The sequence below is a fragment of the Streptomyces sp. NPDC002911 genome, from assembly GCF_053591835.1.
Genome location: NZ_JBSFUO010000006.1, coordinates 226384 through 284054, shown reverse-complemented (window position 1 = coordinate 284054; position 57671 = coordinate 226384). Strand labels below are relative to the sequence as shown.

47 protein-coding genes, 1 tRNA gene, 1 pseudogene and 1 riboswitch (1 of these 50 running past the window's edge) are annotated in these 57671 nt (G+C 70.6%); of the genes and pseudogenes, 16 read left to right on the top strand and 33 right to left on the bottom strand.

Features of this window, described 5'->3' with window-relative positions:
* Nucleotides 1-927: the 5' portion of an allantoate amidohydrolase gene (locus ACWD04_RS12750; protein ID WP_451131140.1), read on the bottom strand. It extends 297 nt beyond the left edge of the window; the window shows 927 of its 1224 coding nt (coding positions 1-927); it begins with the start codon at nt 925-927; its stop codon lies beyond the left edge, outside the window.
* 29 nt (nt 928-956) lie between these two features.
* A complete protein-coding gene (gene hutU / locus ACWD04_RS12745) occupies nt 957-2621 on the bottom strand; it encodes a urocanate hydratase (protein ID WP_451131025.1) in 1665 nt (554 codons plus the stop codon).
* Between the two features lie 205 nt (nt 2622-2826).
* Between hutU and ACWD04_RS12740 the strand changes: the two genes are divergently transcribed.
* From ACWD04_RS12740 to ACWD04_RS12725, 4 genes are all read left to right on the top strand, one after another.
* A complete protein-coding gene (locus ACWD04_RS12740; RefSeq protein ID WP_451131023.1) occupies nt 2827-3264 on the top strand; it encodes a hypothetical protein in 438 nt (145 codons plus the stop codon).
* Entirely contained in the window at nt 3261-4073 is an 813-nt protein-coding gene (locus tag ACWD04_RS12735; RefSeq protein WP_451131021.1) for a helix-turn-helix domain-containing protein, read from the top strand. Before ACWD04_RS12740 ends, ACWD04_RS12735 begins: the two co-directional genes overlap by 4 nt.
* 38 nt (nt 4074-4111) lie before the next feature.
* Complete coding sequence (locus ACWD04_RS12730) at nt 4112-4576, top strand: roadblock/LC7 domain-containing protein (RefSeq protein WP_451131019.1); 465 nt, start codon at nt 4112-4114, stop codon at nt 4574-4576.
* Between the two features lie 98 nt (nt 4577-4674).
* The gene (locus ACWD04_RS12725; RefSeq protein WP_451131017.1) at nt 4675-5049 is read left to right on the top strand and encodes a hypothetical protein; all 375 of its coding nucleotides are present in this window, start codon (nt 4675-4677) and stop codon (nt 5047-5049) included.
* Nucleotides 5050-5250: 201 nt separating this feature from the next.
* On the opposite strand, the gene ACWD04_RS12720 is transcribed toward ACWD04_RS12725, so the two are convergent.
* Complete coding sequence (locus ACWD04_RS12720) at nt 5251-6099, bottom strand: MurR/RpiR family transcriptional regulator (RefSeq protein ID WP_451131015.1); 849 nt, start codon at nt 6097-6099, stop codon at nt 5251-5253.
* Nucleotides 6100-6249: 150 nt separating this feature from the next.
* On the opposite strand from ACWD04_RS12720, the gene ACWD04_RS12715 reads away from it, so the two are divergent.
* Nucleotides 6250-6831, top strand: a complete 582-nt coding sequence (locus ACWD04_RS12715) for a thioredoxin domain-containing protein (RefSeq protein ID WP_451131013.1) — start codon at nt 6250-6252, stop codon at nt 6829-6831.
* Nucleotides 6832-6847: 16 nt separating this feature from the next.
* Here the strand turns inward: ACWD04_RS12715 and ACWD04_RS12710 are convergent, their stop codons facing one another.
* The gene (locus tag ACWD04_RS12710) at nt 6848-7654 is read right to left on the bottom strand and encodes a maleylpyruvate isomerase family mycothiol-dependent enzyme (protein ID WP_451131011.1); all 807 of its coding nucleotides are present in this window, start codon (nt 7652-7654) and stop codon (nt 6848-6850) included.
* Nucleotides 7655-7745: 91 nt separating this feature from the next.
* Between ACWD04_RS12710 and ACWD04_RS12705 the strand changes: the two are divergent.
* A pseudogene (locus ACWD04_RS12705) lies at nt 7746-8137 on the top strand (hypothetical protein).
* A 278-nt stretch (nt 8138-8415) separates the two neighbouring features.
* Here ACWD04_RS12705 and ACWD04_RS12700 read toward each other — a convergent pair.
* On the bottom strand, nt 8416-9819 hold the full coding sequence (locus ACWD04_RS12700; RefSeq protein ID WP_451131009.1) for a cystathionine beta-synthase: 1404 nt from the start codon (nt 9817-9819) through the stop codon (nt 8416-8418).
* Between the two features lie 155 nt (nt 9820-9974).
* Here ACWD04_RS12700 and ACWD04_RS12695 point away from each other — a divergent pair, with 155 nt between their 5' ends.
* The 3 genes from ACWD04_RS12695 (at nt 9975) to ACWD04_RS12685 (ending at nt 13570) form a co-directional block, all read left to right on the top strand.
* Nucleotides 9975-11084, top strand: a complete 1110-nt coding sequence (locus tag ACWD04_RS12695) for an SGNH/GDSL hydrolase family protein (protein WP_451131138.1) — start codon at nt 9975-9977, stop codon at nt 11082-11084.
* A gap of 119 nt (nt 11085-11203) precedes the next feature.
* A complete protein-coding gene (locus ACWD04_RS12690) occupies nt 11204-12424 on the top strand; it encodes an acetyl-CoA C-acetyltransferase (protein WP_451131007.1) in 1221 nt (406 codons plus the stop codon).
* Nucleotides 12425-12715: 291 nt separating this feature from the next.
* Nucleotides 12716-13570 (top strand): hypothetical protein, encoded by an 855-nt coding sequence (locus ACWD04_RS12685; RefSeq protein WP_451131005.1) that lies wholly within the window; start codon nt 12716-12718, stop codon nt 13568-13570.
* On the opposite strand, the gene ACWD04_RS12680 is transcribed toward ACWD04_RS12685, so the two are convergent.
* Nucleotides 13567-13896 carry a hypothetical protein gene (locus ACWD04_RS12680; protein ID WP_451131003.1) on the bottom strand — a complete coding sequence of 110 codons (330 nt, stop codon included), beginning with the start codon at nt 13894-13896 and terminating at the stop codon, nt 13567-13569. The genes ACWD04_RS12685 and ACWD04_RS12680 overlap by 4 nt on opposite strands.
* Before the next feature lie 100 nt (nt 13897-13996).
* Here ACWD04_RS12680 and ACWD04_RS12675 point away from each other — a divergent pair, with 100 nt between their 5' ends.
* Nucleotides 13997-14227: a DUF4287 domain-containing protein gene (locus ACWD04_RS12675; RefSeq protein ID WP_451131001.1), complete on the top strand. Its 231-nt coding sequence runs from the start codon at nt 13997-13999 to the stop codon at nt 14225-14227.
* A gap of 83 nt (nt 14228-14310) precedes the next feature.
* Here the strand turns inward: ACWD04_RS12675 and ACWD04_RS12670 are convergent, their stop codons facing one another.
* The 8 genes from ACWD04_RS12670 to ACWD04_RS12635 form a co-directional block, all read right to left on the bottom strand.
* Nucleotides 14311-15198: a Bax inhibitor-1/YccA family protein gene (locus ACWD04_RS12670; protein ID WP_451130999.1), complete on the bottom strand. Its 888-nt coding sequence runs from the start codon at nt 15196-15198 to the stop codon at nt 14311-14313.
* A gap of 822 nt (nt 15199-16020) precedes the next feature.
* Nucleotides 16021-16104: transfer RNA gene (locus tag ACWD04_RS12665), tRNA-Leu, on the bottom strand.
* A 249-nt stretch (nt 16105-16353) separates the two neighbouring features.
* Entirely contained in the window at nt 16354-18759 is a 2406-nt protein-coding gene (locus ACWD04_RS12660) for a glycoside hydrolase family 2 protein (protein WP_451130997.1), read from the bottom strand.
* Entirely contained in the window at nt 18756-19667 is a 912-nt protein-coding gene (locus ACWD04_RS12655; protein WP_451130995.1) for an ATP-binding cassette domain-containing protein, read from the bottom strand. Before ACWD04_RS12655 ends, ACWD04_RS12660 begins: the two co-directional genes overlap by 4 nt.
* On the bottom strand, nt 19649-20593 hold the full coding sequence (locus ACWD04_RS12650; protein ID WP_451130993.1) for an ABC transporter ATP-binding protein: 945 nt from the start codon (nt 20591-20593) through the stop codon (nt 19649-19651). The genes ACWD04_RS12655 and ACWD04_RS12650 overlap by 19 nt, the downstream gene beginning before the upstream one ends.
* 4 nt (nt 20594-20597) lie before the next feature.
* Nucleotides 20598-21503 carry an ABC transporter permease gene (locus ACWD04_RS12645; RefSeq protein ID WP_451130991.1) on the bottom strand — a complete coding sequence of 302 codons (906 nt, stop codon included), beginning with the start codon at nt 21501-21503 and terminating at the stop codon, nt 20598-20600.
* The gene (locus ACWD04_RS12640; RefSeq protein ID WP_451130989.1) at nt 21500-22495 is read right to left on the bottom strand and encodes an ABC transporter permease; all 996 of its coding nucleotides are present in this window, start codon (nt 22493-22495) and stop codon (nt 21500-21502) included. Before ACWD04_RS12640 ends, ACWD04_RS12645 begins: the two co-directional genes overlap by 4 nt.
* Before the next feature lie 89 nt (nt 22496-22584).
* Nucleotides 22585-24309 carry an ABC transporter substrate-binding protein gene (locus tag ACWD04_RS12635; protein WP_451130987.1) on the bottom strand — a complete coding sequence of 575 codons (1725 nt, stop codon included), beginning with the start codon at nt 24307-24309 and terminating at the stop codon, nt 22585-22587.
* Between the two features lie 225 nt (nt 24310-24534).
* Here ACWD04_RS12635 and ACWD04_RS12630 point away from each other — a divergent pair, with 225 nt between their 5' ends.
* The 3 genes from ACWD04_RS12630 to ACWD04_RS12620 all read left to right on the top strand — a co-directional run bounded on the left by ACWD04_RS12630 (nt 24535) and on the right by ACWD04_RS12620 (nt 29068).
* Entirely contained in the window at nt 24535-25554 is a 1020-nt protein-coding gene (locus ACWD04_RS12630) for a LacI family DNA-binding transcriptional regulator (RefSeq protein ID WP_451130985.1), read from the top strand.
* A 124-nt stretch (nt 25555-25678) separates the two neighbouring features.
* Nucleotides 25679-26488, top strand: coding sequence for an ABC transporter ATP-binding protein (locus ACWD04_RS12625; protein ID WP_451131136.1), 810 nt, complete (start codon nt 25679-25681; stop codon nt 26486-26488).
* Between the two features lie 51 nt (nt 26489-26539).
* A complete protein-coding gene (locus tag ACWD04_RS12620) occupies nt 26540-29068 on the top strand; it encodes an ABC transporter permease (protein WP_451130983.1) in 2529 nt (842 codons plus the stop codon).
* A gap of 59 nt (nt 29069-29127) precedes the next feature.
* On the opposite strand, the gene ACWD04_RS12615 is transcribed toward ACWD04_RS12620, so the two are convergent.
* From ACWD04_RS12615 to ACWD04_RS12550, 14 genes are all read right to left on the bottom strand, one after another.
* Complete coding sequence (locus ACWD04_RS12615; protein ID WP_451130981.1) at nt 29128-30432, bottom strand: class I SAM-dependent methyltransferase; 1305 nt, start codon at nt 30430-30432, stop codon at nt 29128-29130.
* Nucleotides 30433-30684: 252 nt separating this feature from the next.
* Complete coding sequence (locus ACWD04_RS12610; protein ID WP_451130979.1) at nt 30685-32088, bottom strand: NAD(P)/FAD-dependent oxidoreductase; 1404 nt, start codon at nt 32086-32088, stop codon at nt 30685-30687.
* Nucleotides 32089-32535: 447 nt separating this feature from the next.
* The gene (locus ACWD04_RS12605; RefSeq protein ID WP_451130977.1) at nt 32536-33477 is read right to left on the bottom strand and encodes a Ppx/GppA phosphatase family protein; all 942 of its coding nucleotides are present in this window, start codon (nt 33475-33477) and stop codon (nt 32536-32538) included.
* 35 nt (nt 33478-33512) lie between these two features.
* Nucleotides 33513-34058 (bottom strand): DUF501 domain-containing protein, encoded by a 546-nt coding sequence (locus tag ACWD04_RS12600; protein WP_451131134.1) that lies wholly within the window; start codon nt 34056-34058, stop codon nt 33513-33515.
* 85 nt (nt 34059-34143) lie between these two features.
* Entirely contained in the window at nt 34144-34614 is a 471-nt protein-coding gene (locus ACWD04_RS12595) for an FtsB family cell division protein (protein ID WP_451130975.1), read from the bottom strand.
* Between the two features lie 94 nt (nt 34615-34708).
* Nucleotides 34709-35995, bottom strand: coding sequence for a phosphopyruvate hydratase (eno, locus tag ACWD04_RS12590; protein WP_451130973.1), 1287 nt, complete (start codon nt 35993-35995; stop codon nt 34709-34711).
* Between the two features lie 327 nt (nt 35996-36322).
* Nucleotides 36323-37015, bottom strand: a complete 693-nt coding sequence (locus ACWD04_RS12585; RefSeq protein ID WP_451130971.1) for a transglycosylase family protein — start codon at nt 37013-37015, stop codon at nt 36323-36325.
* Nucleotides 37016-37187, bottom strand: a riboswitch (cyclic di-AMP (ydaO/yuaA leader).
* Between the two features lie 289 nt (nt 37188-37476).
* Nucleotides 37477-38472 (bottom strand): transglycosylase family protein, encoded by a 996-nt coding sequence (locus ACWD04_RS12580; RefSeq protein ID WP_451130969.1) that lies wholly within the window; start codon nt 38470-38472, stop codon nt 37477-37479.
* A gap of 105 nt (nt 38473-38577) precedes the next feature.
* Nucleotides 38578-39873, bottom strand: a complete 1296-nt coding sequence (locus tag ACWD04_RS12575) for a cytochrome P450 family protein (RefSeq protein ID WP_451130967.1) — start codon at nt 39871-39873, stop codon at nt 38578-38580.
* Nucleotides 39870-40877, bottom strand: a complete 1008-nt coding sequence (locus ACWD04_RS12570; RefSeq protein ID WP_451130965.1) for a nucleoside triphosphate pyrophosphohydrolase — start codon at nt 40875-40877, stop codon at nt 39870-39872. The genes ACWD04_RS12575 and ACWD04_RS12570 overlap by 4 nt, the downstream gene beginning before the upstream one ends.
* A 166-nt stretch (nt 40878-41043) precedes the next feature.
* Complete coding sequence (locus ACWD04_RS12565; RefSeq protein WP_451130963.1) at nt 41044-41700, bottom strand: SurA N-terminal domain-containing protein; 657 nt, start codon at nt 41698-41700, stop codon at nt 41044-41046.
* A 190-nt stretch (nt 41701-41890) separates the two neighbouring features.
* The gene (locus ACWD04_RS12560; RefSeq protein WP_451130961.1) at nt 41891-43447 is read right to left on the bottom strand and encodes a serine/threonine-protein kinase; all 1557 of its coding nucleotides are present in this window, start codon (nt 43445-43447) and stop codon (nt 41891-41893) included.
* Complete coding sequence (locus ACWD04_RS12555) at nt 43444-44094, bottom strand: hypothetical protein (RefSeq protein ID WP_451130960.1); 651 nt, start codon at nt 44092-44094, stop codon at nt 43444-43446. The genes ACWD04_RS12560 and ACWD04_RS12555 overlap by 4 nt, the downstream gene beginning before the upstream one ends.
* A 120-nt stretch (nt 44095-44214) precedes the next feature.
* Nucleotides 44215-46320, bottom strand: a complete 2106-nt coding sequence (locus tag ACWD04_RS12550) for an N-6 DNA methylase (protein WP_451130959.1) — start codon at nt 46318-46320, stop codon at nt 44215-44217.
* A 195-nt stretch (nt 46321-46515) separates the two neighbouring features.
* Between ACWD04_RS12550 and ACWD04_RS12545 the strand changes: the two genes are divergently transcribed.
* Nucleotides 46516-47334: a DUF4352 domain-containing protein gene (locus ACWD04_RS12545; RefSeq protein ID WP_451130958.1), complete on the top strand. Its 819-nt coding sequence runs from the start codon at nt 46516-46518 to the stop codon at nt 47332-47334.
* A gap of 71 nt (nt 47335-47405) precedes the next feature.
* On the opposite strand, the gene ACWD04_RS12540 is transcribed toward ACWD04_RS12545, so the two are convergent.
* From ACWD04_RS12540 to ACWD04_RS12530, 3 genes are all read right to left on the bottom strand, one after another.
* A complete protein-coding gene (locus ACWD04_RS12540; protein ID WP_451130956.1) occupies nt 47406-47732 on the bottom strand; it encodes a hypothetical protein in 327 nt (108 codons plus the stop codon).
* A gap of 33 nt (nt 47733-47765) precedes the next feature.
* Nucleotides 47766-48509 carry an HNH endonuclease family protein gene (locus tag ACWD04_RS12535; RefSeq protein WP_451130954.1) on the bottom strand — a complete coding sequence of 248 codons (744 nt, stop codon included), beginning with the start codon at nt 48507-48509 and terminating at the stop codon, nt 47766-47768.
* Between the two features lie 97 nt (nt 48510-48606).
* Complete coding sequence (locus tag ACWD04_RS12530) at nt 48607-49473, bottom strand: SCO6745 family protein (protein WP_451130952.1); 867 nt, start codon at nt 49471-49473, stop codon at nt 48607-48609.
* Between the two features lie 111 nt (nt 49474-49584).
* Between ACWD04_RS12530 and ACWD04_RS12525 the strand changes: the two genes are divergently transcribed.
* The gene (locus tag ACWD04_RS12525; protein WP_451130950.1) at nt 49585-50160 is read left to right on the top strand and encodes a TetR/AcrR family transcriptional regulator; all 576 of its coding nucleotides are present in this window, start codon (nt 49585-49587) and stop codon (nt 50158-50160) included.
* 138 nt (nt 50161-50298) lie between these two features.
* Here ACWD04_RS12525 and mfd read toward each other — a convergent pair whose 3' ends face one another.
* Nucleotides 50299-53829, bottom strand: a complete 3531-nt coding sequence (mfd, locus tag ACWD04_RS12520; RefSeq protein ID WP_451130948.1) for a transcription-repair coupling factor — start codon at nt 53827-53829, stop codon at nt 50299-50301.
* Nucleotides 53830-54677: 848 nt separating this feature from the next.
* Here mfd and ACWD04_RS12515 point away from each other — a divergent pair.
* Nucleotides 54678-56330 (top strand): MFS transporter, encoded by a 1653-nt coding sequence (locus ACWD04_RS12515; protein ID WP_451130946.1) that lies wholly within the window; start codon nt 54678-54680, stop codon nt 56328-56330.
* Nucleotides 56331-56342: 12 nt separating this feature from the next.
* Here the strand turns inward: ACWD04_RS12515 and ACWD04_RS12510 are convergent, their stop codons facing one another.
* Nucleotides 56343-57602 carry an MFS transporter gene (locus ACWD04_RS12510; protein WP_451130944.1) on the bottom strand — a complete coding sequence of 420 codons (1260 nt, stop codon included), beginning with the start codon at nt 57600-57602 and terminating at the stop codon, nt 56343-56345.
* Nucleotides 57603-57671 lie beyond the last annotated feature (69 nt).

Below are 57671 nucleotides of genomic sequence, written 5' to 3'. Positions count from 1 at the left end.
TACGACGTCGAGGCCGATCCCGGCCCGCTCGGCGTGCTCCCGCGCGGCCCGCTCGATGCCACTCACGACGGAGTCGAGAGTGGCCTGGTCAAAGGCCCGTGAGTCGAGCCAGCCGCGTACGACGGAGGGGATGGCGTTGACCCCGTTCGGCTCGACCGCGATCTTGCCGAAGGTCGCGAGGCCTCCGGCGAGCTCCGCCTCGCGGCGGGCCGCGAGCACGGTCTCGGCATACGTGAGCATCGGGTCACGCCGGTCGGCGAGGCGCGTCGTGCCGGCGTGGTTGGCCTCGCCCCGGAAGTCGAACCGCCAGCGGCCGTGCGGCCAGATGGCCGAGGCGACCCCGACCGGGTCCCCGCTCAGGTCGAGGGCGCGCCCCTGCTCCACATGGAGCTCGACGAACGCGCCGATGCGGGCGAGGCGTTCGGGGTCGGGGCCGATGGCATCGGGGTCGTATCCCGCCGCCTCCATGGCCTGCGGCAGCGAGACGCCGTCCCCGTCGCGGAGCCGGTGCGCGTGTTCGGCGGTCAGCTGTCCGGCGGCGAGCCGGGAGCCGACGCAGGCGAGACCGAAGCGGGCCCCTTCCTCGTCGCCGAAGTTGGCGATGGCAAGGGGCTTGGTGAAGTCCGCCCCTCTGCTGCGGAGTTCGTCCAGGGCGGCGAAGGAGGACACCACGCCGAGGGGGCCGTCGAAGGCGCCACCGTCGGGCACCGAGTCGAGATGGGACCCGGTGACCACGGCGTCCCCGGCGAGCGGATCGCCGAGCCAGGCCCACTGGTTGCCGTTGCGGTCGACCTCGTGGACGAGCCCACGGGACTCGGCCTGGACACGGAACCACTCCCTGCAGTCCCGGTCGGCACCGGTCCAGGCGTACCGGCGGTAGCCGCCGCTGCCGGGGTCGAGGCCGAGGGGGGCCAGGTCGCGCCACATGGCCTGGAACGACAACGGTTCGGGGGATGTCACCGGCCGTCGCCCTCCGCCATCGGGACCCGCACGTCCTTGTCCGAGGCGACGGACTCCGCGATGTCGTAACCCGCGTCGACATGCCGGATGACGCCCATGCCGGGGTCGTTCGTGAGGACCCGCCGGATCTTCTCGCCCGCGAGCTCCGTGCCGTCGGCGACCGTCACCTGCCCCGCGTGGATCGAGCGCCCCATCCCCACGCCGCCCCCGTGGTGCAGGGACACCCATGACGCCCCCGAAGCCACGTTGACCATGGCGTTGAGAAGCGGCCAGTCCGCGATGGCGTCGGAGCCGTCGAGCATGGCCTCGGTCTCCCGGTACGGCGAGGCGACCGAACCGCAGTCCAGGTGGTCACGGCCGATGGCCAGCGGCGCGGCGAGCTCACCACTCGCGACCATGTCGTTGAACCGCTCGCCGGCCTTGTCGCGCTCGCCGTATCCGAGCCAACAGATCCGGGCCGGCAGCCCCTGGAAGTGGACTCGCTCACCGGCCATCCTGATCCAGCGGTGCAACGACTCGTTCTCCGGGAAGAGTTCGAGCAGGGCCTTGTCCGTCTTGTGGATGTCGGACGCCTCGCCCGACAGCGCCGCCCACCGGAAGGGCCCCTTGCCCTCGCAGAAGAGCGGCCGGATGTAGGCGGGCACGAAGCCCGGGAAGTCGAACGCGCGCGCGTACCCGGCGAGCTGGGCCTCGCCCCGGATCGAGTTGCCGTAGTCGAAGACCTCGGCCCCCGCGTCCATGAAGCCGACCATCGCCTCGACATGCGCGGCCATCGACTCCCGGGCGCGCCGGGTGAAGTCGGCGGGCTTCTCGGCCGCGTAGGAGGCCATGTCGTCCAGTTCGACGCCGACGGGCAGATAGGCGAGCGGGTCGTGCGCACTGGTCTGGTCGGTGACGATGTCGACCGGCGCGCCCTCGGCGAGCATCCGGGGCAGCAGATCCGCGGCGTTGCCGAGCAGACCGATGGAGAGCGGGCGCCGCGCGTCACGGGCCTCGACGGCCAGCTGGAGCGCGTGCTCCAGCGAGTCGGCCCGGACGTCCAGGAAGCGGTGCTCGATCCGGCGCTCGATGGCGCGCGGGTCGCAGTCGACGCAGAGGGCGACGCCGTCGTTCATGGTGACGGCCAGCGGCTGGGCCCCGCCCATGCCGCCGAGTCCGGCCGTCAGCGTGATGGTCCCCGCCAGCGTCCCGCCGAACCGCTTCGCCGCGACGGCGGCGAAGGTCTCGTACGTGCCCTGGAGGATGCCCTGGGTCCCGATGTAGATCCAGGATCCCGCGGTCATCTGCCCGTACATGGTGAGCCCGAGGGCCTCCAGGCGACGGAACTCCTCCCAGTTGGCCCAGTCGCCCACCAGGTTGGAGTTGGCGATCAGGACGCGCGGCGCCCATTCGTGGGTCTGCATGACGCCCACCGGCCGCCCGGACTGGACGAGCATCGTCTCGTCCTGCTTGAGCGTCCGCAGCGTACGGACCATGGCGTCGAAGGACCGCCAGTCGCGGGCGGCCTTGCCCGTGCCGCCGTAGACGACGAGCTTGTCGGGGTGTTCGGCGACCTCGGGGTCCAGGTTGTTCTGCAGCATGCGGAGGGCGGCTTCCTGCTGCCATCCCAGGGCGCTCAGTTCGGTACCGCGCGGTGCCCGTACGGGGCGGGGTCCTGACATGGGGGATGCCTCCTCGCGTATGTGACTCTCCTATTCACATCCTGTCCACCTGAATAGTCCTAGTCAACAGGGGGCGTCGTCGAGACCGCCCTTCGGACGGCCCTGCGCATGTACCTCTGGAAAATGCCATAACTCCCACCAGTCGCACACACGTTGCGTAGCCTCTCCATTACATCCGAACGCCACGTCGGGAGGGGAGTTCGCGTTGCCCGGAATCGACGAGTGCCTGATCGAAGTCATGAGGCTGCCCGGTGCCCGGGGGGCCGCAGTGGTCGACTGGACGAGTGGTCTCGCGCTCGGCACCATCGGCGAGTCGCCCAACGGCGACCACGAGGCCACGGCCGCCGAGACGGCCGAAGTGGCGAGGATGGCCGCCGAACAACCGGTCTTCGCGCAAGCGGAGTTACCCACCGCCGGCTTACCGGGCCGTCCCGCCCCCACCGCCGGCTTACCGGGCCGTCCCGCCCCCACCGTCGAGGACGTCATCGTCACCACCGCCCCCGGCTACCACATCCTCCGTTTCGTCGAGACGTCCTTCGACAGCAGCGTCTTCCTCCACCTCTGGCTGGACCGCGCGGAGGGCAACCTCGCCCTGGCGCGCATAAGGCTCGGCGAGATAGCGGAGCGGCTGGTCCTGGCATGAGGCCCGCCGTCACCGCCCCGCCCGGCTTACCCGAACGGGCCACCCCCTCCCCGATGCTGCAGCGGCTCGCGGCGGAGCGTGCGACCGGCGCGCTGCTGCGCGACCGCGGCACCCTGTATCTCGCCGACGGCCAGGTCGTCCACGCGGAGAGCCCCGCGACACCCGGGATCGACATCCTGCTCACCGCGGGCGGGGCCCTGCGCTCCGAGGGCTGGTGGGAGGCGGTAGCCCAGGCGGGCGCCCGGCAGCGGGTCGGCCGCTACCTCGTGGACAGCGGCCAGGTCCCCGGCGGTGCGCTGGAGCTCTGCCACCTGGGGGCGTTGTACGACGCGGCCTTCTTCGCCCTGGCCCCCACACAGACTCCGGCCCGCTTCCGCTACGGGGTCTCCCACTGGATCGGCCCCGTCCGCCCCGTTCCCGTGCACGCCGTGCAGCGCGAGACGCTCCGGCGCCGTGAACTCCTGGACCGGATCTGGCCGGACGCACACACCGACAGCGCACCGCTCTCTCCCACCGCGCACCCGGTCGACGCCCCGGTGCCCCCGCGCCAGCGCCGCGTCCTGGCCCTGGTGAACGGCGAGCGCACCGCCACGGACATCGCCCAGGAGCTGGGCCGCTCGGCCTTCCACATCCTGGTCGACCTGCGCCGGCTGGCGGCTGCCGGACTGGTCGAAGCGGTCCGCCCCGGCACGACCGGGCCGGAGGCGGTGCCGGTGTCCGAGCAGAGCCGCATCCTGCTGCCCGAGGTCACGAACGACCCGGACGTCGCCCTGCTGCGCCGGCTCAGAGACGCATTGGAGGCCCTGTGATACGCGCGCTGAGACAGCGTGCCGGGAGGAGACAACTGATGGTGCCCGAGGCCGGAGTACAGGATGTCCTCGACGAGCTCCAGCGGTTACGCGCCCGGGTCCCGCTCCTGACCGGCGCGCTGGCCGCCAGTACCGACGGCCTGCTGCTCGCCCACGACACCCCTGGCACCGAGGCCGAGGGCGTCGCCGCGCTGACCGCCGCCGCACTCGGCGTCTCGATCAGGATGACCGACGCCACCGGACGCGGCGGCTTCCGCGAGCTCCTGATCCGGGGCGAGAGCGGTTACATCGCCACGTACGCGGCGGGCTCCTCCGCCGTCCTGACCCTGCTGGCCGAGGACCGCATCAACGTCGGCCGCCTCCACCTCGAGGGCCGCCGCTCCGGCGCACGCATCGGCGAAATGGTCGACGCCGCACAGGAGCGCGCCGACCGCCCCGCGCCGCCTCCACGCCCGCAGCAGGCCCGGGCCCTGCCCCGCCGCACCACACCGGACTCCACGTGACATCCGCCGCGGCCCGTCACGCACGCGCCACGGGCGGAGAGCGCACCACCAAGCAACGGACCGGCCACCGGGCCGTCCAGGGAAAGGAAACGAGCACTATGGCCACCACCGAAGCGGCACTGAAGGATGCGATGGCGTCGATCGAGGGGACCCTCGGTGTCGCACTCGTCGACTACACCAGCGGCATGGCACTGGGCCACCTCGGCGGTGGCAAGGACTTCAACCTGGAGGTCGCGGCGGCCGGGAACACGGACGTCGTCCGGGCGAAGCTCCGGACCATGGAGCACCTGGGCATCAAGGACGAGATCGAGGACATCCTGATCACCCTCGGCACCCAGTACCACCTGATCCGGCTGCTCAGGACCCGTGGCAGCAACGGCCTGTTCCTCTACCTCGTGCTGGACTCCGGCCGGGCCAACCTCGCGATGGCCCGCCACCAGCTGCGGAAGATCGAAGCGGACCTCGAGGTCTGACCCGGCGTTCCTACCGGCGGCGCCGCGCCCCACCGGGTGCGGCGTCCCCCGCCACAGGGCCGGTCGTCCGGTAGGCCTTCACCCGTCGGCCCGCGGGCCGGCCACGCTCCACCCAGTCGGTGCGTAGATTGATAGGCACAGATGAGCGATGTCTGAGAACCGGCGGAAGCCGCCCGCCCGGAATACCGGCCAGGCATGCCACTAGTCGACGAACAGCCCCCGCGCGACGGCCTTCGCGTCGAACTCCTCCAGCCGGGCCTGCGCCTCGGGAAGCCCGTCGCACATGGCCTCCAGCAGCACCCGCCCCAGCAGCATCGGCGCACAGGCGGTGTCGAAGGCGAGTCCGGTCCCCACGGCGGCCGGAATCAGCAGATCGCTGTGGGCCGCCACCGGAGCGAACGCCGAGTCGGACACGGTCACGACGGTCAGCCCCTGCTCCCGCGCATACGCGAGCGCGTCCACGACCTCGCGCGGGTGCCGCGGCAGCGCGAAGCACATCACCGCGCTCGCGCCCGCCCGCCTGGCGGCATCGATGCGGTCGTGCAGCATGCTGCCGCCCTCGTCGAGTACGCGTACGTCCGGGTGCACCTTGGCGGCGAAGTACCCGAACCCCCGGGCCTGCGAGGACGCGGCCCGCAGCCCCAGCACGAGCAGCGGCCTGGACCCGGCGAGCACCCGTCCCGCCCGCTCCAAGGGGGCCGGATCGGCGAGCAGCCCGGACAGCTGCCGCAGATTCTCGATCTCCGCCAGCACCGCCTGCTGGTACTCGTTGGGCCCCTCCTCCACGCCGTCCCCGTCGGCCGCTCCTCCCGGGGTGACCTCCCTCAGGTGCTTGCGCAGCGCCGGGTATCCGTCGAATCCGAGCGCCACGGCGAAGCGGGTGACGGACGGCTGGCTGACCCCGGCCAGCTCGGCGAGCTCCACACTCGACAGGAACGGGGCATCGGCGGCCCGCCGCACCATGGAGTGCGCGATCCGGCGCTGGGTGGGTGTGAGCCGCCGCCCCTCGAAGAGCCGCTGCACCCTCGCAGCCGGGCTGCTCCCGCTCATGTGCCTCCTCCAAGAGTTCCGCCGCACCGGTCCGGCAGCGAGGAATCCATTCAGCCAGCAAGCGGTGTGCATGTCCATATACAGCCCCCGCGTCCGCGCCTCTCCGGCCCTCACCTTGCGGGCCCGCACTCCCCTGCGGACCCTGGGTTCATGATCCCAGCCAACACGAGAGGGCCCGGCGGCGTCATCGTCCGCTACGGCGACCCCGACGCCGCGCACGTGCTGAGTGTCTACGCCGATCTGCGCTGCCCCTACTGCAAGCGCATGGAGCTCGGCCTCGGAGCCGTGATGGAGCGGGCCGCGGACGAGGGCAGATTCGCGGTGGACCACCGTTTCGGCACGTTCATCGACGATGCCGCGGGCGGCAGCGGCTCCCTGGAGGCGCTCGCCGCGCTGGGAGCCGCAGCGGACGAGGGGCAGAAGCCGTTCATGCTCTTCCTGCGGGCGCTGTACGCCGGTCAGCCCAGCGAGGACGTGGACGCCTTCGCCGACCGGGACACCTTGCTGCGGCTGGCCGACGAGGTCGAGGCGCTGCACACCGACGGCTTCCGGCAGAAGGTCATGGAGCGCACCTATCTGCCGTGGGCGGCGCAGGTGTCGGCGGCGTTCGGGACGAGCGGCGTCCGCTCCACCCCGACGGTCCTGATCGACCGCAGCCCGGTCCCCGTCATCAACGCCCTGGGATACGCGGTCACGCCCGAGGCCTTCCTCGCCGAGGTGACTCCCCCCTGAACGCCCGGCCGGTGCGTCAGAACACGACGCGGGCCGCCAGCAGCGCGGCCCTCGCCCCGGGCTCGCCCTCCAGTTCCGGCCGGCCGTGCGTCGGCCGCCCCGACACGTGCCGGGCGAAGTCGACCGCGTCCGCGTGGAGGGTGGCCGCCGGGGTGCCGATGCCCAGCAGCCGGCGTCCTCCGGCGGCGGGGCCGTGGAGGTCGAGTTCGGCCGCGGGGCCCGTCCAGGCGAGCGCCAGGTCCAGCACCACCTGATCCACGATCTCCCGGTCGTGCCCGTCGAGGACCAGCTCGGCCCCGGTGGCGTCGCTGAGGTCGACCCGGTGCATCCAGGTGTCGCGGGCGATGAGGACGTTGCCGAGATAGTCCAGGGAGTCGTCGGGCAGCGCCTTCGCCTCCGGGTAGAGCAGACTCAGCCGGATCCTGCGACGGACCGGGGCCGGCGTGCGGCGCAGAGCGATGAGGCCCTGGGGTGCGAAGTGGGCGAGGGCGCCGATCAGTTCGCGTCCCGGGACGGCCTGCCGGTCCTCGATCTGGGCCTCGTTGTGCCCGTCCAGCCGGCCGAGGTGCGGGTGGGTCCGCGCGGCCCGCCGGATCCGCCGCACGGAGACCCAGGGACGCGGGAGCTCCTCGTACTGGCCGACGACGTGCGCCAGCATGTCCCGGACTTTCCAGCCGGTGCAGGGGGTCGGACGGCGCCAGTCCTCGTCGGAGAGCTCGCGGAACGTGGTGAGCGTCGCCCGCAGCTCGGCCTCGTTGACCAAGCGGGCCCTCGTCCCGACCGTGCGGGGAACGGCACGGGCGGACGTTGTCGTGGTGGCCATGGGCGCGCCTCCCGTCTTCCGTCAACAACGCTACGCCGACGGGGCGCAGCCCGCCCCGTGCGAAGGGCCTCGGCGACAGGGGGTGACGCCGATGACCGGGACTCCCGGGATTCGCTCCGTAAGCGTAGGGAAGCGTGACCCTGAGCTCGGGCGAGAGCTCGACGCCACCCCGCAGGCCCGTCGTGAGCTGGGGCCGGAGTACGAGTCCGCGCTCATCGACTCCTTCCTGGAGAAGCCGAGCAGCGGCTCACCGGCACGCAGTACCTCGCCGAGCAGCAGAGGGGCGGCCGCCAGGGGCAGGCCGGTGCGCAGCCCGCAGCACCGCTCGGGACGTTCCGGGAGTGATTCGGCTTCGGGGTCGTCTCGCTGGTCCTGGCCGTCCCCCTGTCCGCGACCGGCGCCGCGAACGCCGGGATCGAGGGGCTCGTCGTGGCCTGGCCGGGGATCATCGGCGTGAACGCCGTGCACGCCGCCCGCGCATGAATAATCGCGGGGACCGCCGCACCCCCGGTTGCCCGGAGGGCGGGACGACGGCGGTCCCCGCGAGGGACGCGGTCCCGGGTCAGGGCCGGGTGCGCGTCCGGGCGACGGTGGAGGTCCGGGAGCCGCTCCGTAGTCCGTGTCGCCGTTCGTGGTGCCGGCGGGTTTCCCTGCCGACACCCCTTACTGTGCATGAGCCGTGTTAAGCCGGTGCTGCGTCAACGTGTCGCGCTCGTACCGTTTTCGCGAACCCGGGAAGCCCGCACCCGGGAAAACCGCGCTCACTGCTTCGGCGCCGCGTCCTTCGCCAGGAAGGCCAGCAGATCCTGCCTGCTCACGACACCTGTCGGCTTGCCCTCGACGAGAACGATCGCCGCGTCGGCACCGTCCGCACCGCTGAGCACGGCCATCAGGTCCTCGACCGGTTCCCCCGAGCCGACCTGCGGCAACGGGGCCGACATGTGCTTCTCCAGCGGATCGGACAGCATGGCCCGCTGGGTGAACAGCGCGTCCAGGAGCTGACGCTCCACGACGGAGCCGATGACCTCGGCGGCCATCACGTCGGGGTGTCCCGCCCCGGGCTTCACGATCGGCATCTGGGAGACGCCGTACTCCCGCAGTACGTCGATGGCCTCGCCGACCGTCTCCTCCGGGTGCATGTGGACGAGCGAGGGGAGCGGGCCGTCCTTGAAGTCGAGGACGGCGCCGACACGGGCGGAGGGTCCGGAGTCCTCCAGGAAGCCGTAGTCGGCCATCCACTCGTCGTTGAAGATCTTGCTCATGTAGCCGCGTCCGCTGTCCGGCAGCAGGACGACCACCACGTCCTCGGGGCCGAGGCGCTTGGCGACCTCCAGGGCCGCGACGACCGCCATGCCGCAGGAACCGCCGACGAGCAGGCCCTCCTCCTTGGCGAGGCGACGGGTCATCTGGAACGAGTCCTTGTCCGAGACCGCGACGATCTCGTCCGTGACCGTACGGTCGTAGGCGCTCGGCCAGAAGTCCTCGCCGACGCCCTCCACGAGATACGGGCGTCCGGAACCGCCGGAGTAGACGGAGCCCTCCGGGTCGGCGCCGATGACCCGTACCCGGTCCTCGCTGACCTCCTTGAGGTAGCGGCCCGTACCCGTGATCGTGCCGCCGGTGCCGACACCCGCGACGAAGTGGGTGATCCGCCCGTCCGTCTGCTCCCAGAGTTCGGGGCCCGTGGTCTCGTAGTGCGAGCGCGGGTTGTTGGGATTGGAGTACTGGTCGGGCTTCCAGGCTCCCGGCGTCTCGCGGACCAGCCGGTCGGAGACGTTGTAGTACGAGTCAGGGTGCTCCGGGTCGACCGCCGTCGGGCAGACGACAACCTCCGCGCCGTACGCCCGCAGCACGTTGATCTTGTCCGTGGACACCTTGTCCGGGCAGACGAAGATGCACTTGTAGCCCTTCTGCTGGGCCACGATCGCCAGGCCGACACCCGTGTTGCCGCTGGTCGGCTCCACGATCGTGCCGCCCGGCTGAAGCTCTCCGCTCTGCTCGGCCGCCTCGATCATGCGCAGCGCGATGCGGTCCTTCACCGACCCGCCGGGGTTGAAGTACTCGACCTTGGCCAGAACCGTCGCCTGAATGCCTGCCGACACACTGCGCAGCCTGACCAGCGGGGTGTTGCCGACAAGACTGATCATCGAATCGTGGAATTGCACCGTGTACTCCGGGATCTCCGAGATGGTCAGGCAAGAGTATGCGTACGGGCCGGAGATTGGACGAAGCGATTGAGCTACGCCCTCCACGGGGCAGGTAGTGCTGTGTACGGCTGTACGGCACGGAGGAGGTGGACCGGACTGTGTCGAGAGCGAGGGTGGCACGGCGGATCGCAGCGGGTGCGGCTTACGGGGGCGGCGGCGTCGGTCTGATCGGTGCGGCCACGGTGGGCCTGGTGCTGGCCGAGCTGCAGCTGGCGAAACGGCTGGTGGGCGGGGGCAAGGCGCCGGTACCGCCGAGTGCGGACGGGCGGTACGGGGTGGCCTTCGCCGGTCCTTCCGATCCGTTGCGCTTCGTCCTGCTGGGCGACTCGACGGCGGCCGGACAGGGCGTGCGCAGGGCGGGCCAGACCCCGGGGGCACTGCTGGCGTCCGGGTTGGCGGCGGTGGCCGAACGGCCGGTGGATTTCCGGAACGTGGCCTTGCCCGGGGCCCGGTCGGACGATCTGGAGCGGCAGGTGTCCCTGGTCCTGGCCGATCCCTCAGGGGTGCCGGACGTCTGCGCGATCATGATCGGCGCGAACGACGTGACCCACCGGATGCCGGCGACGCAGTCGGTGCGCTGTCTGGGCACGGCCGTACGGAGGCTGCGCACGGCGGGCGCGGAGGTGATCGTGGGCACCTGCCCCGACCTGGGCACGATCGAGCCCGTCTACCAGCCGTTGCGGTGGCTGGCCCGGCGGGTCAGCCGGCAACTGGCTGCGGCCCAGACGATCGGCGCGGTGGAACAGGGCGGGCGGACGGTCTCGCTGGGCGACCTTCTCGGACCGGAGTTCGAGGCGAACCCCCGGGAGCTCTTCGGTCCCGACAACTACCACCCCTCGGCGGAGGGGTACGCGACCGCCTCGATGGCGATGCTGCCGACCCTGTGCGCGGTCCTCGGCCTGTGGCCGGAGTCCGACCACCTGGACGGGTCACGCCGCGAGGGCATGCTGCCGGTCGCGAAGGCGGCCTCCCGTGCGGCGAGGGAGGCGGGCACCGAGGTCACGGCGGCGCGCGCGCCCTGGGCCCTGCTCAAGCACCGCAGGCGCCGGCGCCTGCCCGCCCACACGGAACCGGTGCCGCACGAGGACACGGAGACGGGCACGAGGACGGGCGGGGAGACGGGCACGGACGGCGGGCCGGTGCCCGGGCACGGGTCGGGGGCGACGTGGCGGGCGGGGATGAGCGCGAAACCACTTCGTAAGGGGAACAATGCGGGCGACTGAGCGGTTGCTTAGAAAAGAGGTCCGCATCACATCACCTGTCGGGTGACCTCAGCTGTACGTCCGGGTAACTTCCAAGGCAGCCCAGCCTTCCTGCCTTCCAGCCCCCATGGAGCCGCGTGATGTCCGAAGCCGTGATCGTCTCTGCTGCCCGTTCGCCCATCGGCCGGGCCTTCAAGGGGTCCCTCAAGGATCTGCGCGCGGACGACCTGACCGCGACCATCATCCAGAGCGCGCTGGCCAAGGTTCCCGAGCTGGATCCGAAGGACATCGACGACCTGATGCTCGGCTGCGGCCTCCCCGGCGGCGAGCAGGGCAACAACCTGGGCCGCGTCATCGCCGTACAGATGGGGATGGACCACCTCCCCGGCTGCACGGTCACCCGTTACTGCTCGTCCTCGCTGCAGACCAGCCGCATGGCGCTGCACGCCATCAAGGCCGGTGAGGGCGACGTCTTCATCTCCGCCGGTGTCGAAATGGTGTCCCGCTTCGCGAAGGGCAACTCCGACAGCCTGCCGGACACCCACAACCCGCTCTTCGCCGACGCCGAGGCCCGCACCGCCGCCCGGGCGGAGCAGTCCGGTACGAGCTGGACCGACCCGCGCGAGGAGGGCCTCGTCCCTGACGCGTACATCGCGATGGGACAGACCGCCGAGAACCTGGCCCGGATCAAGGGCGTCACCCGCCAGGACATGGACGAGTTCGGCGTGCGGTCGCAGAACCTCGCCGAGGAAGCCATCAAGAACGGCTTCTGGGAACGCGAGATCACCCCCGTGACGACGCCGGACGGCACGGTCGTCTCGAAGGACGACGGCCCCCGCGCGGGCGTCACCCTGGAGGGCGTGCAGGGCCTGAAGCCGGTGTTCCGCCCCGACGGGCTCGTCACCGCGGCCAACTGCTGCCCGCTCAACGACGGCGCCGCCGCCCTCGTGATCATGTCCGACACCAAGGCGCGCGAGCTGGGCCTGACCCCGCTGGCCCGCATCGTCTCGACCGGTGTCTCCGGCCTGTCCCCCGAGATCATGGGCTACGGACCGGTCGAGGCCAGCAAGCAGGCACTCAGGCGCGCCGGACTGACCGTCGACGACATCGACCTGGCCGAGATCAACGAAGCGTTCGCCGCACAGGTCATCCCGTCCTACCGGGACCTCGGCCTGCCGCTGGACAAGGTCAACGTCAACGGCGGCGCGATCGCCGTGGGCCACCCCTTCGGCATGACCGGCGCCCGCATCACCGGCACGCTGATCAACAGCCTGCAGTTCCATGACAAGCAGTTCGGCCTGGAAACGATGTGCGTGGGTGGCGGCCAGGGCATGGCCATGGTCATCGAGCGGCTGAGCTGAGCCGCAGCGAACGCGACCGGCGGAACGAAGCGGCCGAGCCGAGCTCCGGGGCAGGTCAGCACTCCCGCGTGGAGGCCGCCTTCAACCGGTCCGAGCCTCGATCGTGACCGAATCTCCCCCAGGATGTGATCTGCGTCCCGGGGGAGAGTCGTTTCCGCAGGTCACACCAGCCACAGGACTGAACACCGGGCACAAAGACCTGTCCAATTCGTGACGTAATGCACTGACAGCAGGTGTCGGCACAGGACAAGCTGATGTAGGAAGTCGGGGGTGTCGATCGAAACCGGGAGTATGTCAGTGAGCGCCATGCCGTTTGCCCTGTTGCTGACCACCGCCGCCGCCACGGCCGTCGGCGCCGCCGCTCTGCACGCCGCTCACGGGCTGCGCAAGCAGGTCACAGCCCTGCGCACGGAGCTGGCAGAGGGACGGAGTCTGCGCGCGTCCGTGCCCGAGCAGCGGAGTCGCAGTGCCGGCACGCCCACCGAGGAGATACGCGCGGCAGTCGCCGACGCCCTCGCCGAGGAGCGGGAACGCGAGCTCGCCGAGGCCCGTGCCTTCTGGGCGGCCCAGGAGGCACGCGACGCCGCCGACACCCCGTCGCCGCTGGGCGGCCTCGGTGACGACGCCCCGTTCTTCCTGCCCCGGCAGACCGACTTCGTGGGCCTGGAGGCGATGGAACTCGAAGCCGGTGATGCCATGGACGAGCTGGCGGAGCTGGCGGAGCTCACCGACATGCCGGAAGCCGCCGAGTACGCGGAGTTCGCCGAGGACTCCCCCGAGCTGGCCGCGGCCCGTCGCCGCCACCCCTCGCACCCGGACTTCGTTCCCGTACAGACACCGGTCGTCACCGACCATGAGCGTACCGTGAACCGGCTGGAGCGGCTCGCCGATACCGGTACGGAACTCACCGACGTACGCCCAGGCCCCCTCGGGACGCTCGATGTGTACGTCTTCGCCGACGGCACCACGCTCTGCATGACCCCGGGTCACCGGGAGACCGCCGAGCGGCTCGCCGACTCGCTTCGCTCCGGTGAGCAGCCGGTACTGCTGGGCGGTTCCGGGGTCTCCGGCGCCTACGCGCTGACGTTCTCGTGCGGCGAGGAGAACGTCTACATCCTCGCCGACCGCGTCATCGCCTCGTTCTAGCGCGGCCCGGATGCGAAGGCCCGCGCCGCCGCCTCCTCGACACACCGCACGGCCTCGTCCAGCTCCTGGGACGAGGCCGTTTCCAGTGCCACGGCCAGGTCCCGGCCCGCGACCGCGAGCTGGTCACCGACCGCGAATATTCCGGCATCCGGCATGATCCTCGGCTCCCGGTCCGGCGCCTCGGCGCGCTGGGCCCGGGCGGACAGCTCCCGGGCAGTCGCCAGAGCCTCGGCGGCCACGCCCTGCTGCAGCCGGCTCTGCGGGGCGCTCCGCAGCCGGTCGGCGAATCGGTCCACTGCGGTGATCAGGGGGGTCGTATCGAGCACACCGTGACCCTACGCGCCCCTGCCTGATGGTTGCCAACGCGCCGACGCTCGGGCACGGTGTCGGGAAGGACCAGCAACGCGTACTGCGTCGGAGGCGCCGATGTCTCAAGTCTTCTCCGAAGAAACCCATCGCAACCTGCTCTCCCGGATCCCCCACCGCACCGGTCGTGACATCGCGGACTGGCTCCGCACCGTCGACGAAGGCCCCTCTCTCTTCCGCTTCGAGGAGAAGGTCAGCTGGCTGCGGAGCGAACACGACCTCACCTACGGCCACGCCAAGGCGATCATCCATGAGTACGACCTGAGACGCGCCGCGCGAAAGCTCCGCTGAGGCACGCGCTCCCCGCGAAAGACGGGACGGCCCGCAGGCGCATCGCGCCTGCGGGCCGTCCCGTCGTCGTCGTGCCTACGGGGTCAGTCGTCCCCGTTGAGGATGGAGAGCAGACGCAGCATCTCCAGGTAGATCCACACCAGGGTCAGGGTGAGGCCGAAGGCCGCCAGCCATGACTCCTCGCGCGGTGCGCCGAAGTTGATGCCGTCCTCGACCTGCTTGAAGTCCAGGGCCAGGAAGCACGCACCGAGGATGATGCCGATGACTCCGAAGAGGATGCCGAGGCCGCCGCTGCGGAAGCCCAGGCCGTCACCGCCACCGAACACGCTGAACAGCAGGTTGACCATCATCAGGAGCACGAAGCCCATGGCGGCGGCCATCACGAAGCCGTAGAAGCGGCGCGTGACGCGGATCCAGCGCATCTTGTACGCGATGAGCACACCGGCGAAGACACACATGGTGCCCATCACCGCCTGCATCACCGTGCCGGGGCTGATGTAGGTGCTGACCGCGCTGGAGATCACCCCGAGGAAGACACCCTCGAAGGCGGCGTAGGACAGGATCAGCGCAGGCGAGGCCTTGCGCTTGAAGGACTGGATGATCGCGAAGACGAACGCCACCAGGGCGGCGCCGATCGCGATGCCGTAGGACTTGCCGAGATTGGCCTCGTCGACCGGCAGCAGGGCCCAGGAGAGCGCGGCGGTGAGCACCACGGTGCCCAGCGTCATCGCCGTACGCGTGACGACGTCGTCGATCGTCATCGCGCCGGAGCGCGCGGGCGCCTGCGGGGCGCCGTACTGGGTGTCCTGCTGGGCGTAGGGGTTCGTGGCGTACGGGTTGGCGGCGGTGCCCTGCGCGTACGGGTTGGCACCCGCTGCGGGGGCCCCGGCCTGCGGCGCCGCGTTGAAGCCCGCGGAGCCGTTGTCGCGGCTGAACCCCCGTCGCGAGAAGACCGGGTTGCTGCTCCTCATTTCACTCCTCCATGGCCACCTGGCGCGGCCTTGCGTCAAGAGTAATGGGTAGGCAAAACAATGACCCTAATACCGGAGGAGGATCTTCGTTGAACCGACGGTGCTGTTCCCTCCAGGGCGGTATCCAAACCACTCGTACCCGGGCGGACGGTTTTCGAGGGCACGCAGGCCTGAGAGCGCGACGCCCGCGACTGCGACGGCCGCCCGGGAGCTCATGTGCCCGGATGTGGCGTCCGTGACGCGGGCCTCCCTGCCGGCCATCCACGGGCAGCACCACGGATCGCGTCGCGGGGGAACAAGAGGTCACGTTCCAGGTGAACCACCAGGGGTGCGGCCACTCACGCCGATGTCCTCGCGTGCGGTGTCATGGAGCGGGTCGACCGCCCAAAAGACGTTCCGGTCACGCTCCCGCCGCTTACGAGCGACTGGGAGTTCCTCTATGCACAAGCGAGGTCGACCTTGCGGGGAGCCGGACTCGTCACGCACGGCGACCATCGCGAGTACGTCCGCGAGCGGTACCGCGCCTGGAGGTTGTCCATGGCCTCAGCGTGATCGCGGGCGGACGACATGTCCGGGGGGTAATAACGCCATGGCGTTCGGTCACCTTCGCCCGGCGCCCGTCCGACTGCGTCCGCGTCAACCCCGGAAGGGCTTTCGCAGCCGGTCAGCACGTCACCTGACCGCTCGTGACCACGCCCCGTGACGTTCCCGCGCCGTGCGAGGTATGCCACAACCGACCGTGGAGAAGCCATGCACCCACTACCCGAACGAGGGATAGGCCGAATCGGCCGTCCTCCCAGCCCAACTCCAAAACAAGTTGAGTGCCCGAGGCCGGACTTGAACCGGCACGCCCCCGAGGAGGCAGCGAGGTTTAAGCTCGCCGTGTCTGCATTCCACCACCCGGGCGTGGGCGCGCGGCTCCGCGTTTGGCACAAGACCCTATCCGGGGGCATCTCTCGAACAGCGGAGCAGGCGCTCGATGTTGTCTTATTTTATTGATCGTGTGAGGGTCCGTCAGACATCGAGCGCCGCGTCAGCACACTCCCCGCCCGGTCGAGGGGGATGAACCATGACAAACGGGAATGACGGAAACTCGCCGCACCCGTACGGCCCATTCGCCACAGGGCACGCCACCGTTCGCCAGGGCTCGCCACCTCACCCGTGGACGGTGTCGTTGACGCACCGGAGAACGGGCCGCGAACCGAGCGCCTCCGGGTCCTTCAGCACCGCGCCCGTGACGTGGAACACGGTGCTCTCGCCGGGCAGCAGGGTGACGAGCATGTCGTCCACCTCGGCTGCCGGATCCAGCCGGTCGGGGAAGAGGGCGAGATCGCGCAGCAGCGTCCGCGCCGTCACTGTGACCCGGTAGCCGATGCCCGTTTCGTCACCCTGGGTGACGGTGACGTGATACCGCGCCGGTGGCAGCGCGAGACGGGTGTCCTCCTCGTAGAACTCGACCGCCCGCAGCTCGCCCAGCTCCGCCACCAGCACCTCGCGGGTGCTGTCCTCCGGCTCGGCGACCGACGGCGGCAGGGGCACACGGGTGACTGCGCGGGCCGCCGTGCCCACCACGACCGTCTCCTCGGCCAGGACATCGCCGTCCAGGGAGCGCCGGGTGAGCCGGAGCGGGCCCTCCCACAGGCGTGCGGAGTCGTTGACCAGGTGCAGGGCTCCGTCGCGTACGGCCATCAGACGGTCGGCGTACGCGGAGCGCAGGGCGTACCAGAGCGGCTTGCGACGGCCGTCGCCGTCCACGGCCGCCCAGGACACGACCGGCCAGCAATCGTTGAGCTGCCAGACGATCGCGCCCATGCAGTACGGGCTCTGCGAGCGGAAGTGACGGATTCCGAAGGCGACCGCGCGGGCCTGGTTCAACTGGGTGAGCCAGTGCCAGTCGTCGAAGGACGTCGGCTGCGGGAGGTGGTCGCCCAGGCCGCGCAGCAGCTTGGCGTCGCCGTCCTCCGCCTTCTGGTGGTGGGCGATCAGCGGGGCACCCAGACCCAGCGGACCGCTGACGGCGCGGCGCAGGGTGGCGTACGCGGGCGGGCCCTGGAAGCCGAACTCCGCCACGAAGCGGTGGGCGGTGTCGGCGTAGTGGGTGTAGTCGGCCCGGTTCCACACCTCCCACAGGTGAACCGTGCCGAGGGCCGGGTCGTTCGGGGGCAGCTCCGGGGAGCCGGAGTAGGGCGAGCCCGGCCAGTACGGGCGGGTGGGGTCGGTCTCGGCGCACAGAGCCGGCAGCAGTTCGTGGTAGTAGGCGCGGCCCCAGGTACGGCCCTCCAGCTGCTCCTGCCAGCCCCAGTCGGCGTGGCCCTCCAGGTTCTCGTTGTTGCCGCACCACAGCACCAGCGCGGGGTGCGGGGCGAGCCGGACGAGGTTCTCGCGGACCTCGGAGGCCACCTCGTCGTACAGCGGCTGCTCCTCCGGGTAGGCGGCGCAGGCGAACGGGAAGTCCTGCCAGACCAGCAGCCCCTTCTCGTCGGCCAGTTCGTAGAAGTCGTCGCTCTCGTAGAGGCCGCCGCCCCAGACGCGGATCAGGTTGACGCCCATGGCTGTCGCCTGGTCGAAGCGGTCGGAGATCCGCTGTCGGGTGACCCGGGCCGGGAAGCAGTCGTCGGGGATCCAGTTCACCCCGCGTACGAAGACGGGCTCGTCGTTGACGGAGATCCGGAACGCCTCGCGCTCCAGGGCGACGCCCCGGAAGCCGGTCCTGCCGCTCCAGGCGTCGTCGCCGAGGCGGACTATGACGTCGTACAGCGGCTGCTCACCGTGGCTGTGCGGCCACCAGCGTTCGGCCCCGGGGACGGCGAGGGTGACGGTGCTGCGGTCTTCCCCGGCGGGTACGGTCAACACGGCCCGTTCGCCGGCCACTTCCACCGACGCCTCCAGGGGCCCGCCCCCGGCCCGCTCGACGTCGACGGTGACCGCCAGGCGCGGCACCCCGTCCCCGTCGAGGTCGGCGAGGACCTTGACCTCGGCGATACGCGGGCCCGTCCAGGACTCCAGCGCGACCGGCCGCCAGATGCCGGAGGTGACCAGCGTCGGCCCCCAGTCCCAGCCGAAGTTGCACGCCATCTTGCGGATGAAGGGGTACGGCTCGCTGTACGCGCCCGGCAGCTCTCCGAGCTTGTCGCGCAGCGCCTCGGCGTAGGTGTACGGGGCGGTGAAGCGTACATCCAGGGTGTTGAGGCCTTCGCGCAGCAACTGCCGTACGGGGAAGCGGTAGCTGCGGTGCTGGTTGGCGGTGGAGCCGACCTCGGTGCCGTTGACCAGGATCGTGGCGACGGTGTCGAGGCCGTCGAAGCACAGGTCGGTGAACGCGTGCTCGTCGGCCGACCACGCGAAGGCGGTGCGGTACGTCCAGTCGGTGCGCCCGATCCAGGCGAGCCGCTTCTCGTTGTCGTCGAGGTAGGGGTCGTCGATCAGCCCGGCGGCCAGCAGGTCGGTGTGGACACAGCCGGGGACGGTCGCCGGGACGCCGTCGGTGGGGAGCCCCACCGGTACGGGGCCGTCGGCGACGAGTGTCCAGCCGTCGTGCAGGGGCAGGTGGCGGGGAGTCACGCGGGGGTCCTTCCGCAGTCGGGGAGTCCGGCGCAGGCGACGAAGTGGTCCGGCTCGGTCTCGTACAGGTCTGTGCCCCGTGCGCCCCCCTCGTGATAGGCGCAGGCCCCCACGGGTTCGGCGGACGTCCAGGGCTGGTTCAGCCGGGGCACCGCGGCCAGGAGCGTGCGGGTGTAGGGGTGGAGGGGATTACCGAAGACCCTCTGGGTGTCGCCGCGTTCGACCACACGGCCGCCCCGCAGCACCACCGTCTTCTCGGCGAGATAGGTGCCCAGCGAGAGGTCGTGGGTGATGTAGAGCACGCCGAGGCCGCGTTCCTTGAGGCCGGCGAGGAGGTTGAGCACATCGATGCGGGTGGAGGCGTCGAGCATGCTGGTGATCTCGTCGGCGACCAGGAAACGCAGGTCGAGCAGGAGGGCGCGGGCGATGAGCAGGCGCTGCAGCTGGCCGCCGCTGAGCTGGTGCGGGTAGCGGCCGAGCACCTGTCCCGGGTCCAGGCGTACGTCCCGTACGGCCTTCTCCACACGGTCGGCCCACGCCTTGTCCTGGACACCCGGGTGGTAGGCGCGGCGGACGAGGGCGAAGACGCGGTCGGCCTTGAAGACGGGGTTGTAGCAGCTGAACGGGTCCTGGAAAACGCCCTGGACGCGGCGGTAGAAGTCCTTGCCCGGGCGGACCTGTTCGCCGTCCAGGGTGAGGCTGCCCCCGCTGACCTGGGTGAGGCCGAGGACCATGCGGCCGATGGTGGACTTCCCGCTCCCGCTCTCTCCGATGAGCGAGACCAGCTCGCCGGGTGCCGCCTCGAAGGACACCCGGTCCACCGCGGTCACGGAGCCGCCGCCGAAGGCGCCGGACCGGAAGGTCTTGGTGACACGGTCGAGGGTCAGCATCAGGCCGCCTTCCAGCATGCGACGGAGTGGCGGGGGGCGATTTCGACGACCGGCGGGTCCTCGGCGCACCGGCTGTCGGCGATCGGGCAGCGGTCGCGGAAGCGGCAGCCGGCGGGCGGGTTCAGCAGAGAGGGCGGAGAGCCCTCGATGCCGCTGAGCGGCTTGTCCTTGAAGCGGGCACCGACCTGGGGCAGCGAGCCGATCAGCATCTTCGTGTAGGGGTGGCGGGGCGTGTTCGTCAGCGCCTTCGTGGGGGCCTTCTCCGCGAGCCTGCCCGCGTACATCACCATGATCGAGTCGGCGATGTGCGAGGTCAGCCCGAGGTCGTGGGTCACGAAGATCATGCTGGTGACCAGGCCCTTGTCGCGGAGGCCGGTGAGGGCACCGACGACGGCCTGCTGGTTGGAGACGTCCAGCGCCGAGGTGACCTCGTCGGCGATGAGGACGGAGGGATCGAGCAGCGTGGAGATCACCATGACGGCGCGCTGCTTCATGCCTCCGGACAGCTCGATCGGATAGCGCTCCAGGACCTCGGGCTCCAGGCCGACCAGCGCGAGGCGGCGGTGCAGTTCCCCGGTGTCCACGGTGACTCCGCGCGAGGCGAGGAGCTCGCGGATCATGCGGCCGATGCGCCGCGTCGGGTTGAGCGCGCTCATCGAGTACTGGGGGACGAGCGAGATCTTGTGGAAGCGGTAGGCGTTCATCGCCCGGTCGTCGGACAGCGGCAGTTCGTCGCCGTCGAGTGTCACGGTGCCGCCCGCGTGCCTCATCCGGCCGTCGAGCCGGATGAGGGACTTGCCCAAGGTGGTCTTGCCGCAGCCGGACTCGCCCGCCAGGCCCAGGATCTCGCCGTCCGCGAGGTCGAAGCCGACGCCGTCCAGTGCCCGGACCTCGCCACGCAGCGTGCGGTAGTGGACCCGCAGATCGTCGACGGTCAGGGTCATGTGCTCACGACTCCCTCAGCTTCGGGTTGAAGACCTCGTCGAGGCCCACGTTGGCGACGTAGAGCGCGCCGACGATCGCGGTGATCCCGGCGCCCGGCGGGATGAACCACCACCACATACCGAGTTGGAGCGCGCTCCACTGCTGGGCGCTCTGGAGCATCAGGCCGAGCGAGACGCCTTCGGTCGGGCCGAGCCCGATGAAGTCCAGCGAGGAGGCGATGAGGATGGACCCGCCGAAGAGCAGGATGAACATCATGAAGAGGTACGAGCTCATGTTGGGCGCGATCTCGCGGAACACGATCCGCCAGGTGCCGCTCCCGCTGAGCCGGGCCAGGTCCACGAACTCCCGGGTGCGCAGCGAGAACGTCTGCGCGCGGATGGCGCGGGCCGCCCAGGGCCATGAGGTCAGCCCGATGAACAGGCCCTGCACGGCGACGCTGCGCACACCCATGTAGGCGTTGATGATCAGCAGGACGGCGAGGGCGGGGATCACCAGGACGACGTTGGTGAGCATGTTGAGGATCTCGTCGACGACTCCGCCCCGGTAGCCGGCGAGGAAGCCGACGAGCATGGCGATGACGGCGGCGATGGCACCGCCGACGACGCCCACCAGGAAGGTGGCGCGCAGCCCGTGCACGAACTGGGCGTACACGTCCTGGCCGAAGGTGGTGGTGCCCATCCAGTACGTGCCGTCGGGCGGGGCCGCCTGCGGGCCGACGTATTCGTTGGGGTTGCCGTTGTCGAGCAGCATCGGGCCGATGAGGCCGATCGCGAGCAGGACGACGACGAGGACCACGCCGATGATCAGCTTGGGGTTGCGCACCGCGTAGTGCAGGGACTCGCGGCCGGGCTCGGCGGCCGGCGCCTCGGCGGACGGGGCCTGGGGTGCCGGGTCGGGCAGTGTGCTCATGACGTGCCTCCTGCCATGCCCGTACGGGTGCGGGGGTCGACGACGACGTACACGATGTCGATGAGGAAGTTGGCGATCAGTACGCCGATGACGATGAACAGGAACGCGCCTTGGAGCAGGAAGAAGTCCTGGTTCTGGATCGCGGCCAGGATCAGCGAGCCGAGCCCCGGGTAGGCGAAGACGATCTCGGTGACGAGCGCTCCGGCGACCAGCACTCCCAGCTGGAGTGCCAGTCCGGTGACCTGGGGCAGGACGGCGTTGCGGAAGGCGTAGCGGCGGATGAGCCGCTGGGGTGCGCCGAGGGCGGAGAGATAGGCGGAGTAGTCGGACTCCAGCTCGTAGATGATCATGTTGCGCATGCCGATGGCCCAGCCGCCGAGCGCGACCAGGAACAGCGAGAGGAACGGCAGCACCCAGTGGTGCAGCGCGTCCGCCGCGAAGGCGGTGCTCCAGCCGGGCTGGATGTCGAGGCTGTAGCCCCCGGACAGGGGGAACCAGCCGGCCTTGGCACCCAGCGCCCAGGCGAGGATCACGGCGATCCACATGTACGGCATGGCCGTCAGCAGATAGCCGGCCGGCAGCACGGTGTTGTCGAGGACCTTGCGGCGGGCGGACAGCGCGCCGATCCAGTTGCCGGCGAACCAGCTGAGCAGGACAGCCGGGATCATCAGGCCGAGCGTGTACGGGAGTGCGTCGAGCAGGACGTCGCCGACGGGCGTGGGGAAGACGAAGATGGAGATCCCGAAGTCGCCCTGGAGCAGCGCACCCCAGAAGTGGAGGTACTGCTGCCACAGGGGCTCGTCGAAGCCGAACAGGTTGTTGTAGTAGGTGCGCATCGCCTCGGCGGCCTCCGGCTGGGAGACGCGGGCGCGGGCGACCATGGCGGAGACCGGGTCACCGGGCATGAAGCGCGGGATCATCCAGTTGACGGTGACGGCGACGACGAAGGTCAGTGCGTAGATGAGAAGTTTGCGGGCGAAATAGCGGCGCAAGGGGGCTCCCCTGGTGGAGAGCCCCGCCGTGCGCGCACGGTCAGGCGTACGCGCACGGCGGGGCGGTCATGGAGTCGGCGACGGGCGCGTCACTTGGCGGGCTTGATCTGCGTGAGCGTCTCGAAGCCGCCCATCTCCAGCCAGTTGCGCCACAGGGCCGGTGCCGTCCTGGGAGCTCCCTCGGCGTCCGACGGCCAGTTCGTCCAGGTCCCGGTGGTGGACTGCGACCAGAGGCCGTTGTACCAGAGCGGGATGATGGGCATCTCGGTCAGCTGGATGTCCTGGATCTTCGATACGGCGGCCTTCATGCCCGCCGCGTCGTCGGTCTTGACCCCGCCCAGCTCCTGCACCAGCTCCCAGGCCTCCTCGTTCTCGTACCGTCCGAAGTTCACCGTGTTCTGCTGCTTCTGGACCGGCATCTGGAACATGTACTCGTAGTACGTCCACGGGGTGCTGGACAGCTGGCGCTCGTTGTTGAGGACCAGGTCGAAGTCCCCCTTGCCGCGCTGCTCGTTGAGGGCGTTCTGGTCGGGGAACTCGGTACTGATCTTGATGCCCGCGTCCTCCGCCCCGGCGGCGATGACCTTGGCCGCCTCCATCCAGTCGGTCCAGCCCGAGGGCACGGCCAGCTTCAGGCCGAGGGTGGAGCCGTCCTTGTTCTCGACGAAGCCGTCGCCGTTCCTGTCCTGGTAGCCGGCTTCCGCGAGCTCCTTCTTCGCCGCGGCGGCGTCGTGCGTGAGGCCCTTCTCCGCGAGGAGGGCCTTGTCCTCGAACTGCTCCCACTGCGGCAGCAGGCCGGTCGGGGAGGCGGGCTTGACCAGGTCGCCGTACACACCCTTGACGATCTTCCCGATGTCGACGGAAGCGGCGAGCGCCCTGCGGAAGGCGGCGTCGTCCATGGGCTTCCTGGTGGTGTTGGGCACCAGCCAGGCGGTGTTGGCCGAGAGCATGTACGGGGCCTTGTCGTAGTACGAGACGACCTTCTTGCTCTTGATCAGCGAGGATGCGCCGGGCAGGAAGTTGTTGCTGAGGTCCAGCTGGCCCTGACCCAGCTGGCCGATGACCACCTCGTTGCTCGGGTTGGAGACGTCGACGATGTAGCGGGGGGCCGGCGTCATGCTGAGTGCCTCGGTGCCCCACCAGTCCGCGCGCCGCTCCCAGACGACCCGGTCCTGGGTCTTGCTCTTCAGTTCGTACGCCCCCGTGCCGACCGGCTTGTCGTTGACGCCGTTGAGGATGTCCTCGTCGGTGCGCGAGCCCCAGACGTGCTCGGGGACGATCGGCTGGTTGTAGAGGGTGTAGTCCCACTCCTGGTAGCGGGCCGACTTGAAGGTGAAGCGGACCGTCGTGTCGTCCACCGCCTTCGCGTCGGACAGCCAGCTCCACAGCGAGTGGAAGGCGGAGGCCTCGATCTTGCCGAGGCCGTAGGAGTACGCGACGTCCTTGGCGGTCAGCGGCTTGCCGTCGGCCCAGGTGATGCCCTGGCGCAGCTTCACCTCGTACGTCTTGTCGTCGGCCCAGCTGCCCGACTCCGCGAGCCAGGGCTTCAGCTCGCCCTCGTTCGGGTCGAAGTGGAACAGGGTCTCGTAGACCAGACCCTTGGTGCCGGTCGCGTGGTCCCAGTTGCGCAGGGGGTTGTAGTTGGCCGGAGGCCCCCACTGGGTGCCGGTCGTGTAGAGCGTCTCGTTGCGCGGCAGCGCGCCGCCCTTGCCGCCGGTGCCGCCCGCCCCCGATCCGCCTCCCGTGCAGGCGGTCGCGGCGAGCGTGAACACGGCGAGTGCGGTGGTGACCCGCAGCTGGGTACGCGTACCCATAGCCCCTCCTTCTTCCCCGCACCGTCCCTGCCGAGCGGAGTCACTGAACCGGGTAAGTGCCGTGAAGGTATGGGTGCCCCGAAGCGGTGTCAAGGGAGCGGGAGCGCTCCCATTCCCGTTTTTCGCAGGCATTTCCGAAGAGGTCTGGACCGCGGCGAGGAAGACGGAGGTCAGGGACCTGCGGCTAGGATGCTCTTCGAACACGAACCGGTTAAGCGAGGTCGCATGCCCAAGCACCGCCCCACGATCGCCGACATCGCGCGCCGCGCCGGGGTATCGAAGGTCGCGGTGTCGTACGCCCTGAACGACCGCCCCGGGGTCTCCCCCGCGACCCGCGCCTCCATCAAGGCCATCGCGCAGGAGATCGGCTGGCGCCCCAACAGCGCGGCCCGCGCCCTCACCCACGCCCGGGCCGACACCGTGGGGCTCGCGCTGTCCCGGCCGGCCAGGATGCTCGGGGTCGAACCGTTCTTCATGGAGCTGATCAGCGGCATCGAGACCGAACTGTCCGCCCGGGGGTGCGCCTTGCTCCTCCAAATCGTCACCGACCCGGCGCAGGAGCTGGAGATGTACCGCCGCTGGTGGGGTGAGGGCCGGGTGGACGGGGTGTTCCTCGCCGACGTCCGCTCCCCCGATCCGCGCATCGGGGGCATGACCGAGCTGGGCATGCCCGCCGTCGTGATCGGCCATCCCTCGGCGGCCGGGTCCCTCACCCCCGTGTGGTCGGACGACTCGGCGGCACTGCGGGACACCCTGACGTATCTGGCCGCGCTCGGCCATCGCTCCGTCGCCCGGGTCGCCGGGCTGCCCGAGCTGATCCACACCCGGTTGCGTGACCGCGCGCAGCGTGAGATCAGCGCGGAACTCGGTCTCAACGAGCCGGTGGTGGTGCACACCGACTACTCCGGCGAGGAGGGCGCCCACGCCACCCGACGGCTGATCGGCTCGGCCGCACGGCCGACCGCCGTCATCTACGACAACGACATCATGGCCGTCGCCGGGCTCTCGGTCGCCCAGGAGATGGGGCTGGACGTGCCCTTTGACCTCTCGCTCGTCGCCTGGGACGATTCCCAGCTCTCCCGCGTCGTACGCCCTCCGCTGACCGCGCTGAGCAGGGACATCTCCGCGTACGGCACCCATGCGGCCCGCACCCTGCTGACGATGGTGGCCGACGGTTCGGCCCCCGGGTTCGAGGACGCGGCGGCCCGTCTGGTGCCCCGCGGATCGACCGCCCCGCCCCGCTGAGGGCCCGGTCCACTCAGGGTCGCCCTCCTACCTCAGGTGTACGCCGGGGTCCTGCGGATGCGACTCAAGAGGGCCCCGGGAACGGGCACGGGGACTGACGACCCGGCGGGACACAGCGGTGACGATGGAGGGGTCCCCGCGAAACAGTCGAACCAGGAGTACCCCTGTGACCACCACCACCGTTCACCGCACCACCGCGGTCGCCGCCCGCGCCACGGAGCTGTCGAAGGTCTACGGCCAGGGGGAGACCCAGGTGGTCGCACTCGACCGCGTGACCGTGGACTTCCCGCAGGGGGAATTCACCGCGATCATGGGCCCGTCGGGCTCAGGGAAGTCCACGCTGATGCACTGCGTGGCCGGTCTCGACAGCTTCAGCAGCGGCTCCGTACGCATCGGCGAGACCGAGCTGGGGACGCTGAAGGACAAGCAGCTCACACAGCTGCGCCGGGACAAGATCGGCTTCATCTTCCAGGCCTTCAACCTGCTGCCCACGCTGACCGCCCTGGAGAACATCACCCTGCCGATGGACATCGCCGGCCGCAAGCCCGATGCCGCCTGGCTCCAGAAGGTCATCGACATGGTGGGCCTCTCCGAGCGGCTGAAGCACCGCCCCACGGAGCTCTCCGGCGGTCAGCAGCAGCGCGTCGCGGTCGCCCGCGCCCTGTCCTCCCAGCCCGAGATCATCTTCGGTGACGAGCCGACCGGCAACCTCGACTCCCGCTCCGGCGCGGAGGTCCTCGGCTTCCTGCGCAACTCGGTGCGCGAGCTCGGCCAGACCGTGGTGATGGTGACCCACGACCCGGTGGCCGCCTCCTACGCGGACCGCGTGGTCTTCCTCGCGGACGGCGCGGTCGTCGACCAGATGATGCACCCCACCGCCGACGGGGTTCTCGACCGGATGAAGGCGTTCGACGCGAAGGGCCGCACCAGCTGACGCGACGGCTGCCGCCCCCCTTCCGCACTCCGAACTTTCTCAGGAATTGACATGTTCCGTACCGCCGTGCGCAATGTGCTTGCGCACAAGGCCAGGCTGCTGATGACCGTGCTCGCCGTGATGCTCGGCGTCGCTTTCGTCTCCGGCACCCTGGTCTTCACCGACACCCTCGGCAACGCCTTCCGCAACCAGTCCGCCAAGAACTACGACGACGTCGCCGTCGCCGTGACGACCTGGGCCGAGCGCGGCGACGAAGAGACCCCCGCCGTCGACGAGGCCACGCTCAAGAAGATCCAGGACCTCGACGGCGTGGCCGAGGCCACCGGACGGGTCTCCGGCTTCGCCGGCGTCGCCGACACGGGCGGCAAGCTCATCGGCGACGGCTGGTCCAACACCGGTTCCAACTTCTCCCCCGACGCCGACGGCAAGGACGCGCAGTACGCGTTCACCGACGGCACGGGGCCGGTGAAGGCCGGCCAGGTCGCTCTCGACGAGGAGACCGCGCGCAAGGGCGAGTACCGCGTGGGCGAGCCGATACGGGTCGCCACCAACGGGCCGGTGAAGGAGTACACCCTCTCCGGTGTCTTCACCACCGAGGACGGCGCCGTGAACGCGGGCGGCAGCCTGGTCCTCTTCGACACCGAAGTCGCCCAGCAGCTCTATCTGCGGCCCGGTGAGTTCACGGACGTCACCGTGTCCGCCGCGGCCGGCGCGTCCGACCAGCAGCTGCTGGACGCCGTGAAGCCCCTTCTTCCGAAGTACGCCGAGGCCAAGACGGGCGCGGCCCTCGCGGACGAGGAGGCGAAGATGACCGAGTCCGGCCTCAAGAGCCTCAACGCGATGCTGCTGGCCTTCGCGGCCATCGCGCTCTTCGTCGGTGTGTTCCTGATCGCCAACACGTTCACCATGCTCATCGCCCAGCGCACCAGGGAACTCGCCCTGATGCGCGCCGTCGGCGCTTCCCGTCGGCAGGTCAAGTGGGCCGTCCTGCTCGAAGCCGGTGTGGTCGGTGTGATCGCCTCGGTGACCGGCTTCCTCCTCGGCGTGGGCCTTGCGACGGGGCTGCGCTCCGCGATGGGCATGTTCGGCGGGAAGATCCCGGCCGGCCCGCTGGTCGTCTCCCCCACCGCGGTCGCCTCCGCCTTCGCCGTCGGCGTGCTGATCACCGTGTTCGCCGCCTGGCTGCCCGCCCGTCGGGCCGCCAAGATCCCGCCGGTGGCGGCGATGAGCAGTGTGCACGCGGTGGCCACCACCAAGTCGCTGGTCGTGCGGAACTCGATCGGCGGGGTGCTCACCCTCCTCGGGTCCGCCGCGATCGTCGCCGGTGCCGGCCAGGGCGACGAGGACGGCCGGTGGCTCATCGGTGGCGGGGCCTTCCTCGCCCTCACCGGTGTCATCGTGCTCATCCCGCTTCTCTCACGGCCGGTGATCGCCCTGGCACGTCCGCCGCTGCGGCGGCTGTTCGGGGTATCCGGCAAGCTGGCGGCGCAGAACGCGGTCCGCAATCCGCGCCGCACCGGAGCCACCGCCTCCGCCCTGGCGATCGGACTCACCCTGGTCACCGGTATCTCCGTGCTCGGCGTCACGCTCGGCCAGGCCATCGACAAGACGACGACGGACAACATCCGGGCCGACTACATGGTCACGATGGCCAGCGGGGACTCTCTCGACGAGACGGCTCTCACCGCCCTGCGCGAGGTCGACGGCGTCGCGGCGGTCTCCCCCCAGCGGTCCGTGTGGCTCACCGTCGGCGAGGAGGGTGTCTCGGCCTCCGGAGTCACCCCGGGCGACGTCGAGAAGGTCTTCGCCCTGAAGACGGTCTCCGGCTCGTTGTCCTCCCTGCAGGACGGCGAGATCGCCGTCGACCGCAAGACCGCGAAGTCGCACGGCTGGAAGACGGGCGACAGTGTGCCCGTGACCTTCCAGGACGAGAAGAAGGAGACCCTGAAGGTCGGAGCGCTCTACGAGGGCAACGAGTTCATCTCCCCGGTCCTGATCCCCGAGGAGGTCGTCGACCCGCACGAGAGCCTCGCCGACATCCGCGAGATCTGGCTGACCATGGACGGCGGCCAGAGCGAGGCCAACGAGAAGGCCGTGATCGACGCGCTCGGCGACAACCCGGCGATGAGCGTCATGGACCGCCAGGGCATCCGGGACATGTCCGGCGGGTTCATCAACACCGCGCTGAACATCATGTACGCGCTGCTGGCGATGGCCCTGGTGATCGCCGTCCTCGGGGTCGTCAACACGCTGGCCATGTCGGTCTTCGAACGCCAGCAGGAGATCGGCATGCTGCGGGCGATCGGCCTGGACCGGCGCAGGGTCAAGCGCATGATCCGGCTGGAGGCCGTCGTCATCTCGCTCTTCGGAGCGGTGGTCGGAGTGGCGCTCGGTACGTTCCTCGGCTGGGCGATCGGCAAGAGCCTGTCCGCCTCGATCCCGGGCTACGTCCTGGTCATCCCGTGGGACCGGCTCGCGCTCTTCCTGGCGCTGGCGGGCCTGGTGGGTGTCCTGGCCTCCCTGTGGCCGGCCCGTAGCGGCGCGAAGCTGAACATGCTGACCGCGATCAAGACGGAGTAGCCGTACGACGGAAGGGGCGGTGTCCGCACTGCGGGTACCGCCCCTTCCGCGTTCCCGGATCAGCCGTTCGCCGACGCCGTCCAGTCACGGGCCCGTAGCGGCATGCCTACCGCGCCGCCCTCCCGCGGTCGCACCGCGAGGATCTGGTTGACACCGATCTTGTTGTGCTCGAAGGAGAGCGCGGAGGCGGCCATGTAGAGCCGCCACACCCTGGCCCGTCCGGGCGAGGTGGCCCGTACGGCCTCCTTCCAGTGCTTCTCCAGATTGGTCACCCACTGACGCAGGGTCAGTGCGTAGTGCTCGCGGATCGCCTCGACGTCCCGGACCTCGAAGCCGGCCTCCTCCAGGGTGGCGGCGGTGCGGCCGACCGGGGCCAGCTCGCCGTCGGGGAAGACGTAGGCGTCGATGAAATCGTCGACGTGGTAAGCCGACTCGTCCTTCTCGGGACGGCGGGCGATCTGGTGGTTGAGCAGCCGGCCGCCGGGCCGGAGGAGCGCGTAGAGGTCGTCGGCGTACTCACGGAAACGGACCGAACCCACGTGCTCAGCCATGCCGATCGAGGAGATGGCGTCGTACGGACCGTCCCTGACGTCCCGGTAGTCCTGGACCCGGATCTCGATCCGGTCGGTGAGGCCCTCTTCGGCGATCCGCTTGCGGGCGAACGCGGCCTGTTCGGTGGAGAGGGTCACTCCGGTGACCCGGGCGCCGTACTCACGGGCGGCGTGGATCGCCATGGAGCCCCAGCCGCAGCCGACGTCGAGGAGGCGGTCACCCTCCTTGAGTGCGAGCTTGCGGCAGACGAGGTCGAGCTTGTCGCGCTGGGCGTCCTCGAGTGTCGCGCCGTCCTGCCAGTAGGCGCAGGAGTAGACCATGGAGGGCCCGAGGACCATCGCGTAGAAGTCGTTGCCCACGTCGTAGTGGTGGCTGATCGCCTCCTTGTCCCGGCGCTTGGTGTGGAGCGCTCCGGTGCGGCGGCGGATCTCCTCGGCCGGCGGGGGCGGCGGCGGCCACGGACCGGCCAGTTGGACGAGGCCCCGGGCGAACGCCCGTACCCTCGGGTCACGTACGGGGTGGACGGTGTCCTTCGCGTCGGCCCCGCGTTCCCAGAGCAGCGCGGCCAGGGCGTCGAGGGCCGCGTACAGATCCCCGTCGACGTCGATCTCCCCGGCCACCCAGGCGCGGGCCAGGCCCAGCTCGCCCGGTTTCCAGAGCAGTCGGCGCAGGGCGCGGCGATGGCGCAGGACGAGGGTGGGAGCGCCCGGCGGACCGGACTCGCTGCCGTCCCAGGCCCGGATCCGGACCGGCAGGGGTTCTCCCAGCAGTTCTTCGGCAAGAGCGATCAGCCGCGATGCGGCGTCGGCCATGGTGCACACCTCCGTGGTGGTGTTTCCGAACGTGCCTAAATTCGCATATACGCACCCTTGTGGGGCCGCGACACCTCGGGCCCGCGACGAGGTACACCGGCATCAACGCCGCCCGGCATCCGTGCCATCCCGTTCCAGGGCAACGGAACGGCAAAATACCTGCACACGCCATCTAGTTGACGGGGTCAAGAAACGCCGAAAGGGCCGTCCGCACCACGGATGGCGGACGACCCCTTCGGTGACGTACAGGCGCTAGGAAGCCTTGGCCGTTTCGCCGGCCTTGCTCTTGTCGCCGTCGGCCTTGGCCGCGACCGGCGCGGGGCTCGGCTTGGCGGCCTCGTAGAACTCCTCGCGCGGAGTCTCCATGGCGCCGAGCGAGACGACCTCACGCTTCAGGAACATCGCCAGCGTCCAGTCCGCGAAGATCCGGATCTTGCGGTTCCAGGTCGGCATGGCCATGCCGTGGTAGCCGCGGTGCATGTACCAGGCGAGACGGCCCTTGAGCTTGATCTTCACCTTGCCCACGACGATCATCGCGACGCCCTTGTGCAGACCGAGTCCGGCCACGGCGCCCTTGTTGGCGTGGCTGTACTCCTTCTGCGGGAAGCCCCGCATGCCGGAGATGACGTTGTCACCGAGGACCTTGGCCTGACGCAGCGCGTGCTGGGCGTTCGGCGGGCACCAGGCGTTCGGGTTGCCCGCGCGGCGGCCGACCAGGTCCGGCACCTGAGCGTTGTCGCCCGCGGCCCAGATGTAGTCGGTGCCCTGCACCTGGAGCTTCTCGGAGGTGTCCACGTGACCACGCGGGCCGAGCGGCAGACCGAAGCGGGCCAGCGCCGGGTTCGGCTTCACGCCGGCCGTCCACACGATCGTGCTCGAGTCGACCTCGAGGCCGTTCTTCAGCACGACGTGGCCGTCGACACAGGAGTCCATGGAGGTCGAGAGGTAGACCTCGACCCCGCGGCTCTCCAGGTGCTCCTTGCCGTACGCGCCCAGCTTCGGGCCGACCTCGGGAAGGATCTTGTCGGCCGCGTCGACCAGGATGAAGCGCATGTCCTCGCGCTTCACGCTCGTGTAGTACTTCGCGGCGTCCCGGGCCATGTCCTCGACCTCGCCGATGGTCTCCGCGCCGGCGAAGCCGCCGCCCACGAAGACGAACGTCAGCGCCTTGCGGCGGACGTCCTCATCGGTCGTCGAGTCGGCCTTGTCCAGCTGCTCGAGGACGTGGTTGCGCAGCCCGATGGACTCCTCGATGCCCTTCATGCCGATGCCCTGCTCGGCGAGGCCGGGGATCGGGAAGGTGCGGGAGACCGCGCCCATCGCGATGACCAGGTAGTCGAAGGGCAGCTCATAGGCCTCGCCGACGAGCGGCGCGACCGTGGCGACCTTGCGGTCCTGATCGATGGTCGTGACACGGCCGGTGAGGACCTCTGCCTTCGGCAGGACGCGTCGCAGCGGGACGACGACATGCCGAGGCGAGATGCTGCCGGCAGCAGCTTCGGGGAGGAAGGGCTGGTACGTCATGTACGAGCGCGGGTCGACGACCGTGACGGTCGCCTCTCCATACCGCATCTTCTTCAGAATGCGACGAGCTGCGTACAGGCCTACGTACCCACCGCCTACAACGAGGATCCTGGGACGCTCCGTGGTGCTCATGCCATCGAGTATCCACCCCCCTCGGGGGGCACGCTCGTGAGCCCCTTCACAAGGTATGCGCCACCCTCTGCTACACTTCGCCGCCCACGTGACCCAGGTCATGGTCCGAGTGGGGAACCACACCGGCGTGGCGAACGTTGTTCACCACTTGTGAGCTGGCCCTTGAGCCGCCCGGCACGGCGAACCACCGGCCCGGGACGCGCTCTTGCCACGCCTCCGAAACCTTCCCGCAGCCCTGCCGTGCGACCTCGCGTGCGACCCGCACGGCCCCGCGGAGGGAGAACTTCCCCCAGAGGGGCCGAATTCCTTGTGAAGAAGTTCACGAACTTCGTGGCGGCGGCGCGCGAAAGACCCCTCCGGACGGGTCCGGAGGGGCCATCAAAAGCTCAGAAGTGCAGGCGGGGATGCGCATGAGCAGCCTCTCGCCACCCTGGGGGCCCTCCGGGATCAGGCGGCCGACCAGGCGATCCCGTCGAGGATGTCGTGTTCACTGACGACGACCTCACGGGCCCCGGTCCGCTCCATCACGGCGAGCAGGACGAGCGCCCCAGAGGCGATCACATCGACCCGGCCCGGATGCAGCGCGGGGATCGCCGCGCGCTCCTCGTGCGTCGAGGCGAGCAGCCGCTCGGTGATCTCCCGGACCTGCTCGACGGAGACCCGTGAGTGGTGGATCGCCTCGGAGTCGTACTCCTTCAGCCCGAGCGCCACCGCGGCGACGGTGGTGACCGTCCCGGCCAGTCCGACGAGCGTCGCCGCCGAGGAGATCGGCACGGTTTCCTCGGCCAGGTCCAGGGCGGCACCGATGTCCTCGCGTATCGCGGCGATCCGGTCAGACGTCGGCGGATCCACAACGGCGCCGTCCAGGAGGAGATGACGCTCGGTCATGCGTACGCAGCCGATGTCCACGGACCGGGCGGCGCGGACGCGGTCGTCACCGACGACGAACTCGGTGGACCCGCCGCCGATGTCCACGACGAGATACGGCTTCTCCAGGTGGTCGCGGCCCACCAGTTCCTTGGTGGCGCCGTCGAAGGAGAGCTGCGCCTCCTGGTCCCCGGTGACGACTTCCGGCTCGACGCCCAGGATGTCCAGGACGCCGCGAACGAACGTGTCGCTGTTCTCCGCGTCGCGGGAGGCGGACGTGGCGACGAACCGGATCCGTTCGGCGCCGAGCTCCTCGATCGCGCCCGCGTACTCACGGCAGGCGTCGAAGGTGCGCTCCAGCGCCTCGGGGGCCAGCCGGCCGGTCCGGTCGACGCCCTGGCCGAGCCGGACGATCTTCATCCGGCGGTCGAGCTCGCTGAAGTCCCCGGTGGCGGGGTCCACGTCCGCGACGAGCAGGCGGATGGAGTTGGTACCGCAGTCGATGGCGGCAACGCGGGTCATGGGGCTCCTGTGGTTGTACGTGTGGCGCGCGGGGTTCAGGACGCGTCGGGCCCGGCTTCGTCGGACCCGCACGGGGTGACGCACGGTCCCTTGGCCCACCACTGCGGCAGCATCGCGATCGCCTCGTCGCCCAGCGGGTTCACACCGGGGCCCGCGACCAGCGAGTGGCCGACCAGGACGTGCAGGCACTTCACCCGGTCCGGCATGCCGCCCGCACTCGGGAAGCCCTCCAGGACCTCGATGGCGTCGCGACGCGCGAGGTAGTCCTCGTGCGCGGCGCGATAGGCGGCGGCCAGCTCGGGGTCCGTGGCGAGCCGCTCGGTCATCTCCTTCATGACCCCGTTGGCCTCCAGCGTGCCGATCGCGGACGCGGCACGCGGGCAGGTCAGGTAATAAGTCGTCGGGAACGGCGTGCCGTCCTCCAGACGGGGCTGTGTCTCGACCACGTCCGGGTTGCCGCACGGGCAGCGGTGCGCGATGGCGCGCAGCCCACGCGGCGGCCGGCCGAGCTGGAGCTCGAACGCGGCGATGTCCACAGCGGTGGGCGTGGTGGATTCGGTCTGCGGAGGGGGCGTGTCCATGCCTGCCTTGAATGTCATCGGTCGGACTGTGTGAATCGGTGCGGGGAAAGGGCTCGGTGCGTCGACGAGCTCGGCGTGGGCGAGGTCATTCGCGGTCCGCGCTGTCGACGCCGTCCCAGAGGTTCGAGTGCCACGGCTGCCCCGTCGCCCCCGGCTCGCCCTGCCGCACCTCGGCCGCGTCCGGGTCGACCACCGTATAACCGGTCTCGCCGGGCAGTACGTAATGGAGGTGCTGGCGCGCGAGACGGCGGATGTACGCGTCGTCCTTGAGCCGCGCCTTCTCGTCGCGCAACTCCTCCGTCCGCCGGCTGGCCTCCTGCGAGAGCCTCTCCTGTTCCGCGATCTGGTCGCGCTGGGAGATGTACTGCCGCATGGGATACGCGAGGGCGACCACCAGGGAGCAGACGATCAGCGCGAGGAACGCGGCCCGGCCGGTGAGGCGGGAGCGGCGGGCCTGCCGGCGGTTCTGGGACCGGTAGACGCGGGCCGCCGTCTGCTCACCGAGCAGTCGCAGCCTGGTCGCGGTGGAGAACCGGTCGCGGTCCTTCCCGGCCATGTCTCACGCCTCCCCGTTACGCACGTCCGTCCCCGCACACGGTACGGGACCGGATGCGGGGACGGACGGAGGCTGGTGCTCCGGACTCGGGCTGTCAGCCCTCGAAGCGGAACCGCGGGAACGCCGAACGTCCGGCGTACACCGCGGCGTCGTCGAGGATCTCCTCGATGCGCAGCAGCTGGTTGTACTTGGCGACGCGGTCCGAGCGGGCCGGGGCACCGGTCTTGATCTGGCCGCAGTTCACGGCGACCGCGAGGTCGGCGATGGTGACGTCCTCGGTCTCGCCGGAGCGGTGGGACATCATGCACTTGAAGCCGTTGCGCTGAGCCAGCTCGACGGCGTCCAGGGTCTCGGTCAGCGACCCGATCTGGTTGACCTTGACGAGCAGGGCGTTGGCCGAGCCCTCCTCGATACCGCGGGCGAGGCGCTCGGGGTTGGTGACGAACAGGTCGTCACCGACGATCTGCACCTTGGAGCCGAGCTTGTCGGTGATGACCTTCCAGCCCGCCCAGTCGTCCTCGTACAGCGGGTCCTCGATGGAGACCAGCGGGTACGCGGAGACGAGCTCCTCGTAGTACTCGGTCATCTCGGCGGCCGAGCGGGACTTGCCCTCGAACTCGTAGACGCCGTCCTTGTAGAACTCGGACGCGGCGACGTCGAGCGCGAGCGCGATGTCGCGGCCCGGGACGTAACCGGCCTCCTTGACGGCCTCGAGGATGAGGTCGAGGGCGGCACGGTTGGACTCGAGGTTGGGGGCGAAGCCGCCCTCGTCACCGAGACCGGTGGACAGGCCCTTGGTCTTCAGGACCTTCTTCAGCGTGTGGTAGATCTCCGCGCCCCAGCGAAGGGCCTCGGAGAAGGACTCGGCGCCGATCGGCGCGATCATGAACTCCTGGATGTCCACGTTGGAGTCGGCGTGCGAGCCGCCGTTCAGGATGTTCATCATCGGAACGGGCAGCAGGTGCGCGTTCGGGCCGCCGAGGTAGCGGAACAGCGGGAGGTCGGAGGCCTCGGACGCGGCGTGCGCCACGGCCAGCGAGACACCGAGGATGGCGTTGGCGCCGAGCGAGCCCTTGTTCTCGGTCGCGTCCAGGTCGAACATCGCCTGGTCGATGAGGCGCTGCTCGGTGGCGTCGTACCCGACGAGCTCCGGGCCGATCTGCTCGATCACGGCGAGGACGGCCTTCTCGACGCCCTTGCCCTGGTAACGGCTGGGGTCGCCGTCGCGGAGCTCGATGGCCTCGAACGCTCCGGTGGAGGCTCCGGACGGAACAGCAGCACGTCCCGTGCTGCCGTCGTCGAGGCCGACCTCGACCTCGACCGTGGGGTTCCCCCGGGAGTCGAGGATTTCCCTGGCTACGACGACGTCGATGGACGGCACGAGGCATCTCCTTCTGGGATCTGACACTGGTTGTGCAGGGTCACTGTGGCCTTGCGCCACGAGCCTAACCGGCTCGGCCCGCTCCGTCGGCCGTCCGCCCGTCCCCTGGGACGAAAAAGGACCCGAGGACTTGCATTCCGGGCAAAGCTCCAGAATTTTACTGGCAAGTAACTACAAGAACCGAAGGCTCACCCTCACGGCGGGCTCGCGGCCTGTCCCCGCCGACGGATGCCCTGCACGGCCCCGGCGCGGCCCCGGCCCGGCACGCGGGGGGCAGCGCGCCGGGCCGGGCCTTCGGGGCAGGAGGGGGCCCCGGGGCGATGGTGACTACTTCAGGTGGAGCTGCTGACCCGGGAAGATCAGGTCGGCGTCGTCGACGATGTCGTCGTTCAGCTTGAAGAGCTTCTCCCAGCCGCCCTCGGCCTTCTTCGCGTCGGCGATCTTGCTGAGGGTGTCGCCGGCCTTCACCTTGTACTCGCCGTCGCCCTTCTCGACCTTCTGGCCGGTCGGGGTGGTGACGGTCTTCGCGGGGGCCTCACGCTTCTCGCTGCGCGTGGTCGGCTGCTCGGCCTTGCGCTCCGGCGCGGCCTGCGGGGCCGTGTCGCCGATCTTCTCGGAGCCGGTGTCGACACCCGGGTCGACACCGTCGTCCGTCAGGCCGCCGGCACCGGCGCAGGCCCAGGCACCCGGGCCCTGCAGGTCGAGGAGCTTCTCGGCGGCCGCTATCTGCTGGCTCTTGGTGGCCAGGTCGGCGCGGGCGGCGTACTGGGTGCCGCCGGCCGCCGCCCAGCTGGACTGCGAGAACTGCAGGCCGCCGTAGTAGCCGTTGCCGGTGTTGATGGACCAGTTGCCACCGGACTCGCACTGGGCGACGGCGTCCCAGGTGTCGACGGAGGCAGCAGAGGCGCCGGTCGCGCCCATGAGCGGTACGGCGACGGCGGCACCGGTGACACCGGCCAGGGTCGCGATACGGACGGCTTTGGACGGGCGGCGGTGCTTGCCCTTGCTGGAAAGCAGCATGGTTCTCCTCACCGACGCCTACGAGGTGAGCTGTCGGGTTCGGGCCTGTGAGTTGCCCGGTCACCCGCACTCGCGGACGACTTCACCCCTAGCCGCACCCTCACCCGTCTTCCGACGGCCGGGTCCGGCGCCTACCTGGGTCCCCCGCTCCTGCCTACGGCGCTTTACGCGTCGGTCTCCTTCGGCCGACGGCAGGATTCGGCGTGACGGTCGAAGGTGCCCGCGGTGCGAGCGGCTCCGACCGTAAACACACACAACCCCCGCGTTCAACGGTGGACATAACGGCCAATCAGTGCGTAACACCCGATGGGGCGGGTTGTTTTCGCAGGTCGGAGCCAATATGGACGGATCGGGCGGACTGAGCACACCAGTTGAAGCAAAGAGACCCATGTCTCACTTATGCATAAGTGGACATAGGTCTCTGAACTACCCCAGTTTTCAAGGCGTTTTCGTGCGTGTGATCAGTTGGCGGCGGTGGTCTCCGCCTGGTCGCCCTGCGCGTTCGCGCCGACGAGTCCGAGGTCCAGGCTCTGGCCGGGAAGAATCAGGTCCGGGTCGGAGCCCAGCTCGTCCTTGTTGGCCTCGTAGAGCGCGGACCAGCCGCCCGAAAGCTCCTGCGCGTCGGCGATCGTCCAGAGGTTGTCGCCCTCGCGGACGGTGTACGCCCCCTCCGCCCCCTGACGCGCCTCGGAGTCGCCGCGCGAGGCGTGCCGGCCGGCGTCCCGCCCGTCGTCGGGACCGGATCCGGCGCTCGCCTCGGGGGCCGGGGTGCCGCGGTGCTTTCCACCCTCCGCCCCGTCACCCTTCGAGGCGCCGGACGCCTCGGAGGCCTCGGGCACCGGAGTGGCGGACGGCGACGTGCCGGCCTCGTCATCCTGGTCCGCCGTGTCGTCGGGCGCGTTCCGGTCCGCCTCACCCGTCGGGTCGGAGCCGTCGGACTTCTCGGAGTCCGCGGAGCTGTTCGCTTCGTCGTCCGCGTCCGCCGGATCCGACGCTTCGGACGAGGGGGTCTCGGACGGGGTCGCGGTGTCCGAGGGCTCGGCGGTCGGCTCGTTGCCCGGGTCGACGCCGGGCAGCGTGCCGTCCACGACGAGCCCGGAGATCACCGCGCAGCTGGACCACGCCTGGGGGCCCTTGTCGTCCAGCACCTTCTCCGCGACGGCTATCTGCTGCGAGCGGCTGGCGAGGTCGGCGCGGGGCGCGTAGTCCGTGCCGCCGTAGTCCGACCAGTCGTCCTGCGAGAACTGCAGGCCGCCGTAGTAGCCGTTGCCGAGGTCGGCACTCCACATGCCACCGCTCTCGCACTCGGCGACCCGGTCCCAGGTCGACGTGTCTGCGGCTTGCGCGCTGCCCGCGCCCAGCAGCGGGATGGCGATCGCCGATCCCGTGACGCCTGCGGCGACGACGATGGCGGGTGCCTGGCGAGGGCGACGGTGTCTGCCGGTCGCGGAGCCCATGGGATTGCCTTCCGTGTGACTGACATGTGACGGGTGAGTCGAACGGTGAACCTAGCCCCACTCGAACGTGTGTCACAAGTCGATGCAGCGGAGATCACGTGAAAGTCACAGAGATGACAGCCTGTCACCTTTTTCGGCTGAATACCCGGGATCGAACTCGACGGGAAGTGTGCGTAGTCCACGCATGATGAGCCCGCCGCGCCATCGCAAATCGGTGGGTTCCGCAGCGAGCCGCAGGTCGGGAAGGCGTCTCAGCAGGGTCGCCAACGCGACCCGGCCCTCCAGCCGGGCCAGCGGCGCCCCCAGGCAGTAGTGGATGCCGTGCCCGTATCCGAGGTGCTGATTGTCACTCCGTGCGAGATCCAGGGTGTCCGCATCCTGGAACCGCTCCGGGTCCCGGTCGGCGGCGGCCAGCACCACGAGAACGGGGTCCCCCGCCGCGATGTCCTGCCCTCCCAGCGTCACGGGTTCGGTGGCGTAGCGCCATGTCGCGAGCTCCACCGGCCCGTCGTAGCGCAGCAGCTCCTCAAGGCCCGTGTCGAGCAGTTCCGTCTCCCCCGCGGCCAGCGAGCGTTCCAGGCGTTCACGCTGGGACGGGTTGCGCAGCAGAGCGTAGGTTCCGTTGCCGATGAGGTTCACGGTTGTCTCAAAACCGGCGAACAAGAGGATGAAAGCCATGGCTGCGGCCTCGTTCTCGCTGAGGTGCTCGCCGTGATCGCTCGCCCGGATCAGCCCGGAGATCAGGTCGTCGCCGGGGTTCTCCCTTTTACGGTGGATGAGTTCGGCGAGATAGCCGCGCATCTTCTTGACCGACCTGGCCACTCCGCCCCGCGGACCCCCGCCGTGCCGGATCATCATGCCCGCCCAGTCGCGGAAGTCGTCCTGGTCCTCGCGCGGCACCCCCAGCAGGTCACAGATGGCGTAGATGGGGAGCGGGAAGGCGAAGTCATGGATGAGGTCGGCGTTCCCCTTCTCGATGAAGTCGTCGATGAGGCGGTCCGTCAGTTCCTGCACCCGGGGCGCGAACTCGGCGACCCGGCGCGGGGTGAACGCCTTGGACACCAGCCGGCGCAACCGGGTGTGGTCCGGAGGGTCGATGTTCAGCAGATGCGTGGTCAGCTCCGCCTTGCGCTCCCCCGGGATGCCCGTCTTGCCCTTGGCGTTCGCGGACCCCGCGTGGTGGGCCGGGTTCTTGGAGAGCCGGGTGTCGGCGAGGGCTTGCCTGGCATCGGCGTACCGGGTCACCAGCCAGGCCTCGACACCGCTGGGCAGTGCCGTGCGGTGCACGGGGCTGTGCTCGCGGAGCCAGGCGTAGGCCGGGTACGGGTCGGTGGCGAACTCCCAGGTGAAGAGTTCGGGCGCTGCGTCGGGCGCGGAGGCCGTCTCGGGGCTGTCGTTCACTCCTCGACGCTATCCGGACCGGCGTCCACTCCGTCAGGAGCGGTGCCGAGCCCCTCCGCGGCCCGGATCGCGTCCCTGTAGGCACGGGCGGCGGCCCGCAGGGCGGCCTCCGGGTCGGTGCCGTCCTGTTCGGCCCGTACGGCGAGGGCGAGCAGCCGGTAGCCGACCCCGTCGCCCTCGGGGAGCGCGGCGTCGAGGCCCGCGGCACGGACCCTGCTGCCGAGCTTGGCCGCCAGCGCCAGACCGGGCTGGCCGAGCGGCACCCCGTCGGTGACGGACTCGCGCTGCTTCTCGATCGCCTTCGTCCGCAGCCAGTGCGCGTGGACGTCCTCCGGGGTCTCGGCGGTCTCGTCGCCGAACACGTGCGGATGCCGGTGGATCAGCTTCTCGACGATCGTGGCCGCGACGTCGTCGACGCCGAACGGCTCCTCCTGGTCCTCCTGCGCGATGCGCGCGTGGAAGACGACCTGGAGCAGTACGTCGCCGAGCTCCTCGCGCAGTTCCTCGCGGTCACCGTCCTCGATGGCCTCGACCAGTTCGTACGCCTCCTCGATGGCGTACTTCGCGAGGCCCTTGTGCGTCTTCTGCGAGGTCCACGGGCATTCGAGCCGGATCCGGTCCATGACCTGGACCAGATCCAGGAGCCGCGCGCCGGGCAGGTCGTACGAACCGGGCAGCAGTTCCAGGTCCGGCATCTGCACCCGGCCCGAACCGCCGAGCCGGGCCAAACCGTCGGTCAGCGGCTGATTGCCCTCGCCGCCCACGAGCACCACCACGGTCCGGCCGCCCGCGCAGTCGTCCACCAGTTCCTCGGCCGTCGGCGCGGTGTGCTCGACGGTCACCCCGGCCTCCCGCAGATACGGCAGCTGCGGGTGGTCCCGCTCGGCGCACAGCACCCGGTCCGCGGCGTGCAGTGTCTGCCAGGCGGGCCAGGACAGCAGACCGGGGGCGACCCGGTGGCTGGCGGTGAGCAGGACGATACGGCCGGGGTCTTCAGCGTTCACGCTCCCGAACCTACCGTTCCCGCCCGGTGTGCATGAGCGAGGCCTGGACCCACTCATGCGTTCCGGGCGCACCCCCGAAGGGTGTGGGGTGCGCCGGGTCCCCGCTGTCGCGTCCCGTTCGGCACACCGGACCGACAGCGGCTCACAGCCCCCGGACGGGCGGGGGTCAGGCGCCGGGCTCGGGCTCCTGCCCCGGGACAGCGGTGACCTGCGTGATCCACGGGACCTTGTAGGTGCTGAGCTGGATCTTCTGGTCGTCCCAGCTGCCGTAGCGCGGGTTGACGTCGATGTGCAGTGCCTTCGACGCCTCGGTGAGCGCCTTCCCCACCGCCTGCTGGCCGGCCGGAGTCTGCAGATCGGCGCCGAGCGCCCGGGCGAGCTTCGGGAGCTGGACCTCCTTGCGCAGGTCCTCCTCGATCTGGCCGGCGGCGACCCAGCGCTGCTCCAGCATCACCGCCCGCAGCCCCGTGTCCCCGCCGTACTGGGCGGTGGCCGCCGCCCGGACCTGCTGGACCTCCTTACGGCTGACGCTCACCCCGGCGTCCTTCGCGGCCCGGTCCAGGACCCGTCCGAAGATCAGGTTGTGCAGCTTGACGCGGTTCAGCTGCCCGGACTCCTTCACCAGGTCCGCGGACCGCGCCGATGTCTCCTGCGCGCTGCGTACGTCCGACGCCTGCCGCTGGACCGTGGCCACATCGATCCGGTCGCCGCCGACCACCGCCGCGGCACCCGGATGGGCATCGCTGCCGCAGGCGGTCAGGAGCGGCGCCGCGACGAGCGTTGCGGCGGACAGGGCGAGCACGGTGCGACGACGGCGGTGCAAAGGAGCCTCCCGGGGAGAGTTTGTGCATCAGTGCACAAAGCCTTGCGGTGATCGATGTTAGGCAGTGGACGTGATTCGGGCCACTGCTTCGACCAACGATTTCCGGACCGGTCAGTGTGGGGTCGGGGCGGAATCCCTACCGTTCCCTGCCGATCCCGCCCGGATCGCCCTTCGCGGCCGCCCCTCCCCCTCACATCGAACCGCGTACGTCCCGGTGGTGGGTCAGTTGCCGGCGGAGCTCCGTGGGGAGCGCGTGGTGGGGACCGTAGGCGCGCTCAGTGTCGTACAGCAGGCCCTGCAACTGGCCGCGGCCCGCCGTGTGGTCGCCCACCGCCAACAGGAGGTGGCCGATGCGGTGGCGGATGTCGAAGGCCCGGCCGGGGCCGGCCGAGGTCGCGTAGCCGTTCTCGTAGTAGGGGAGGACGGTGCGGTACTCGGCGAGCGCGGCGGCGGCCTCGCCGAGCTGTTCCAGGCACTGCGCGGCGTCGTAACGGTATTGCAGGGTCTGGGAGTCGGCGGGGCCCGCCTCCGCCGCACGGTCGTCGGCGAGGCGGCGGAGCTCCGGAAGGGCGCGGCGGTACTGGCCGTCGTCCATCAGCGTGGCCGCGTACTGCTTGCGCAGGATCCGTACGACCGGTGAGTGTTCGCCGTGCTCCTGGGCTGCGGCCGGCAGGATCCCCCCGAGGATGTCGACGGCCTGGGTGATGCGGCCCTCTCCGAGCAGCCGCTTCACGTCGTCGACGGCCTGTGCCACGTTCGGCCGGGCGGGTGGCTCCTGAGGCGGGGCGGGTGCCTGCTGGGCGGGGACGGGCGCGGGTGCCGGCACGGCCGCCCGGTCGGGCCAGGGGGCGTGCGGCCGGAGGAAGGGCCGGGTCGGGTCGAGGGGCCCGGAAGGCGCGCCGCCGGCGGGCAGCAAGGGCCGCAGGGACTCGTAGACCTCCTGGGCGGAGGCGGGACGGTGTTGCGGGTCCTTGGAGAGCAGCCGCAGGACCAGTGTCTCGAGCGCCTCCGGGACCTCGGGCCGGAGATGGCGGACCGGGAGGGGCGGCTCGTAGAGATGGCGGTGCAGGACGCCCAGGGCGGTCGACCCGGCGAACGGCACGTCGCCGCTGAGGAGTTCGTGCAGGAGCACGCCGAGTGCGTACAGGTCGGTGTAGGGGCCGACGGCGCCGCCCATCGCCTGTTCGGGGGCCATGTAGGCGGGGGAGCCGATCGGTGAGCCCGTGTGGGTCAGGCGGGTGGTGTCGGTGTCCATGACGGAGGCGATACCCAGGTCGAGCACCGTGAGGGTGCCGTCGGGCTTCACCATCGCGTTACGTGGCTTGAGGTCGCGGTGGACGATCGGCACGGCGTGCACCGCGGAGAGCACCGCGCACAGCTGAGCGGCGATCGACACGGCCCAGGGCCAGGGATAGGGGTCGTGCTCGGCGAGATGGTCGGCGAGGTCGGCGCCCTCGACGTACTGCATGACGAGGTAGAGGTCCTCGCCGTCGCTCCCCGCGTCATGGACGGTGACCAGGCCGGGGTGGTCGACCTGAGCGGTGACCCGGCACTCGCGGACGAACCTGCGGCGCAGATCGTCGGCGGCCTCGCTGCCGGAAGGGCCCGCGACCCGGTCGGGGCGCAGAAGCTTCACCGCGACCCGGCGGTCGAGGCGCTGGTCGTACGCCGTCCAGACCTGGCCCATGCCGCCCTGGCCGAGAATGGTCGCCAGTTCGTAACGTCCGGCGATGACACGCCCGTTCACCTGCTGTCGCCCTCTTTGCGGAGGTAGTCACTCAGCTCGTCGAGCTCGGCACGCACCTGGTCGAGACGCTGGGGGGCGGCAGTCCTCGGCGGGTCGGAGGGCGGGGCCGGTGGAGCGGCCGGGGGTGGCGTGGCCGAGCGTGGAGCGGGTGGCGGCGTGACCGCGGGGCGCTGCTGTGGGGCCGGTGGGTAGCCGTAGGAAGGAGGAGCGTGCGTCGCGGCCACGTGATGCGGCGTGTACCCGCCGTACGGGCCGGCGTACGGCCCGGCGTGAGGGGCACTCCGGGGACCACCGTACGGGCCGTAATGCCGTATCTCCGTGTACAGGTAATAGGTGACCGTGCCGACGAAGACGACCAGGATCCAGGACAGCATGACGACCGCCTGCCCGTCCGTCATCACCTCCTCGTCGTCCGGCAGCGATGCGATGTAGGCGATGAGCCCGGCGTTCAGCACCAGCACCAGGCCGAACAGCCACCAGTCGCGCTGCCTCCGGGTGACGATCGCCAGGCGCAGCATGGCCGCCCAGGCGAGAACTCCACAGCTCAGCAGGGCGAGTGCCACGAAGACCACGCGCAGCGTGATGAGAGTGGCCGAGGACGGGCGACGCGTCGGCTGCTGCTCCGGCGGATAGCCGTAGCCGTGCATGTGCTGCTCCCGGAGGGCGTGGATCGGACGTGTGCTGTGAGCGTATACACCGACACGGACAACCGGTCCCTGGTTGTGCGCAACCGTTGTGCTTCACGTCACTCCGGGAACGACTTCACTTCACTCCGGAGTGACCGAACCGTCCGTCAGTCCGTCGTACATCCCCTGCACCAGCTGCCCGCCGAGCCTCCCCGCCGTGCGCAGCGCGTCCTCGAACGCGGCGAGGGCGCTGAACTGTTCGCCGTACTTCTGCTGTTCGGCCAACGGCAGGCGCGGCACCTGGAGGCGGCGGGCGTCGAGCCGTGTCGCGGTGGAGGCGTAGCTGCTGGCCTGCCGGTTGTTGGCGGTGCCGCGCAGGAAACCGGCGAGGAACCAGGGGTCCAGGGCGGCCGGATCGGGGCGCAGCAGCTGGAGGTTGCGCCCGAGCACGGCACCGGCGGTGGCGTCGTCGACGACCCTGACGACCGAACCGCCGCCGAGTACGGGCACGACGACGTCACCCCGTTCCAGGCGGAGCGGTTCGTCGTCCGGTGACGTGGCCTGGGTGGAGGGCGTACCGCTGGGAGCCGTACCCGCGAGGACGTCGTGCTCGGTGAGGACCGGCTCCGTGCCGCTGCCGGATCCCGAGCCGGTCCGCAGGCGCAGAGCGCCCGCGCGGGCCAGTTCACCGACGGTGGTGAAGGGCCGCCTGGCCGGTTCGCGGGGGGCCGCGGGCGGCGGTGTGAGCAGCGCCGCCAGCTTCAGGGTTTCGTCGAGCTTCGTCCGGACGCGGACCAGTTCGGCCGCGCCGCCCCCGACGGCCGGGGGCGGCAGATGGCGGGCGGGGGCCAGGTCCACGTCGTCGTCGAGGAGTTCGATGACGGGGACGGCCCGGCTGGTCCCCGGCCGCTCCTCGACTGGCTCACGGCGCCCCGGCACGTCGAAGGGGGTCCACGCGTCGAGCACCGCGCCGCACACCGCCGGCCAGTCCAGCCGGTCGCGGCCGGACGGGACACCGGCGGTTTCGGGCTCCGACGTGTCGACGACGAGCAGTTCGGGCGCCGGCGGCTGTTCGGCGCCCGGCTTGCGCAGGACCCAGATGTGGAGCGGGACACCGTACGGAGGCGCCGCGCCGGCCGGAAGCGCGATGACGGCGCGGAGGGCACCGCGGCGGAGCAGATCGGCACGGATCCTGCGTCCCGAACGGCGGGAGGCGGCGGCCGGGGGCATCAGCACCACGGCGGTGCCGCCCTCGCGGAGATGGGCGAGGGCGTGCTGGAGCCAGGCGAGTTCGGACTCGGTGCGGGCGGGGAAGCCGTACTCCCAGCGTGGGTCGTAGGCCAGTTCGTCGTGACCCCAGTTGCGCTCGTTGAACGGAGGGTGGCAGAGCACCGCGTCCACGGCGAGCCGGGGGAACGCGTCGGTGCGCAGGGTGTCGCCGGTACTCACCGCGAGCGTGGGCCCGTCGGCTTCGCCCCCCGTGGAGTGCAGGGCCAGCCGGAGTGCGGTGAGCGCCGCCAGGTCGGGATCGGCCTCCTGCGCGTACAGGGCGGTGGGTCCGCCGACGGCGCACAGCAGGGCGCCGGTTCCGGCCGCGGGGTCGAGGACGGTGAGGGAACCCCGCTTACCGCTCCGCCGGGCGGCGCCCCGGGGCTGTGCGAGGTCGGCCATCAGCTCGGCGAGGCCGGGGGGCGTGAGCGTGTACTGACGCGGGTTGGCGTCGAGCTGGCGGCCGAAGAGGAAGTCGAAGGCCTGCCGGGCACCGGTGCCGGCCGCCAGTTCGGCCGCGGCGCGCAGCAGCGGGACGGACGGCAGGAGGGCGGACGCCGTGGGCGAGGGGACCGCGCGTCCCTCTCCGAATCGGTCCGCGAGTACGTGGTCCATGGCACCCGGCAGCACACCTGCCATCCGGGCGTCCGAGGCGGCGGTGATCTCCAGCCAGGCGGCGGGCCTGTCCCGGACGAGCAGCAGGGCGCACCCCGTATGGACGAGTGCGGTAACGGTGCCGTCGGGGTGGCCCGCCACCTGCTGCCAGACCCGTTCGCGCAGCGGTACCTCGGCGAGCTTGCCCTGCTCGCGCAGCCACTGCTCGACCTCGTGCAGCGCGAAGGAAGGGCTGGCCTCGGTGCCCCCGACAGGTTTCGGGAACCCGGCGTGCCGGCGCCGCCAGTTGCTGACGGCCGCGCGCCCCACGCCCGCGAGCCTGGCGATTCCGGCCGCGGTCACCTCTGTCGAGTCATCCGGCACTGGCCTGTCTCCCGTTCCGCGCACGTCGGTGTCGCCTGCTGTGTGGGGGCGAGCATACCGATACCGCCTGTCGGCGGTTCACAGAAATTAAGATGTTGACTCGGTTCACAGCAGCTGATCTTATTGACCCGCCGCACACCGATGCGGCGAAGTGATCCGCTCACACTCCCCGTCGTTCATCGGAAGGGCACAGCCATGTCCCAGTACACGCAGCCGCAACAGCCCCAGCAGCCGTACGCACCCACGCAGACGCCGGGCACCCGCCCCGCCCGCAACGGCCTCGGCATCTCCGCACTCGTCCTCGGCATCATCGGAACGGTCTCGGGGCTGATCCCGTTCTTCTTCTGGCTCGCGGGAATCCTCGGTCTCATCGCCCTGATCCTGGGCCTGGCCGGGCGGGGCCGCGCCAAGCGCGGCGAGGCCACGAACAAGGGGGTGACGACGTTCGGCGCGGTTCTCGGCCTGGTCTCGCTGATCCTGTCGGTCGTCGGGGCCGTCCTGACCTTCAAGGCCGTGGACGACGTGGTGACGGACATCAACAAGGCGGTCGCGGACACGTCGGCCTCCGCGAAGCCGGCAGCAGGCAGCGGGGCGGCGGGCGGCACCGAGGGCAAGAGCGACGACGTCCTGAGAGAGGGGGACGCCGCGGCGTACGACGACGGCCTGGAGATCACGGTGAACGCCGCGGAGCCGTACACCGCCGACGAGTTCGCGATCGGTCACACCAAGGGCAACAGCGCCTACACGGTCTCGGTCGTCATCGAGAACAAGGGCAAGGAGAAGTTCGACGCCACGCTCGTCGGCGTCGACGCCCGTGCCGGCGAGGACGGTGTGAACGCCGAGCAGATCTTCGACGGCAAGATGGGCGAAGGCTTCACCGCCACCACCGTCCTGCCGGGCAAGAAGATCACGGCCACATACGCCTTCGACGCCCCGGCCGACGCCGAGAACCTGACCGTCGAGGTCGGCCCCGGCTTCGACTGGGACGCGAGCCAGTGGGACCTCAAGCTCTGACGGACCGCGCGCGACACCCTTCCGAGGGCCGGCCACCCCTCAGCGGGCGGACCGGCCCACCGGGGCGCCCCTCACACGACCGAGCCGACGATGAGCACCCCCGTCGGCACGAGGGTGAGCAGCACCCCTGTCGTCCAGTACGCGCCGGGCGCCAGCGAGGCCCTGCGCCGTACCGGCTCGTTGACGAGCCACCAGATGATCCCGAACACCGCCACCACGGGCACGACGATCACCAGCCACAGCAGCATGCCGTCGTTCTCGGTCGGTTCTCGGGAGGTCCAGCCGAGGTCCGCGAGCGGCCCGTTCGACAGGTAGTACCAGATCAGAAAAGCCGGGACGACTCCCGGAACTCCGAGCAACAGGTTCATCCCTGCGGCTGTCAGCCGCCATTTCCACATGCTTCCAGTATTCACATCGCGGTGCGGGCACCCTCAACGCATCGGCGCCTCGGTCGGGTTGCCGCCGGTCAACAGCTTCTGGTCCGGGCAGCCGGACAGCACCTCGGTCATCGCGGCCGCCTCCGCCGCCGTCACCCACAGTCCGTACTTCGCCTTCACCGACACCTGGCCCGCCACATACGTACAGCGGTACTCCTTGTTGGGCGGCAGCCAGGTCGCGGTGTCCCCATCCCCCTTGCGGCGGTTGGCCGACGAGTCGGCGGCCACCAGATTGAGCACGTCGTTGGCGAAGGCCCGCCGCTTGCCGGCGCTCCACTGCTGAGCGCCCTTCTGCCACGCGTCGGACAGCGCCACGAGATGGTCTATGTCCACCTTGCTGCGGCCCCGCACGAACGTGATGCGGGTGCCGGTGTACGGATCGGGGTCGAGGACACCGCTGAGCACCTTGCAGCCGTCCGCGTCCCGCGCGACACCGGACAGCTGCTCCGCCAGTACATCTTCCCGGGTCCCGCACCCGTTGCGGTCGGTGTCCGCCCAGGCGGACCCGAACTCGTCCCGGTCGTACCCCGTTCTCGGCGCCCGGCCCTTCACCACGAGCCCCTCGACCGCCTGAAGTGCCGTACCGCCGGCGGCCGGTGCCGTCGGGGTGGCCGACGGGCCCGGCGGACCGCTCAGGGCGTCACAGCCGGTCAGGGCGAGCGATCCGGTCAGGGCCAGCGTCAGCAGCGGGGCCGGACGGTAACGGCGTGGGCGGCGTACGGAAGGAAGTGGCGTCACGGCGGTCCAGCGTAGGCGCCGGGCGCAAGCCCCCCGGCAGCAGCCACTGCCCGGAGCCTTCCGGGCCCGGAGCGCGCCCGTTCAGACCTTCCCCCGATCAGACCTTCCCGATACCCAGCGTCGTCTCGGACGGCAGGAGCCCGGAGCCGATCGCCTCCACCCACAGCGGCCCCAGCAACTCCACCAGCCGCTCGCGCTCTTCCGCTCCGAGCGCCGCCCAGGGCCCCGAGGCGGCTTCGTCCGTCTGCCGCTCCACCCGCGCCCGCAGCGCCCGCCCGGCCTCGGTGGCGGACCCGTCAGCCGCCACCAGCCCCCGGTCCGCCAGCCGGCCCCGCCCCGCCTCCCACTCGGCCCCGCTCCAGCCCCGGCTCGCGAACACCTCGGGCGGGGCCGCGCCGACCGCAGCGAAGGACACCAGCGACTCCACCGGGTCCAGCCCCGCCGCGACCAGCGCCGCGACGTGCCCGTCCCCCCGGTGCTCCCGCAGCACCGTGGCGGCCTGCCACAGCGCCAGATGGGACTCCTCCGGCCAGGGCAGGGCGGCATTGGCCCCGGCGAGCGGCCGGCCCGTGACGTCCGCGGCCTCGGCGGCCCGGCGCGCCAGTGCGGCGGTCTCGGTGAACTCCGCGCCCTCCACCCGGTCGCCGAACAGCGCCCGGTACGCCCGGTCGACCGCCTTCGTACGCGCCGCGAGCACCTCCTGCGGATCCGCCACGTCCCACCCGGCCGGGACGTACCGGGCGACCATCGCCGGGCTGAAGCTGTGGAACGCCGCCGTCACCCGGCCCGCGTCCACCGCCCCCAGCGGCGACGCGCGCCACACGAAATAACCGGGCCAGCGCTCGTCCGTGGCGTAGCCGAGGGCCGCAGCCTCCTCGGACACCTGCGGCGCGTAGTAGAAGACGGCGTGCAGCGGCTCCAGCAGGTGCCACATCTGACGTACGTGCCCCAGCTCGTCGGCCATGTTCCGGGTCTCCCGTCATCCTGAAACTTGTCATCGACTAGATATCGGGGCCAGCATGCCGCCACCCTCCCGAACTTGTCAATGACTAGATATCGCGTACCCTGGGAACCCATGAGCAGCGAGCGCACCTACCACCACGGCGACCTGCGGCGGGCGGTCCTGACGGCCGCACTCGACGTCATCGCGGCCGACGGCCCCGATGCCCTGTCCCTGCGCGACCTGGCCCGCCGGGCCGGTGTCTCGCACGCCGCACCGGCCCACCACTTCAAGGACCGCACCGGCTTGCTCACCGCCGTCGCCGCCGAGGGTTACACGCTCTTCGCCGACGCCCTGGCCGCCGCCCCCGACCTCCAGGAACGGGGCGTGGCCTACGTACGGTTCGCCGCCGCGCATCCCGCGCACTTCCAGGTGATGTTCCGCCCGGAACTGCACCGCGCCGACGACCCCGGCCTGCTCGCCGCGAAGGACCGCGCCACCGAGGCGCTGCGCGCCGGCGTCAGCGGCCTGCCCGAAACGGCCCGGGGTGAGGACGCCCGCCTCGCCGGCGTCGCCGCCTGGTCCCTGGCCCACGGCTTCGCGACCCTGCTGCTCAGCGGCAACCTGTCCGACGCCCTTGAAGGCCGCACCCCGGAGGAAGCGTTCCGGACGGCGGCCGGGCTGGTCTTCAGGCCTGGGCACACGGTGTGAACTCGTACCGCACCTCGCAGAGATGTCCAGCCTCGGCCATCACCGTGGCCCCGCGTTCAAGCGGCCCCCGGCGCTGTAGCGCCACGCAACGCAGCGGCCCCGCCGGTGAGCCCGGCGGGGCCGGCCCAAGACAAGGGCCTACGACCCCAGGATCGTCGTGAGGAACTCCCCTGTCCACGACAGGAGTTCGCGCCCGACCACCGGCTTTGTGCCGATCCGGCCCGCAGTCGGCCTCGGCACCAGGATCTGGTGGGCGGCCGGCTTGATGACCGTCTTCGGGTGCAGCCGCTTCAGCCGCAGCTCCTGCGACTCCCGCAGCTCCACCGGCGCGAAGCGGATGTTCGGCCCCTGCAGCACGATCTCACCCACTCCACAGGCCCGGGCCAGCATCCGCAGGCCCGCCACCAGCAGGAGGTTCTCCACCGGCTCCGGCAGCTTGCCGTAGCGGTCGGTGAGCTCCTCGCGCACCGCCCTGATGTCCTCCTCCGAATTCGCGGAGGCGATCGCCCGGTACGCCTGCAGGCGCAGCCGCTCGCCCGGGGCGTAGTCGTGCGGGACGTGCGCGTCGACGGGGAGCTCGATCTTGACCTCCAGCGGGGGCTCCTCCTCGACCCCGCCGTCCACCGCGGCCCGGTAGTCCGCCACCGCCTCGCCGACCATGCGGATGTACAGGTCGAAGCCGACGCCCGCGATGTGGCCGGACTGCTCGCCGCCGAGCAGATTTCCCGCGCCGCGGATCTCCAGGTCCTTCATCGCCACGTACATACCCGCACCCATCTCGGTGTGCTGGGCGATGGTCGCCAGACGCTCGTGCGCGGTCTCCGTCAGCGGCTTCTCCGGCGGATACAGGAAGTAGGAGTACCCCCGGTCCCGGCCACGGCCGACACGGCCGCGCAGCTGGTGCAGCTGGGACAGACCGAAGTTGTCACCGCGCTCCACGATCAGCGTGTTGGCGTTGGAGATGTCGATGCCGGACTCCACGATCGTCGTGGAGACCAGCACGTCGAACCTCTTCTCCCAGAAGTCGACGACGACCTGCTCCAGCCGGCTCTCCCCCATCTGCCCGTGCGCCGTCGCGATCCGCGCCTCGGGCACGATCTCCCGCAGCCGCGCCGCCGCCCGGTCGATGGACTCGACCCGGTTGTGGATGTAGAACACCTGGCCCTCACGCAGGAGTTCACGCCGCACCGCCGCGCCGATCTGCTTCTCCTCGTACGGCCCGACGAAGGTGAGGACCGGGTGCCGCTCCTCGGGGGGCGTCGTGATCGTCGACATCTCCCGGATGCCCGTGACGGCCATTTCGAGCGTACGGGGGATGGGCGTCGCCGACATCGTGAGGACGTCCACATTGGCCCGCAGCTTCTTCAGCTGCTCCTTGTGCTCGACCCCGAAGCGCTGCTCCTCGTCGACGATGACCAGGCCCAGGTCCTTGAACTTCGTCTCCGACGAGAACAGCCGGTGCGTGCCGATGACCAGGTCGACGGACCCGTCCTTCAGTCCCTCCAGCGTCGCCTTCGAATCGGTGTCCGACTGGAAACGGCTCAACGCCCGCACGTTGACGGGGAACTGGGCGTACCGCTCGGTGAAGGTGCCGAAGTGCTGCTGGACCAGCAGCGTCGTGGGCACCAGGACGGCGACCTGCTTACCGTCCTGGACCGCCTTGAACGCCGCCCGCACCGCGATCTCCGTCTTGCCGTAGCCGACGTCGCCGCAGATCAGCCGGTCCATCGGGACGGACTTCTCCATGTCCTCCTTGACCTCGGCGATCGTGGACAGCTGGTCGGGCGTCTCCGCGTACGGGAAGGCGTCCTCCAGCTCGCGCTGCCACGGGGTGTCCGGGCCGAAGGCGTGGCCGGGGGCCGCCATCCGCGCCGAGTACAGCTTGATCAGGTCCGCGGCGATCTCCTTGACCGCCTTCTTGGCCCGCTGCTTCGTCTTCGTCCAGTCCGCGCCGCCGAGCCGGTGCAGGGTCGGGGCCTCGCCGCCGACGTACTTGGTGACCTGCTCCAGCTGGTCGGTGGGGATGTAGAGGCGGTCCCCGGGCTGGCCGCGCTTGGCTGGGGCGTACTCGACGAGGAGGTACTCGCGGGTCGCACCCTGCACGGTGCGCTGGACCATCTCGATGTAGCGGCCGACACCGTGCTGCTCATGGACGATGTAGTCGCCCGCCTGCAGCGTCAGCGGGTCGACGGACTTGCGGCGGCGGGCCGGCATCCGCCCCAGGTCCTTGCTGGCGGTGCGCTGCCCGGTCAGGTCCGTCTCGGTCAGCACGGCCAGCCGCAGGGCCGGGTCGACGAATCCGTGGTCGATGGCCCCGCACGAGACGTGGACGAGCGACGGCGTGAGCTCGGTCAGATCCTGGTCGAGGCGGGCCGCGATGCCCTCACCGCCGAGCACCTCGACCGTACGGGAGGCGGGGCCCTGCCCCTCGGTGACGTACACCGCGCGCCAGCCCTCGGCGAGCCAGCCCTTGGTGTCGGCGAGCGCCCGGGCGGTGTCCCCGCGGTACGCCTCCGGGGCGTGCATCCCGAGCTTCAGGGTGTCGCCGTCCAGCTCCTCGTCGGCGGCGAACGGGGAGGTGGACCACCACATCATGCCCAGCTCACGGGCCCGGTCCCGGACATCGGCGATGCCCCGCAGGGAGGCCGCGCCGACATCGATCGGGGCCTCGCCGCCGCCCGCCGTGGCCGCCCAGGACGCCTGGAGGAACTCCTGGCTCGTCGCGACGAGGTCCGCCGCCCTTGTCCGCACCCGCTCCGGGTCGCAGACCAGCGCCATCGATCCCTTCGGCAGGACGTCGAGCAGCAGCTCCATCTCGTCGACGAGGACCGGGGCGAGGGACTCCATGCCCTCGACGGCGATCCCCTCCGCGAGCTTCCCCAGCAGCTCGCCCAGCTCCGGATGCGCTTCGGCGAGAGCCGCCGCCCGGGTACGTACGTCCTCGGTGAGCAGCAGCTCACGGCAGGGCGGTGCCCACAGACCGTGCTCGGCGACCTCCAGGGACCGCTGGTCGGCGATCTTGAAGTACCGGATCTCCTCGACGTCGTCACCCCAGAACTCCACCCGGAGGGGGTGTTCCTCGGTAGGCGGGAAGACGTCCAGGATGCCGCCGCGCACGGCGAACTCCCCGCGCTTCTCGACCAGCTCGACGCGGGCGTACGCCGCCGCCGCGAGCGCGTCCACGACCTCGCCCAGATCCGCTGTCCGCCCGCTGCTCAGCGCGACGGGCTCCAGGTCGCCGAGCCCCTTGACCTGCGGCTGGAGCACGGAGCGGACCGGCGCTACGACCACGCTGACAGGCCCGGTCTCCGGGTCGTCCTGCCGGGGGTGCGCCAGCCTGCGCAGCACGGCGAGGCGGCGGCCCACGGTGTCCGAGCGGGGCGAGAGCCGCTCGTGGGGCAGGGTCTCCCAGGAGGGGAACTCCGCGACGGTGTCGGGGGGCAGCAGGGTCCGCAGCGCCGCCGCCAGATCCTCGGCCTCGCGGCCGGTCGCGGTGACGGCGAGCACCGTACGCCCGGCCTCACGGGCCAGCGCGGCCACGGCGAAGGGGCGTGCGGCGGGCGGACCGACGAGATCGACATGGGCCCGGTGGCCGTCGGCGGCGGCCTTCACCGCTTCGGAGAGCGCCGGGTCGGTGACGACGACGTCCAGCAGACCGTGCAGGCTCATGAAGGTTCCGTCCGGTGTGGCGAGTGAGCAACGCGAAGGGCCCGACACGTGGCACGGGCCGGGGTGTCCAGCCTACGACGCCGGTGTGTCACTCGCGCGAGGGAACGCCGTTGTCCGTCCGCGGCAGCGGGGCCAGCCTCAGTCCGGCAGCTAGTCCACTTCAGGCCCGAGTGAGGCGTCATGGAAGCAGCCCGGCAGTACAACGTGCACGAGGCCAAGACCCACTTCTCCCGGATACTGCACAGGTCGAGACCGGCGAGGAGATCGTCATCAGCCGGGCCGGCGAGCCCATCGCGAAGGTCGTGCCTCTCCCGAGGTCGACCGGACCGACTACGGCACACTCCGGGGACAGATCCACATCCCGGAGGACTTCGACGAGCTTTCGGATGACATCGCCGAAGCCTTCGGGATGCGCGGATGAGGCTCCTGCTCGACACGCATGTCGTCCTGTGGTGGCTGGACACCTCGCCGGAACTTCCCGATGACATCAGGGACCTCCTGCGCACCGAGCCCTAGATCCATGTAAGCGCCGCGACACCGTGGGAGATCGCGGTCAAACAGAACCTCGGAAGCTGGAGGGCGCCGGAAATCTCGCCGAGCGGGCCAGGGACATGCAGTTCAAACCCTTGCCGATCACGGCGGAGCACGGCGTCAAGGCCGGCCGTCTCCCCCGCTCCACGGCGACCCCTTCGACCGCATCCTCGTCGCCCAGGCCCAGACCGAGCGGAAGTGCGCAGCCGCCCCCAGGGGTTGGGCACTCAGGGACGAGACCGGAGTGGGGTCTCACCCTCCGGCCTGCTACTCCCCTCCGGGCGCGGGCGGTGAGACAGTGTCCCCCCAGGAAATAGATGCATAGGGAAGGGACCCTTGTGTGCGGCACGGACGGTACCGGCGACACGGACCACCCGGAAACAGCGCACGAAAAAGCCGCCGCGGACACGGCGCCGGGCACCGCACGGAACACCCCTCCGGGCACAGCACCGGACACCGCCCGCGGCCGCCGCCCTGTCGCAGCGGCCCTCATGCTCGGCATGGGTCTCGCCGCCATCGACGGCACCATCGTCGCGACGGCCGTCCCCCAGATCGTCGGCGACCTCGGCGGCTTCTCCGTCTTCTCCTGGCTCTTCTCCGGTTATCTGCTCGCCGTGACCGTCACCCTGCCGGTGTACGGAAAACTCTCCGACACCTTCGGCCGCAAGCCCGTCCTGATCGCCGGCATCATCCTCTTCCTGGCCGGCTCCGTGCTCTGCGCCGCCGCCTGGAACATGGCCGCCCTCATCGCCTTCCGCGTCGTCCAGGGTCTCGGCGGCGGTGCCCTCCAGGGCACGGTGCAGACCATCGCCGCCGACCTGTACCCGCTCAAGGAACGGCCGAAGATCCAGGCGAAACTGTCCACCGTCTGGGCCACATCGGCCGTGGCCGGGCCCGCGGTCGGCGGGCTTCTCGCCGCGTACGCCGACTGGCGCTGGATCTTCCTGATCAACCTCCCGGTCGGCGCCGTCGCCCTCTGGCTGGTGATCCGTCACCTCCACGAACCGGCACGGCCGCGCCCCGCCACCCGCCCCCGTATCGACTGGGCGGGCGCCCTCGCGGTCTTCGCCACCGGTGCGCTCCTGCTGACCGCGCTCGTCCAGGGCGGCGTCGCCTGGCCCTGGCTCTCCGCACCCTCGCTCGGGCTGCTGGGGGCGAGCGCCGCGCTGGCCGCCCTGACCGTCTGCATCGAGCGCCGCGCCGCCGAACCCGTCATACCCGGCTGGGTCTGGCGGCGCCGCACCATCGCCTCGGTCAATCTCGCGCTCGGCGCCATGGGCCTGCTCATGGTCGCGCCGACCGTCTTCCTGCCGACCTACGCCCAGTCCGTCCTCGGACTCGGCCCCATAGCCGCCGGATTCGTCCTGTCCGTGATGACCCTGAGCTGGCCCGTCGCCGCCGCCCTCTCCGACCGGGTCTACAACCGCATCGGCTTCCGCCGCACCGCGATCATCGGCATGTCCGGGGCCCTGCTGGTTTTGCTCTGCTTCCCGCTGCTGCCCTACCCCGGCGCCGCCTGGCAGCCCGCCCTGCTCATGCTGCTGCTCGGCGCGACGCTCGGCCTCTTCCAGCTCCCGCTGATCGTCGGGGTCCAGTCGACGGTGGGCTGGGCCGAGCGGGGTACGACGACGGCGTCCGTACTCTTCTGCCGTCAGGTCGGCCAGAGCGTGGGCGCCGCACTCTTCGGCGCCGTCGCGAACGGCGTGCTCGCCTCCCGGCTGGCCGACTCCCCCGTCCCGGGCCTGCCCGGCGACCTGGACGCGATCTCGCACGCCCTCGAGGACCCGGCCGCCCTGTCCGCCGCGGCAACGGACTATCTACGGCGGGCCGTCGACACAGCCGTCGACCACGTATTCGCCGGCGCCGCGATCGCCGCCGCACTCGCCTTGCTGGTCCTCGTCTTCGTGGCCCCGCGCCGCTTCCCGGTCCTGGCCGAGCACGAGAGCGCGGCCCAGGCTCCGAAGGGCTAGGCAACGGGCTCGCTACTTAGGGCTGCTGCCAGGCGCCAGCCCCGTACGGTCGCCGCGAAGCGGGCCGGAGGCCAGACCCGACAGCCCGACGAACACGAGCAGGACGGCGCAGGAGACGACAACGACTGCGGCACCTTCGATGTCGGCGACGATCCCGAGCACGTTGTTCATGAGCAGGAGAGCCAGGCTCTGTACGAGCACGAGTACAGCTTGGATGCGCGAGAGGTGGCTTTCGGGCGCCGCTGCGAGAATCAGCGGCGCGATGTGCGCGGAGAAGATGCCATTACCTACGCCGATGACCAACCCGGCGGCCGCTGCTCCCCCCACGCCCGGCGCGAGCCCCAGCGCGAACACGCCCACGCCCGCGCACACGAGGGCGCATGCCGACAGCAGCCCAGGGCGCCCCATCGGCCCGCGCCGCACGACGACCAGGGTGACCGCCACCATGCCCACTCCCTGCACCCCGATCACGAGCCCTGCCGCTCCCGCCCCCCAGCGCTCCTCGCGCGCCAGAAGCGGCAGCAGCAGCGGCAGCACGGGCAGCAGGAGACCGGCTGCTGCCCCTGTGAGCCAGAGACCTGGGCGTAGCACCGGGTGGACGAACGCCACTCGCACGCCGTCCATGGCGTCCCTGAATATGCCGGCCGTCTTCTGGGAGGGCGGCACCTGGTGTCGTGGCCGAATGACCACCAGCACGACAAGGGTGAACGCGAAAGTGACAGCGTTGACCGCGGCTGCGCCTGCGAGCCCCGCGAGACCGACGAGCACACTGCCGAGGGGCCCGCCCCCCATGTTGATCACCTGCCCACCGACCTGCCGGAGAGACAGCGCTCGCGGTAGCTGCTCCTTGGCCACGAGCCGACGAGGCATGGACCCTGAGGCCGGCAGATAGAAGGCATCGACGACACCGACGACTACGCCTGTCGCGATGAGCAACAGGGGCGGAGCGCCCAGGTGGTAGGAGACAGCCGCCAGGACGAGAGAGAGGGCCAGCATCGCCGCGTCACCCGTGATCAGCACACGACGCGCGCTGACGCGATCGCTCACGGCACCGCCGACGAGCAGGAGGAGTACTCGGGGGAGCGTGATCGCACTCAGGGTCAGGCCTGCGACGGCACCACCGTGCTCACTCGCAGCCCAACCGAGAGCGAAGTAGAAGACCGAGTTGCCTACCAGGGACACCAGGATGCCGATGAGCCACAGCGAGTAGGAACGGGGCAGGCGGTCTGCTGTTTCCGGGCGTGCCTCCACAGACGCCGCAGGCGACGTCATGTCAGGTCCCGCCGCGTGACAGCTTGCAGGACTCTCATCCGATGCCGCCACGGGACGCCCTCCGATCGG

Bases quoted from the DNA above. Each gene is read 5' to 3' on its own strand.
- ACWD04_RS12710 (WP_451131011.1), bottom strand. From the start codon at position 7,654: ATGGCCACCACGACAACGTCCGCCCGTGCCGTTCCCCGCACGGTCGGG.
- ACWD04_RS12540 (WP_451130956.1), bottom strand. From the start codon at position 47,732: ATGTGGAAATGGCGGCTGACAGCCGCAGGGATGAACCTGTTGCTCGGA.
- ACWD04_RS12620 (WP_451130983.1), top strand. From the start codon at position 26,540: ATGTTCCGTACCGCCGTGCGCAATGTGCTTGCGCACAAGGCCAGGCTG.
- ACWD04_RS12715 (WP_451131013.1), top strand. From the start codon at position 6,250: ATGATCCCAGCCAACACGAGAGGGCCCGGCGGCGTCATCGTCCGCTAC.
- ACWD04_RS12580 (WP_451130969.1), bottom strand. From the start codon at position 38,472: ATGGGCTCCGCGACCGGCAGACACCGTCGCCCTCGCCAGGCACCCGCC.
- ACWD04_RS12610 (WP_451130979.1), bottom strand. From the start codon at position 32,088: ATGAGCACCACGGAGCGTCCCAGGATCCTCGTTGTAGGCGGTGGGTAC.
- ACWD04_RS12625 (WP_451131136.1), top strand. From the start codon at position 25,679: ATGGAGGGGTCCCCGCGAAACAGTCGAACCAGGAGTACCCCTGTGACC.
- hutU (WP_451131025.1), bottom strand. From the start codon at position 2,621: ATGTCAGGACCCCGCCCCGTACGGGCACCGCGCGGTACCGAACTGAGC.
- ACWD04_RS12690 (WP_451131007.1), top strand. From the start codon at position 11,204: ATGTCCGAAGCCGTGATCGTCTCTGCTGCCCGTTCGCCCATCGGCCGG.
- ACWD04_RS12730 (WP_451131019.1), top strand. From the start codon at position 4,112: ATGGTGCCCGAGGCCGGAGTACAGGATGTCCTCGACGAGCTCCAGCGG.
- ACWD04_RS12530 (WP_451130952.1), bottom strand. From the start codon at position 49,473: ATGGCCGACGAGCTGGGGCACGTACGTCAGATGTGGCACCTGCTGGAG.
- ACWD04_RS12605 (WP_451130977.1), bottom strand. From the start codon at position 33,477: ATGACCCGCGTTGCCGCCATCGACTGCGGTACCAACTCCATCCGCCTG.
- ACWD04_RS12735 (WP_451131021.1), top strand. From the start codon at position 3,261: ATGAGGCCCGCCGTCACCGCCCCGCCCGGCTTACCCGAACGGGCCACC.
- ACWD04_RS12515 (WP_451130946.1), top strand. From the start codon at position 54,678: ATGCATAGGGAAGGGACCCTTGTGTGCGGCACGGACGGTACCGGCGAC.
- ACWD04_RS12595 (WP_451130975.1), bottom strand. From the start codon at position 34,614: ATGGCCGGGAAGGACCGCGACCGGTTCTCCACCGCGACCAGGCTGCGA.
- ACWD04_RS12670 (WP_451130999.1), bottom strand. From the start codon at position 15,198: ATGAGGAGCAGCAACCCGGTCTTCTCGCGACGGGGGTTCAGCCGCGAC.
- ACWD04_RS12650 (WP_451130993.1), bottom strand. From the start codon at position 20,593: ATGACCCTGACCGTCGACGATCTGCGGGTCCACTACCGCACGCTGCGT.
- ACWD04_RS12600 (WP_451131134.1), bottom strand. From the start codon at position 34,058: ATGGACACGCCCCCTCCGCAGACCGAATCCACCACGCCCACCGCTGTG.
- ACWD04_RS12555 (WP_451130960.1), bottom strand. From the start codon at position 44,094: ATGCACGGCTACGGCTATCCGCCGGAGCAGCAGCCGACGCGTCGCCCG.
- ACWD04_RS12675 (WP_451131001.1), top strand. From the start codon at position 13,997: ATGTCTCAAGTCTTCTCCGAAGAAACCCATCGCAACCTGCTCTCCCGG.
- ACWD04_RS12630 (WP_451130985.1), top strand. From the start codon at position 24,535: ATGCCCAAGCACCGCCCCACGATCGCCGACATCGCGCGCCGCGCCGGG.
- ACWD04_RS12510 (WP_451130944.1), bottom strand. From the start codon at position 57,602: ATGACGTCGCCTGCGGCGTCTGTGGAGGCACGCCCGGAAACAGCAGAC.
- mfd (WP_451130948.1), bottom strand. From the start codon at position 53,829: ATGAGCCTGCACGGTCTGCTGGACGTCGTCGTCACCGACCCGGCGCTC.
- ACWD04_RS12685 (WP_451131005.1), top strand. From the start codon at position 12,716: ATGTCAGTGAGCGCCATGCCGTTTGCCCTGTTGCTGACCACCGCCGCC.
- ACWD04_RS12545 (WP_451130958.1), top strand. From the start codon at position 46,516: ATGTCCCAGTACACGCAGCCGCAACAGCCCCAGCAGCCGTACGCACCC.
- ACWD04_RS12585 (WP_451130971.1), bottom strand. From the start codon at position 37,015: ATGCTGCTTTCCAGCAAGGGCAAGCACCGCCGCCCGTCCAAAGCCGTC.
- ACWD04_RS12655 (WP_451130995.1), bottom strand. From the start codon at position 19,667: ATGCTGGAAGGCGGCCTGATGCTGACCCTCGACCGTGTCACCAAGACC.
- ACWD04_RS12615 (WP_451130981.1), bottom strand. From the start codon at position 30,432: ATGGCCGACGCCGCATCGCGGCTGATCGCTCTTGCCGAAGAACTGCTG.
- ACWD04_RS12525 (WP_451130950.1), top strand. From the start codon at position 49,585: ATGAGCAGCGAGCGCACCTACCACCACGGCGACCTGCGGCGGGCGGTC.
- ACWD04_RS12725 (WP_451131017.1), top strand. From the start codon at position 4,675: ATGGCCACCACCGAAGCGGCACTGAAGGATGCGATGGCGTCGATCGAG.
- ACWD04_RS12720 (WP_451131015.1), bottom strand. From the start codon at position 6,099: ATGAGCGGGAGCAGCCCGGCTGCGAGGGTGCAGCGGCTCTTCGAGGGG.
- ACWD04_RS12635 (WP_451130987.1), bottom strand. From the start codon at position 24,309: ATGGGTACGCGTACCCAGCTGCGGGTCACCACCGCACTCGCCGTGTTC.
- ACWD04_RS12645 (WP_451130991.1), bottom strand. From the start codon at position 21,503: ATGAGCACACTGCCCGACCCGGCACCCCAGGCCCCGTCCGCCGAGGCG.